The organism is Lujinxingia vulgaris, from assembly GCF_007997005.1.
Lineage (GTDB): Bacteria > Myxococcota_A > Bradymonadia > Bradymonadales > Bradymonadaceae > Lujinxingia.
The window spans coordinates 1-41562 of the sequence record NZ_VOSL01000056.1; the positions used below are offsets into that span (position 1 = coordinate 1).

The 41562-nt window shown below is 66.5% G+C and carries 28 protein-coding genes; 10 read left to right on the forward strand and 18 right to left on the reverse strand.

Translation table 11 applies throughout. The annotated features are described in order from the left end of the window. The 3 genes from FRC96_RS22210 to dnaB all read left to right on the forward strand — a co-directional run. Positions 1–713 (forward strand): hypothetical protein (locus FRC96_RS22210; protein WP_230470275.1); only part of this gene is annotated, 713 nt, incomplete at its 5' end. A gap of 411 nt (positions 714–1124) precedes the next feature. Beyond that, positions 1125–2120, forward strand: a complete 996-nt coding sequence (locus tag FRC96_RS14315; RefSeq protein ID WP_146975346.1) for a DUF4388 domain-containing protein — start codon at positions 1125–1127, stop codon at positions 2118–2120. After that, on the forward strand, positions 2117–3487 hold the full coding sequence (dnaB, locus tag FRC96_RS14320; RefSeq protein ID WP_146975348.1) for a replicative DNA helicase: 1371 nt from the start codon (positions 2117–2119) through the stop codon (positions 3485–3487). Before FRC96_RS14315 ends, dnaB begins: the two co-directional genes overlap by 4 nt. A gap of 173 nt (positions 3488–3660) precedes the next feature. Here the strand turns inward: dnaB and FRC96_RS14325 are convergent, their stop codons facing one another. Next, a complete protein-coding gene (locus FRC96_RS14325; RefSeq protein ID WP_230470276.1) occupies positions 3661–6066 on the reverse strand; it encodes an N-acetylmuramoyl-L-alanine amidase in 2406 nt (801 codons plus the stop codon). Between the two features lie 434 nt (positions 6067–6500). On the opposite strand from FRC96_RS14325, the gene FRC96_RS14330 reads away from it, so the two are divergent. Further along, complete coding sequence (locus FRC96_RS14330; protein WP_146975349.1) at positions 6501–8504, forward strand: hypothetical protein; 2004 nt, start codon at positions 6501–6503, stop codon at positions 8502–8504. 22 nt (positions 8505–8526) lie between these two features. Here the strand turns inward: FRC96_RS14330 and metH are convergent, their stop codons facing one another. Both metH and FRC96_RS14340 read right to left on the reverse strand, forming a co-directional pair. Further along, positions 8527–12198 carry a methionine synthase gene (metH, locus tag FRC96_RS14335; protein WP_146975351.1) on the reverse strand — a complete coding sequence of 1224 codons (3672 nt, stop codon included), beginning with the start codon at positions 12196–12198 and terminating at the stop codon, positions 8527–8529. 251 nt (positions 12199–12449) lie between these two features. Next, complete coding sequence (locus FRC96_RS14340) at positions 12450–12722, reverse strand: NifU family protein (RefSeq protein WP_146975353.1); 273 nt, start codon at positions 12720–12722, stop codon at positions 12450–12452. Positions 12723–12962: 240 nt separating this feature from the next. Here FRC96_RS14340 and FRC96_RS14345 point away from each other — a divergent pair, with 240 nt between their 5' ends. From FRC96_RS14345 to FRC96_RS14370, 6 genes are all read left to right on the forward strand, one after another. After that, positions 12963–14771 carry a NupC/NupG family nucleoside CNT transporter gene (locus tag FRC96_RS14345; protein WP_230470277.1) on the forward strand — a complete coding sequence of 603 codons (1809 nt, stop codon included), beginning with the start codon at positions 12963–12965 and terminating at the stop codon, positions 14769–14771. Positions 14772–14913: 142 nt separating this feature from the next. After that, complete coding sequence (locus FRC96_RS14350) at positions 14914–15759, forward strand: purine-nucleoside phosphorylase (RefSeq protein WP_146975355.1); 846 nt, start codon at positions 14914–14916, stop codon at positions 15757–15759. A 36-nt stretch (positions 15760–15795) separates the two neighbouring features. Further along, positions 15796–16236, forward strand: coding sequence for a cytidine deaminase (gene cdd, locus FRC96_RS14355; protein ID WP_146975357.1), 441 nt, complete (start codon positions 15796–15798; stop codon positions 16234–16236). A 765-nt stretch (positions 16237–17001) separates the two neighbouring features. Further along, on the forward strand, positions 17002–20589 hold the full coding sequence (locus tag FRC96_RS14360) for a serine/threonine-protein kinase (RefSeq protein ID WP_146975358.1): 3588 nt from the start codon (positions 17002–17004) through the stop codon (positions 20587–20589). A 208-nt stretch (positions 20590–20797) separates the two neighbouring features. Next, a complete protein-coding gene (locus tag FRC96_RS14365; protein WP_146975360.1) occupies positions 20798–22219 on the forward strand; it encodes an FAD-dependent oxidoreductase in 1422 nt (473 codons plus the stop codon). A gap of 165 nt (positions 22220–22384) precedes the next feature. Continuing rightward, positions 22385–24187, forward strand: coding sequence for a hypothetical protein (locus FRC96_RS14370; RefSeq protein WP_146975362.1), 1803 nt, complete (start codon positions 22385–22387; stop codon positions 24185–24187). 98 nt (positions 24188–24285) lie between these two features. On the opposite strand, the gene FRC96_RS14375 is transcribed toward FRC96_RS14370, so the two are convergent. The 15 genes from FRC96_RS14375 to FRC96_RS14445 all read right to left on the reverse strand — a co-directional run bounded on the left by FRC96_RS14375 (position 24286) and on the right by FRC96_RS14445 (position 41467). Beyond that, the gene (locus FRC96_RS14375) at positions 24286–24933 is read right to left on the reverse strand and encodes a hypothetical protein (RefSeq protein ID WP_146975364.1); all 648 of its coding nucleotides are present in this window, start codon (positions 24931–24933) and stop codon (positions 24286–24288) included. Next, positions 24930–26159 carry a S41 family peptidase gene (locus tag FRC96_RS14380; protein ID WP_146975365.1) on the reverse strand — a complete coding sequence of 410 codons (1230 nt, stop codon included), beginning with the start codon at positions 26157–26159 and terminating at the stop codon, positions 24930–24932. The genes FRC96_RS14375 and FRC96_RS14380 overlap by 4 nt, the downstream gene beginning before the upstream one ends. A gap of 78 nt (positions 26160–26237) precedes the next feature. Continuing rightward, on the reverse strand, positions 26238–27170 hold the full coding sequence (locus FRC96_RS14385; protein ID WP_146975367.1) for a DnaJ C-terminal domain-containing protein: 933 nt from the start codon (positions 27168–27170) through the stop codon (positions 26238–26240). 68 nt (positions 27171–27238) lie between these two features. Next, positions 27239–28060: a hypothetical protein gene (locus FRC96_RS14390; protein ID WP_146975369.1), complete on the reverse strand. Its 822-nt coding sequence runs from the start codon at positions 28058–28060 to the stop codon at positions 27239–27241. A gap of 142 nt (positions 28061–28202) precedes the next feature. Further along, positions 28203–29750: a biotin--[acetyl-CoA-carboxylase] ligase gene (locus FRC96_RS14395; RefSeq protein ID WP_146975370.1), complete on the reverse strand. Its 1548-nt coding sequence runs from the start codon at positions 29748–29750 to the stop codon at positions 28203–28205. Beyond that, positions 29747–30619, reverse strand: a complete 873-nt coding sequence (gene nadC / locus FRC96_RS14400) for a carboxylating nicotinate-nucleotide diphosphorylase (protein WP_146975372.1) — start codon at positions 30617–30619, stop codon at positions 29747–29749. The genes FRC96_RS14395 and nadC overlap by 4 nt, the downstream gene beginning before the upstream one ends. A gap of 174 nt (positions 30620–30793) precedes the next feature. Further along, the gene (locus FRC96_RS14405) at positions 30794–31138 is read right to left on the reverse strand and encodes a hypothetical protein (protein WP_146975374.1); all 345 of its coding nucleotides are present in this window, start codon (positions 31136–31138) and stop codon (positions 30794–30796) included. Continuing rightward, the gene (locus tag FRC96_RS14410) at positions 31135–31833 is read right to left on the reverse strand and encodes a hypothetical protein (RefSeq protein WP_146975376.1); all 699 of its coding nucleotides are present in this window, start codon (positions 31831–31833) and stop codon (positions 31135–31137) included. The genes FRC96_RS14405 and FRC96_RS14410 overlap by 4 nt, the downstream gene beginning before the upstream one ends. Before the next feature lie 150 nt (positions 31834–31983). Next, positions 31984–32547 (reverse strand): hypothetical protein, encoded by a 564-nt coding sequence (locus tag FRC96_RS14415; RefSeq protein WP_146975378.1) that lies wholly within the window; start codon positions 32545–32547, stop codon positions 31984–31986. 271 nt (positions 32548–32818) lie between these two features. After that, entirely contained in the window at positions 32819–34240 is a 1422-nt protein-coding gene (locus FRC96_RS14420) for a KamA family radical SAM protein (protein WP_146975380.1), read from the reverse strand. Between the two features lie 192 nt (positions 34241–34432). After that, the gene (locus FRC96_RS14425) at positions 34433–35179 is read right to left on the reverse strand and encodes a hypothetical protein (RefSeq protein WP_146975381.1); all 747 of its coding nucleotides are present in this window, start codon (positions 35177–35179) and stop codon (positions 34433–34435) included. Positions 35180–35214: 35 nt separating this feature from the next. Next, positions 35215–36816 (reverse strand): hypothetical protein, encoded by a 1602-nt coding sequence (locus FRC96_RS14430; protein WP_146975383.1) that lies wholly within the window; start codon positions 36814–36816, stop codon positions 35215–35217. Positions 36817–36872: 56 nt separating this feature from the next. Continuing rightward, complete coding sequence (locus FRC96_RS14435) at positions 36873–38570, reverse strand: YncE family protein (protein ID WP_146975385.1); 1698 nt, start codon at positions 38568–38570, stop codon at positions 36873–36875. Next, positions 38570–40288: a hypothetical protein gene (locus FRC96_RS14440; protein ID WP_146975387.1), complete on the reverse strand. Its 1719-nt coding sequence runs from the start codon at positions 40286–40288 to the stop codon at positions 38570–38572. The genes FRC96_RS14435 and FRC96_RS14440 overlap by 1 nt, the downstream gene beginning before the upstream one ends. A 282-nt stretch (positions 40289–40570) precedes the next feature. Beyond that, positions 40571–41467, reverse strand: coding sequence for a hypothetical protein (locus FRC96_RS14445; protein WP_146975389.1), 897 nt, complete (start codon positions 41465–41467; stop codon positions 40571–40573). Positions 41468–41562: the final 95 nt, after the last annotated feature.

Below are 41562 nucleotides of genomic sequence, written 5' to 3' on the forward strand. Positions count from 1 at the left end.
GCACCACCCGCCCTCGACCCTCGGCCGCACGTCCGGGCGCGCGGCCGGTCGGCCAGCCCCGTGTGGTCACGCGCCCCGGCACCTCGCGCACCACACGGACCCACGTGCGCACCCGTCACAACACGCGCCGCACCACCTCGGTGCGCTCCACCACCCACATCCACCACACCTCCACCAGCGACACGCGCGAACATTACAATGCGCCCGCTTCCCCGCGCTCCCCGTCGACCTCGCCGCTCGATGGCTACCTGACCCTGGGGCTGGGCATGGGCGGCTTCGACGCCAATCAGATCTCCGACAGTGCGCTTCCCGGCAACGAGTTCAACATCGGCCTGGGCGTGCGCGGCGAGCTGCTGGGCTTTGAGCTGGGCTTCCATGCAGGTGGGTACACCTTTGATCCCAACGTCTCCGGCACCGACATCGCCGTGATGGGACTCAGCGGCGATCTCAAGCTGCAGCCCTCGCTGGGCATCTTTGAGCCCTTTGTGATGGCCGGCCTGGGCGGCTACCACTTCCAGGACGCCTTCCTTCAGGAGACGGCTGTGGGCGGCGCGGTGCGCCTGGGCGGCGGCCTCGATCTTCGCTTCAACAGCTTTGGCGTCGGGCTGCGCTACCTCTACAACGTCTACGGGTTTGGCAACGATCTCTCCTTCTCCGAGGGGTTGAGCGCGCGCTCGGAGTCGCTGGGCCTCAACGCCTCCTTCTACTTTTAAGCGACGCGAGGTCTGGACTCGCCAGGCCCTGGCCATCGCCCCCTCGTACATCGATCACCCCGCCCGGGCCGCAGGCCCCGGGCGGGGTGAATCTTTTTTCTCCTATCCCCCTGAAATTATTTGCTACCGCCGCCCGCTGGCTTACCATCGCCCCTGTTCAAGGTCGGTGTGCCTGACGCCTCCCTCAACCGGGGTCGCTGAGGTCGATTCACCCCACCTTGGGCGTTGCGCCCTGAAACAACCCTCTGATAGAACAGGGGCGCGGCTTCGCACCGTGGCGTGCGGACCCGCGGTTGACGGTCGCTTATTACGTCTCGTAACGTAGGCGCACTCGTCGACCAAATCTCAGCCTGGTCCCCTATTTCACGCACTTCCCGCGCCTCGATTGCTGGTGATTGAGGAGAGGTCATCTTGAATCGTTCCCAAACAGGCGGCTACGTCCTGAAGTTCATCTCTGGCAAGTACCAGGGCGGTGAATTTCCGCTCGAGCTGGACTCCGAGATCGAGATCGGCCGTGGCAGTGAGCTCGACATGGTCCTGGTCGAGGATATGGTCTCGCGTCGTCATGCCCGCATCACCAGCTATGGTGGCGAGCTGATGATCGAGGACTTCGGAAGCACCAACGGCACCTTCGTCAACGGTGAGAAGATCTCGAAGTCGCGCATCAAAGAGGGCGACCGCATCCTCATCGGCACCAACATCATCAAGCTGGTCCACCGCGACAGCGGCGCCGACGACACCGGCCCCGAGATCGGTACCCCGATGGCCGGCGACGATCATCACTCCCCGACCGCCCCGCCGACCCAGCCCAACCGCACCATGGCCTCCCCGGCGGTCAACCGCACGATGGGCGGCACGCTGACCGGCTCGATCTCCGGGCTCATCGAAGAAGTGCCCCTCCCCGATCTTCTCCAGCTCTTCAGCACCAGCCGCAAATCCGGCGTGCTGGTGATCATGGGCGACGACATCGGCAAGATCTACCTGCGTCAGGGCCGCGTCTACTTTGCGACCATCAACGACGACCACGAGCTCGATCCCTACAAAGCCTTCTACCGGCTGATCGCCTGGCGCGAGGGCACCTTCTCGCTGGAGCAGCCCACGGACGAGAGCTTTGATAACGAGATCGACGAGTCCATCGAGTCGTTGATGATGGAGGGGATGCGCATCCTCGACGAGATCCAGAACCTGGGTCCGGATGTCCCCCAGATTCACGCGCGCTTGAGCATCCCCACCCCGCTGATCGCGCCCTTAAGCCAGCTCAGCCCCGAGCAGCTCGACACCTTCCAGCTGGTGCTCAATAACGGCTCGGTCTCCATGGTGCTCAACAAGAGCAGCCACGGCGATCTCGAGACGATGCAGGGGCTTCTGCACCTGATCCGCAACGACTACGTGAGCACTGAAGGATGAGCCAGGCGCCCTTAAGGGTGCCTCCCCATAACGAGGACGCCGAGCGCAGCGTGCTCGGTGCGATTCTTCTCGACAATCGCGTCCTCGACGAGCTCTCCGGCACCCTCAAGCCGGAGGACTTCTACCGGGAGGCCCACCGACACATCTTCCGAGCGATGAGCGCGCTGCACGGCCGCTCCGAGCCGGTCGACGTGCTCACCCTGGCTGACTTCTTAAGCGCCGAAGACAACCTGGAAGCCGCCGGCGGTGCCACCTACCTGACGCGCCTCTCCGGCGAGGTCCCCTCGGCGGCGAATGTCGGGCAGTATTCGGCGATCGTGCGGCGTAAGTCCGCGTTGCGCCAGTTCATCGCCACCGCCGATGAGCTCGTCGGGGAGTGTTATAACGACGTCAACGACGTCGAGACCTTCATGGATGAGGCCGAACAGCGCCTCTTCTCCATCACCCAGAGCGGGCAGAAACGCGGCTACACCTCAATGCGCGAGGTCGTCAAAAGCGCGTTTGACCAGATCGAGAAGCTCTACCAGAAGAGCGAGACGATCACCGGCGTGCCCAGCGGCTTTATCGATCTCGATGAGATCACCGCCGGCTGGCAGCCCTCCGACCTCATCATCGTCGCCGCACGCCCCGCCATGGGTAAGACGAGCTTTACGCTGAACATGACCGCGCATGCCGCGATCATGCGCAAGGTCCCCGCGGTCTTCTTCAGCCTGGAGATGAGCAACGAGCAGCTCGCCATCCGTATGCTCTGCAGCGAGGCGCGCATCAACCAGTCCAACCTGCGCCGCGGCTCGATGACCGAGCAGGAGTGGGCGCGGCTTATCAAGGCCGCCGGCACCCTCTCGGAGTCCAAGATCTTTCTCGATGACACCCCGGGCCTCTCCATTATGGAGTTCCGCTCGAAGTGCCGCCGGCTCAAAGCCGAGCACGACATCGGCATGATCTTTGTCGACTACCTCCAGCTGATGACGGGCTCGCAGCGCAGCAAGTCGGCCTCCCGCGAGCAGGAGATCAGTGAGATCTCCCGCGGCCTCAAAGGCGTGGCCAAGGAGCTCAACGTCCCCATCATCGCGCTCGCCCAGCTCAACCGCGGCGTCGAGCAGCGCGCCGACAAACGCCCCATGATGAGCGACCTTCGTGAATCCGGGGCCATCGAGCAGGACGCCGACCTCATCGGGTTTATCTACCGCGATGAGGTCTACCACCCGGAGAGCGAAGCCAAAGGGCTGGCGGAGTTCATCATCGGCAAGCACCGTAACGGCTCGATCGGCACGGTGCATATGCGCTTCTTCGGGCCCTACACCCGCTTTGAGAACCTGGCGCCGGAAGACGCCGCGCGGGTGGCCTCGATGGCAGTCGCCGAGTAACTCCGCAGACCCGCCGCGCCCGGCCGGCGCCGTGCGTTGAACCGAGCAACACAAACCCGCCCCCTCGCTTTGCGAGGGGGCGGGTTTTATTTCCGCAACGTTTTCAGGGGCTTAGCACACCCAAAACGGGCAGGATGGCGGGGAGGTCGCCTCACTCCCCACTCCGATAGACCTTAAGCCTCAGCGCGACGCCGGGAGGCAAGCATCCACCCCAGCAGCAGCAGGAGCGCCGCCGCCGGCGCTCCACCGCCCTGCTGCCCGGTGGTCGCGCAACCCGAGGCGGTGCGCACGCCGGGCTGCTCCCCATCGTTGGCGCCGAGCCCCGGGGTGCGGCCCCCCTGATCGCTGTCGCGATCGGGGCCGCCCACGCCGGGCTGCGCATCGTCGTCGGCCAGCAACGCCACCGCCGCCTGATCGATCACCGGACCAAACTCGGTGGTCGTCGTGCCCGCCGCGCGGTTTTGCAGGTAGATGTGGTCCATATCATACCAGCCGCTCTCATCTTCGGTCGGCGCGCCCTCGGCCAGCGGCGCGATGCGCAGCGCGTTGATCTGCCCCGACCACTGAGGGTGCTCGCTTAGATTCACGATCAGATCGTGGTACTCGCCATCACCCGGCGCCTCAAAGCGCACGCTTCGCTCCTCGGAAAACGCCTCACCATCGCGTGCCCAGTACACGGCTTTGATGTGATCGCCATCATGCGAGCGCGCCCGCAGCACCAGCTCCGGGAAGGCATCGGCGTCGATCGCTGTCCATGCCGGTGAGCTCACCGTGGCGCCCTCGCCGACCAGATGAAGCGCGAGCAGACCGTGGGAGGTGTTCAGGCGGAAATCATCAAAAGCGTCGGTGCCCTGGGCCGTCCAGCCCTCCACATCGGGCCCTTCGGGCCCTTCAAAGAACCAGGCGTCGGTGGCGAAGATATCCAGCCCGGCGTGTGCGCGCAGCGTGGTGCCGGTGCGGTTCACAGAAGGCGTAGAACCAAAGGCGCTCTGCGCGTACACGTCGTCAATATGCGTCACGAAGGCGCGCACGCCCCCAAAAGGCGCCATCGCAAAGCTGTACGCATCGGCCCGAAGCGTCACCACCACCCGCTTCGACTCCCCGGCCGAGAACGCGTTCATCACAAGCTCACCCGAGCTCCCCATCTGCGCAGGATCCGGGTTGCTCTCAACCTCCATCGCGTCGTTGGTGCTCCAGCTGCTCTGGTCGAGCGCGGGGTGGTCCGACTCAATCGTGTAGCTCAACGGCGTCAGGCCCAGCTCATCAAAGGCGTAGCCCAGACGCACCCCGCGGATCACCGACGAGGAGGCGTTCTTCAGCATGATCTCCGCGGTAAGCTCAGCTCCGGGCAGCACATCGGCCACCCCCTCGCTGGAGCCCTGGTCGACCATCGCGTCGCCGCCTTTGAGCGTCACGTCCAGCGCCACCTCATAGGTCTGCGGCGCGGGCGGGTCGATCAGATCGCGGGTCTTTTGCAAGAGCGTATTCAGGCTGCTGATCATGTTGCCACCCGGGCAGCTCGTGCTCTGCCCCGGCCACTCACGGTGGCCTTTGACGGCGGTGCGCGTCATCGGCACCCCGTGGGTCTCATGCACCCACTGGAGCATGCGCGCGCCGGCGTTGAGCTGGGTCTGGCTGGGGGTCTGCGTGGTGAAGTCGGCGATAAAGCTGATGCCCACATTGCCGGAGTTCTGGTTGCCCACGTGCGCGCCGGGGCGATCCGAGCGCGAGCGCCCCTGGTAGATGTTGCCGGCCTGGCTGACGATGAAGTGGTAACCGATGTCGCACCAGCCGCGGGTGTTGACGTGGTAGCTCTGCATCTGGCGCACCCGCGCGGCCGCGTCGGCGCCGTCATTGGATGGCGAGTAGGTGTGGTGGATGCTCGCGCGGTAGGGCGCGACCACGCTGCCGCAAATCTTGCCCGGGTTGATCGCGCCCCACTCCGAGCGGGGGATCACCAGGCTGCGCGGCGCCACCGAGGCCTGCCGACGCGTGCCGATGGGACCGCCATCACCCACCTCCGGCGGTAGCGGCCGCTCCCGGCGCTGAATCTGCTCGGGGGCGACGACCTCTTCAAAAAACTCGATCTCGGCAAAGGTGATGCCCTCAAAGCCGCGCAGCTCCATCACATGCGTCGGCGCACTGAGGCGCACCCGGGCGTTAAACATGCGCCCTTCGTTCCAGTAGACCTCCACCGGCTCCCACTTCGAGAAGCTGCCGTCGGCGCGGGCCACGCGATACTCCATGCCCGCCAGGCTGTCGGCGTCCATCATCCAGCCGACCTGCTGAAACGCGTCGGGGTACTCCAGGCGCGCCAGGTTAGCGTCTTCGTCAAAGAGCTCGGCAACAGCCTCTGGCGAGGCCAGCACCACCGAGGCATGGTGGCGGTGGTCGGCGTGGTCGCCGTCGAGCAGCTCGCGCCCGTCGGCGGGCAGGCTCGCGCGCTCATCGAGCGCGCCCTCTCCCAGAGCCCCACGCTCGCTGGACACCTCCGGCTCTCCCTCACCGGCGCAGGCGCCCGCACCCAGCATCATCGCACACGCCCACATCACCCAGTTCATTCTGGCCCGATTCAACATGCAGTGCCTCATCGCATAAAAACTATCGCAGGATTGCCGCGCCCGAAGTATGGCCTCAGAGAGCCCGTGTGGCCAGCAATACTCGCCAATGGACGGAGAAACGCGCTTCATGTGCCGCCCTCGCACTACAAGTTTCGGGCCACCCTGGCCGGCGACTCCGCTTGAGTTCGACGATCCTCAGTGAGCGTGCGCTTATTTCACCCGATCCTCTCGTTGGCTCGGCCCCCTTAACGCCAGATCCTCGCACGCTGATGTAGGACAATGTAGGAACATGAGGCACACAGACCCACCCTGTGCGACATTATGGCACAGCTAACGCGACGCCTGATCCCCTGCCCCGGTCATTGATTCGACCGCCCAAACTCGCTATCACCAACAGGTCTGACGGCCGCCTCTCGGCTTCCCCTCGAACCATCTCCTCTGGAGCACCACCGATGACTTTTTTTCAAGGCCGCGCCCTCGGGACTCTGGCGCTTGTCGGCGCCCTCTGCGCCTCTCCCCTGGCCTGCTCCGGCGACGATCAGCCCGCCGAGACCACCGAGCGCTCACTGAGCATCACCTCCCCCACCGAGGGTGAACTCGTCTCGACAAGTAACGTGCGCGTGCGCGGCACCGCCGAGAACATCGACCAGATTGACGTCAACGGGGAGCCCGTCGACGTCACCGGCGGCAGCTGGGAGGTGCTCCTGCCCTTCGCCGAAGGTGAGGCCAACGTGACGGTGCGCGGCGACGGTCGGGAGGATCAGGTCGATTTTGTCGTCGACTCCCTGGCCCCGCAGCTCACCTTAAGCAGCCCCCAGCGCGCCGCGGTGCTCGACGCCACTACCGCCACCTCGGTGACGGTCAGCGGCAACGTCGTGGAGGAAGGCACCGGGCTCTTCCTGGTCAAAGTTGGCGAGCAGATCATCGACGTCGATGAGGAGGGCGCCTTCAGCTACGAGCTGGCGCTCAACCCGGGTCTCAACGTGGTCACCGTGACCGCGATTGACCGCGCCGGCAACGAGAGCGCCACGCGCCGCGGCGTCAACTTCGGGCCCCTCGGCGAGCCCGACTCGCCGATCGAGGACGCCCTACGCGTGGAGGTCAGCCGCACCGGCTTTGAGCGCATCAGCGAGGTGGTTGAGGCCTTTGTGACCCCCGAGCGCATCATGGCCTTTGTGGCCGAGGCCGAGCTCCCCGAGAACTTTGAGATCACCGGCGTCGCCTTTGAGAACCTCGACCTGGCGATCACCCCCCAGGATGGCTACCTCGACATCGCCATGCAGGTCGACGCGCTGCGCCTCGACGGCATCTTCTCGATCAACGGCGACGAGCCCATCGAGGGCTACGTGGCGATCGCCACCGTCGGCGTCAACCTGCAAATCGAGCTCTCCCCGCGCGAAGACAACAGCCTGGAGCTGCGCATCCTCGACTCCGAGCTTGTGCTCGAGAACAGCGACATCACCAGCAACCTCATCGAAGACAACGACACCCTGCGCAACATCGTCGGAAACCTCCTCCAGGTGGCCTTTGCGGAGTTTGTGGGCAACCTCATCGTGGAGAGCCTCTACGACCCGGCGCTCCTCACCCAGAACTTTGAGTTTCTGGGGCGCAGCGTGGAGCTGACCCTGGGCTTTGAGGCGTTGCTCATCACGCCGCAGGGCATGCTGGTCGATGTCTCGATGGTCTTCCCCACCGAGGCCCACCCCGACGTGGAGGATGTGGCCGGGGTGCTGGTCCGCGAGCTCGGCCCGACGGGCGGCTCCAACCTGGCCAGCCCCCTGCGCATGCACACCAACAACACCGCCCTCGATCGCGCGCTGCACGGCGTCTGGCGCAGCGGCCTCTTCCACCAGGTGATCGGCGGCGACGACCTGGGCGCCGTCGCCCTGCCCTTCGATCTGACGGTCGACGGGCTGGCCGCGCTGCTCGCCGACCAGCGCATCCGCGATCTGGCCGCGCCGGGCACCCCGGTGGGGCTGGGCCTGCGCCCGCTGCTGCCCCCGGTGGCCGAGCTCGTCGACACCGACGAAGAAACCGGCGGCGCGATCGAAGTGGGCATGGGCGACTTCATCATCGACATCTTCTTGCTGCATGCCGACCAGCCCCGCGAGCTCGTGGTGAGCATCGCCCTCTTCATCAACCTCGACGTGGTGCCCACGGTCGAGGCCGACACGCTCAAGTTCGACCTGGATATTGAGGCCAAGGGTGACCTGGCCAACTCCCCCCTGCTCGATCTCGATGCGGCGCGTGTCACCGGGCTTGTCACCGAGCTCATTGAGCTCATCCCCTCTCTGGCCGCCTCCAACCTCAGCGTGCAGGGGGGCGCGGAGCTCGAATGGGCGCGCATCGGCGATCCCCAGATCGATGTGCACGGCCAGCAGGCCGACCGCCTGGCGGTCGGCCTCAACCTGGAAGCCGCCTCCGACCTCGACGAGCAGGTCGAGGCCGGCGAATAACCCGGCAGCTACCGGGTCGGCCTCAGTAGCCGAGGTTGGGCGCGAGCCAGCGCTCGACCTCGGCGACGCTCATCTGTTTGCGCCGCGCGTAGTCTTTGATCTGGTCCTCGCCCACGTCGCCCACGCGCAGATAACGCGCCTCGGGGTGGCCAAAGTACCAGCCGCTGACCGCGGCGGTGGGCCACATCGCAAAGCTCTCGGTGAGCTTGAGCCCCGCGCGCCTCTCCACGTCGAGCAGCTCCCAGAGTTTGGCCTTCTCGGTGTGGTCCGGGCAGGCCGGGTAGCCCGGCGCCGGGCGAATCCCCCGATACTTCTCGGCGATGAGCTCCTCATTGCTCAGCGACTCGCCGCGCCCGTAACCCCAGGCCTCCCTGGCCTGGCGATGCAGATACTCCGCGAAGGCTTCGGCCAGGCGATCTGCGAGCACCTTGACCATGATCGCGCGGTAGTCGTCGTGGTCGGCGTGGTAGCGCGCCACGAGCTCATCGACCCCGTGCCCGGCACAGACCGCAAACGCCCCGATGTAGTCGTCGAGCCCGCTCGCCACCGGCGCGACATAGTCGGCGAGGCAGCGGTTGGCCTGCTCCTCCCCGTGACGCTTACGCTGCTGACGCAGCATGCAGAGGCGCTCCTGCACCGTCTGACGCGTCTCATCTTCAAAGAGCAAAATATCGTCGCCCTCGGCGTTCGCCGGGAAGAACCCCCAGGCGGCGCTGGCGCGCAACGAGCGATCGGCCACGATCTGATCGAGCATCCGCCGGCCGTTATCGAAGGTCTCGCGCGCGATCTCGCGATAACGCTCGTCATCCAGCACCTGCGGGTAGGCCCCGCGGATCTCCCAGGCCACAAAGAAGGGCGTCCAGTCGATGTAGGGGATCAACGCCTCCAGCGAGAGGTCGTCGATCTGGCGCACGCCCAGAAAGCTCGGCGTGGCGATGTCTTCGGGCTTAAAGGCAATGGGCGTACGCCGGGCGCGCGCCTCCTCCAGGCTTAGGAGCGGGCGCTTGTTGCGCTGCTTGTAGATCTCGCGGTCGCGGGCCTGCTGCTCCCGGTTCTCCTCGATGTAGGCCTCCTTCTCATCGCCCAGAAGCCCGCCCACCGCCGCGCCCACCCGCGACGCGTCCACAACATGCACCACCGCCCCGCTGTAGTTGGGCGAGATCTTGATCGAGGTATGCCTGCGACTTGTGGTGGCGCCGCCAATCAAGAGCGGCACCTTCATGCCGCGCCTCTCCATCTCGCTGGCCACGTGCACCATCTCGTCGAGCGAGGGGGTGATCAGCCCGCTCAAGCCCAGAACGTCGGCGTGATGCTCCTCCACCGCGTCCAGGATCTGCTCGGCCGGCACCATCACGCCCAGGTCCACCACCTCGTAGTTGTTGCAGCCCAGCACCACCCCCACGATGTTTTTGCCGATGTCGTGCACATCGCCTTTGACCGTGGCCATCACAATGGTACCGCGCCCCTCGGCCTCGCCATCCTCTTTCTCGGCCTCCATCCGGGGCAACAAGATCGCCACAGCCTTCTTCATCGCCCGGGCGCTCTTGACCACCTGGGGCAAGAACATCTTGCCCTCACCAAAGAGATCGCCCACCACGCCCATCCCCGCCATCAGCGGACCTTCGATGATGTCGAGCGCCCGCGGATAGAGCTCCAGCGCCTCGTTCACATCGACGTCCACATAATCGACGATGCCCTTGACCAGCGCATGCTTGAGACGCTCCTCAACCGTGCCCTCGCGCCATTTGGCCTCACTGGCCTCCCGACGCGGATCGGCGCTGTAGCTGGTCGAAAAATCCACCAGGCGCTCGGTGGCATCCGGCCGACGGTTGAGCAGCATGTCTTCGACAAGCTCCAACAACTCCGGGTTGATCTCGTCGTACACCTCAATCTGCCCGGCGTTGACGATGCCCATATCCAGGCCGGCCTTGATCGCGTGGTACAAAAACGCCGCGTTGATCGCCTCGCGCACCGCATCCTGACCGCGGAACGAGAAGGAGACGTTGCTCACCCCGCCGACCGTCTTAACCCCCTCGATCTCGCTCTTGATGGCGCGCACGCCCTCGATAAAGCCCACCGCGTAGTCGTCGTGCTCGGCCATGCCGGTGCCCACGGTGAGGATGTTGGCGTCGAAGATGATGTCCTGCGCTCCGAAGCCCACGTCCTTCAAGATCGCCACGGCGCGGTGCGCGATGCGCCGGCGATGCTCAAGCGTGACCGCCTGCCCCTCTTCATCAAAGAGCATCACGACCACCGCCGCCCCGTAACGCCTTATCGTCTCGGCCTGGCGCCGGAACACCTCCTCGCCCTCCTTAAGGCTGATGGAGTTCACAATGGCCTTGCCCTGCACGCACTTGAGCCCGGCCTCGATCACCTCCCAACGCGACGAATCGATCATGATCGGCAGCTTGCTGATCTCCGGCTCAGTCGCGATCAGGTTCAAGAAATCCGTCATCACCTTTGCGGAGTCGAGCATCCCGTCGTCGACGTTGATGTCCAGGATGTTGGCGCCGCCCTCAACCTGATGGCGCGCCACCGAGAGCGCCTCTTCGTAATCTTCGGCGCGGATCAGCCGCGCAAACTTGCGCGAGCCGGTCACGTTGGTGCGCTCGCCAACCATCGTGAAGTTGGCGTCGGGGCGCAGCACACAGGGCTCCAGCCCCGAGAAACGCGTCAGGGTGTCGCCCGCCGGCGGCACGCGCGGGGCGTAGGTGCTCACGCGCTCAGCAATCGCACCGATATGCTCCGGGGTGGTGCCGCAGCAGCCTCCCACCACGTTGAGCCAGCCCTGCTGCGCAAACTCCTCGATGATCGTGGCCATCTGCGCGGCCGACTGCTCGTACTCCCCGAACTCGTTGGGCAGCCCGGCGTTGGGGTAGCAGCTCGTGTAGATCGGCGCGATACGCGCGAGCTCCCCCATAAAGGGGCGCATCTCTTCGGCGCCCAGCGCGCAGTTGATGCCCACGCTTAAGGGGCGAGCGTGGGCCACCGAGGTCCAGAAGGCCTCGATGGTCTGGCCGGAGAGGGTGCGCCCGCTGCGATCGGTGATCGTCACCGAGATCATCAGCGGCAGCCGCTCCCCGCGTCGCTCAAAGACCTCCTCCATCGCCACAATGAAGGCTTTGAGGTTGAGCGTATCAAAGACCGTCTCGGCCAGGAGCAGGTCGACACCCCCGTCCATCAACCCCTCGATCTGCTCGGCGTAGGCCTCACGGATTTCATCAAAGCTCACCGCGCGGTACATCGGGCGGTTCACATCCGGCGACATCGAGAGCGCGCGGTTGGTCGGGCCCACCGATCCGGCCACAAAACGCGGGCGCTCCCCCGGCCGCGCGCTCACCTCCCGGGCCACCTCCACCGCGAGCTTCGCGGCGGCCACGTTGAGCTCATAGACGATGTCTTCGAGGTCGTAGTCCGCCATCGAGATGCGCTGGGCGTTAAAGGTGTTCGTCTCGATGATGTCGGCGCCCGCCTCCAGATATTCGCGGTGAATCGCGCCGATCACATCCGGCCGCGTCATCGCCAGCAGGTCGTTGTTGCCCTGCAGGGGGCTGGGGTGGTCGGCAAAGCGCTCCCCCCGAAAGTCGGCCTCTTGCAGTTTATGGCGCTGGATCATCGTGCCCATCGCCCCGTCCAACACCAGGATGCGTTCGTTCAACGCCGCTTCGATTCCACTGACCTTCGACTCGTCCATCCGACCACTCCTTGCCGCCCTCTTCGAAAGGGCGGCGGCCTCGTACCGGGTCACCCGGAACGCAGGCACGGATCCGGCGACGCCACCGGGCGCCGCGCACCATCAGCAAAAGCGCCGGCCTTAAAGCGGCGCTCTCACCTTCTCAACCTTCCACAAACGTCCTGCCCAAAAAAAACAGGCGCGGACCGCTACCGGTCGCGCGCCTTCAACGTCCCGCTCGCCAGCTTAGCAGGCGCAGCGTGCTCCCTCACTCAAAAGGGGCTCTCGGTATAATAAGGGTTATCACCCGAGCCGTGGTCGGTCACGTCGATGATCTGGGCGATCTCGTCGTTGAACGCCTCGCGCAAGAGGCGCTCCACGCCCTGCTTGAGCGTGGCCGACGAGGCCGCGCACCCCTGACAGCCGCCCATCATCTGGATGTAGACGTTGCGATCGAGGTAATCCACAAGCTCGATGCGCCCGCCGTGCCCGGCGACAAAGGGGTTGATCTCATCGTCGATAAGTTTCTGAATCTGTCGTCGCATCGCCTTAACTCCGCGTTAAAAATATCGTCTGAGGCATCGCTGCCGGTCTCATTCTCCCCGACTTCAGCAGGGCACCACCTGTAGCTGAGCGCCCACTCACCCGGCAAAACTCACCGGCTTCGGTATAGCCAACGAGGGCACCTTTGCCAACATTCCTGCTCGCAGAGGCCGCCTTGTCACAGGGAAGACTTTGGGCATAGAGTGGCGCGTCTCTCGGCCCCTTTTCGTGGAGCAGCCCCTATGCATAGCCCCCGCCAGTTGGCTCAGCGTCGCATCCTCTACGCGATGGCGTGGTTCGTCTTTCTCTTCTGCTCATCGGTCATTGCCACCGGCATGGTCGTCGGGCGCACGTCCACCTCGGTCGCCCAGGAGATCGCGCAGCCGGACTCCGGCAGCGACGATACAGGTGAGCTGGCCGACGCTGGCGAGTCACCCGCGCTTCCCGACGAAGCCGCGGCCTCCCCGCCTCCGGCTGAAGCTGACCAGGTCGAGGAGGCTCTGGACGACGAGGCCACCGACACCGTCGCCGCCGCTGGCGAGTCGGCCAACGAGGAAGCCCCCGAGAACGCCGCCGCCGACGCCGTCGACGCACAGAGCGCCGAGCCCGAGACGATCGAGCTCAGCCGCATGAAGGGCGAGGAGTCGAGCTTCTTTGAGAAATTCATCAGCTTCTTTGGCATCTTCGCGCTTCTGGGCGTGGCCTGGCTGATGTCGACCAACCGCCGCAAAGTCGACTGGAAGCTCGTGGGCATCGGCACCGGCCTGCAGCTTCTCTTCGCTCTCTTTATCTTCTACGTGCCCGGCGGCCAGAAGGTCTTTGAGGTCGCCACCGTCGCCGTCAGCAAGCTCCTTGAGTTCACCAACACCGGCGCCGACTTCATCTTCTCAAGCTACGTGACGGGCTCGGTCGAGGGCGGGCTGATCAACTTCGCGTTTGCCGTGCTGCCCACCATCATCTTCTTCAGCGCCCTGATGACCGTGCTCTACCACCTGGGCATCATGCAGAAGCTCGTGCATATGTTCGCCTGGGTGATGCAGCGCACCATGGGCATCAGCGGCGCAGAAAGCATGTCGGCCGCCGCCAACATCTTCGTGGGCCAGACCGAGGCCCCGCTCGTCGTCAAACCCTTCGTCAAGAACATGACGATGTCGGAGCTGATGGTCGTGATGACCGGCGGTTTTGCCACGGTGGCCGGCGGGGTGCTGGCCATCTACGTGGGCATGATGGAGCCCTCCTTCCCCGATATCGCCGGCCACCTGCTGGCGGCGTCGGTGATGAGCGCGCCTGCGGCGCTGGTGATCGCCAAGATCATCTACCCGGAGACCGACCACCCCATGACCGCCGGCAAGCTCGAGATGGAAGACCTGCGCGAGGACGTCAACGTGCTCGACGCCGCCAGCCGCGGCGCCGCCGAGGGCATGAAACTCGCGCTCAACGTCGCCGCGATGCTTCTGGCCTTCATCGCGCTTATTGAGCTTGTGAACTACCTGATCACCTGGCCCAGCATGATGATCAACACATCCACCCTGGGCTCACTGGCCGAGGCTTTTGCCGCCGGTGGCATGGCGCTCCCCGAGGGCTGCGACCCGGCCACCGTGGCCGACGCCGCGGTGGTGGGCTGCATTGAGACGATGCAGGCCGCCCCGGGCATGACCGCCTCCTGGGTAGCCCCGGTGATCACCATGCAGGACATCTTCGGCTACATCTTCTGGCCCTTCGCCTGGGTGATGGGCGTGCCGGCCGAGGACTGCTACACGATTGCGCGTCTGCTCGGTGAGAAGATGGTCATCAACGAGCTCGTGGCCTACGGCAGCCTCCAGCAGCTTCTGCTCGACCCGAACGTCGTGCTCTCGGAGCGCTCCATCATCATCGCCACCTACGCGCTCTGCGGCTTTGCCAACTTCGGGTCCATCGGCATTCAGCTCGGTGGCATCGGCGGCATCGCCCCCGAGCGCAAGGGCGATCTTGCGCGCATCGCGCTGCGCGCGATGTTCGGCGGCACCCTGGCGGCGTTCATGACCGCCACCATCGCCGGCATTCTCATCTAATTTTTTCATTCATGACTGCGGCGCTCGCCAGACTTTTTCTATTTTTTGGGCCTGGCGAGCGCTTCCCCCGCTGAATGTGGCGAGCTCCTCGCGCTGAGCGCCTCGCCAGCCCCCCCTTACTTCGAACCATTGGAGATCGATTATGGCAAAGCACACCTCCGATCTGGCTGAGCGCGCGCAGGCCAGCGCTGATTTTCTCAAAACTCGCATCAGCGAGAGCCCCCGCATCGCCATGATCCTGGGGAGCGGCCTGGGCGCCATCGGCGACCAGCTCGATGACGCCGTCGCCATCGACTACAGCGAGATCCCCCACTTCCCCGTCTCGGGTGTGGAAGGTCACAAGGGCCGCCTGGTCTTCGGCAAGCTCGAAGGCGTGCCGGTGGTCGTGATGCAGGGCCGCTCGCACTTCTATGAGGGCTGGACGATGCAGGAGGTGACCTTCCCGGTGCGCGCCTTCCACCTGATGGGCATCGACCACCTGGTGGTCACCAACTCCGCCGGCGGCATCAACGCCGACTACGCCCCGGGCGACCTGATGATCATCTGCGATCAGGTCAACTTCACCGGCCAGAACCCCCTGCACGGCCCCAACGAAGACGCGTTTGGCCCGCGCTTCCCCGACATGAGCGATCCCTACGCAAAAGAGCTCCGCGAGCTCCTGCACGCCGTGGCCCGGGAGCGGGACATTGAGGTCAAAGAGGGCGTCTACGCCGGGGTCGCCGGCCCCAGCTACGAGACCCCGGCGGAGGTGCGCATGCTGCGCACGATGGGCGGTGACGCCGTGGGCATGTCGACGGTGCCCGAGGTCATCGTCGCCAACCACTGTGGCATGAAGGTCGCCGGCATCAGCTGCATCACCAACTTCGCCGCCGGCTTGAGCGACACAAAGCTCCACCACGACGAGGTCAAAGAGACCGCCGACCGCGTCCGCGAGACCTTCACCGGTCTTGTCCGTGGCCTGATCAAAGCCCTGGGCAAGACCCTCTGAGCCGGCGGCTCCACACCCACCTGACGGGAGGCACGCATGAGTGAGCAGGACGAGCCCTTTGGCGCCATCTCCGAGAAGGACTGGCAGCGACTGGAGAAGGCGGCCATCGCCGTGCGCGAGCGCGCCTACGTGCCCTACTCCCGCTTCCCGGTGGGCGCCGCCCTGCTCACCCCCGATGGCGACATCGTGGTGGGCTGCAACGTGGAGAACGCCACGATCGGCGCCACGGTCTGCGCCGAGCGCAACGCCATCGGCACCGCCGTCGCCTCCAACCAGCGCGAGTTCGTGGCCCTCTGCGTCGTCACCGACGTCGATGAGCCCTCGGCCCCCTGCGGCATCTGCCGCCAGGTGCTGGCCGAGTTCTGCGACGACCTGCCGATTTTGATGATCAACACCCGCGGCGATCGACGCTTCACCACCCTCGACCAGCTCTTGCCGATGCGTTTCTCCGGCCGCGATTTTCTGGAAAAGGGCTAAACCGCTTTTTTTTGCGTGGTGTTGAGCTGCATGCCCGGGCCTTCGGGGGCGTCGGGCGAGCCAGCGCTCCCGATGGTGTGTTCGAACACGCTTGCGACGCCTTATCGCCGTCCACGCACCCCTCAACAGGCTTTCGAGAGGTTTTTTCCGCATCAAACACGCCGGTCCTACCCTTCGCCTCGTCATCGGACGGCTGCCGAGCGGCCGCGAAGCGTTCGCGGCGCTTTTTTTGTCTCTAAAACCTTCCACAAAGCCTTTGTCGGCCGGATTTTAACGCGCGAGCACGCTGCGAGCCGCTTCGCTCGTCAGGTCAGGCGGGCGATCGCCACGATCAAGGCTTCGCAAACGCGTGCCTCGCCCCCCGAGACGCAGCGAAGCCTTCGCGACGCGCGCACGCCTCACCAGGCATGCGGCGAAGGCTTCGGAATCCAAATTTCAATTTGAAAGAAGGTCGCTTAAGCGCATCAACGCTGAGCGATCGCCCCTCGGCCCCTCCGGAACTCCCAGGGCGGGGACCCACAAGGGGTCCCCCTACGGTGGCGGGTGGTGGGGACCCACTTTGCGATTGCCCTGCGACGAGGGTGGGATCGGCTATCGGCCGCTGAGACGATCTGGCACATTTCTGGCAGGGGCGACGCCCGGTGTTCACACGCGCACCTTTTGCATGGTCGGGCTCCTTCCCTTTTCCCTTCGGCGCCGTCCTGGTCTACACTGCTGGCTCACCGACCTAAGTCGTCACGCATCAGCTCGCCGCGGACCCTCGCTTTGCCTTCTGCCGTAGATCCCACCCATGTAGGCCCCTTCCGCATCCTCGCCAGCGCCGGCAAGGGTGGCATGGGAGAGGTGTTTCGCGCGGTGCACCTGGACCGCGAGGTGGAGGTGGCCGTCAAGGTCATGTCCGCGCGTCGCGCGCGCGACCCGCATTTTAGCTCGGCGTTGCGGGCGGAGGTGCGCGCGGTGGCCCGGCTGCATCACCCGGGCATCATCATGGTCTTTGACTGCGGGGAGGTCAGCCCGCAGATCGAGGCGCAGACCGGCGGGCGTTTTGTGGCCGGGTCGTCCTGGCTGGCGATGGAGCTGGCCAGCTACAGCCTCCAGGATCTCGACCGCAGCACGCTGGACTGGTGGCATGTGCGCAACATCCTGGTGCGCATCCTCGACGCGCTGGCGCACAGCCACGCCCGCGGGGTGATCCACCGGGACTTAAAGCCGGCCAACGTGCTCTTTGTCGACGACGCCCAGGGCCGCCAGCTCAAGCTCTCGGACTTCGGCCTGGCCCACGCCCTCGATGATGAGCACGTGGAGCATGAGGAGACCCCGCGCACGATCTCGGGCACCCCGCGCTTTATGTCGCCGGAGCAGATCACCGGCCAATGGCGCGACCACGGCCCCTGGACCGACCTCTACGCGCTGGGGTGTCTGGCCTACTGGCTGGTCGACGGGGAGCCGCCTTTTCGCGACGGGGACACCGACGCGATTTTGCGCGGGCATCTCCAGGGGATGCTTCCGCCGCTGCGGGCGCCCTTTGCGGTGCCGCGGGAGTTCGGGGTGTGGCTGGGGCAGCTCCTGGCCAAAAACCCGATGGACCGTTTTCAGCGCGCCGCCGACGCCGCCCAGGCCCTCTTCGCGCTCGGGGAGCCCGAGGGTGAAGAGCGCCCCGGCCAGCCGAGCCCGCTGGGCTTTGTGGCGCCTTTGAACCCCTCGCTTGCGCCCTCGTCGAGCGTCGACGATCTGGGGATGACCGAGATCTTGAGCGACGTCATCAACTCCCCGCCCTCGGTGCCGGAGCTGCGCGCGCTGGAGCGCCCCCCCTCCTCGCCACGCCACCGGGCGGTGGGCGCGGCCTACAACGTACCGCGCACCTGGCACCGCAAGGAGGCCCCACCCCTCTCGCTGGAGATGGTGGGCGTGGGGCTGGGGCTCTTCGGGCTGCGGCAGGTGCCCCTGGTCAACCGCGACGCCGAGCGCGACGCCCTCTGGGAGTCTTTGCGCCAGGTCGCCCACCATAGCCGTCCCCGGGTGGCGCTCCTTCGCGGGGGCACCGGCACTGGCAAGAGCCGCCTGGCGAGCTGGATGGCTGAGCGCGCTCACGAGCTCGGCGCGGCCACCCCGCTCACCGCCACCCACAGCCCGCTGGAGGGCCCGGCCGACGGCCTGGGCGGGATGATGGCCAACCACCTGCGCTGCGTGGGCCTGCCCCGTGAGCGGGTGCTGGAGCGGGTGCGCCAGAGCGTCTCCGACACCTCGCTGGGGCCCGATGATCTGCACGACTGCCTGGCGCTCACCGAGATCATCTGCGCGGCCACCCTGCCGGATTACCGCGAGGAGGAGGCGCGCATTCGCTTTCGCACCCCGGCGGAGCGCTACGTGGTGATCGAGCGCTTTCTGCGCCGCTTTGCCCGCACGCGCCCCCTGCTCATCGTGCTCGACGACCTGCAATGGGGGAACGACGCGCTGGCCTGGCTGGAGCACCTTCTGCGCTCCCCGGAGGCCAAACGCCTGGCGCTGCTGGTGGTGGGCACGGTGCAGACCGACGCGCTTTTGGAGCGTCCGCTGGCCCGCCAGCGCCTGCGCGAGCTCTTTGGCCAGGAGCCCGTCTCCACCATCGATGTGGGTCCGCTGGCCGACGTTCATCAGCGCGATCTGGTCAGCCAGCTTCTGGGGCTGGACGCCGCGCTCATTGAGCAGGTCACCGTCCGCACCGGCGGAAACCCGCTCTACGCGGTGCAGCTCGTCGGCGACTGGGTAGAGCGAGGCGTGCTCAAGCACGGCCCAGGCGGCTTTCAGCTGGTGGAGGGGGAGTCGGGCGCGATGCCTACCGACCTGCATCAGGTCTTCCGGGAGCGTTTGCGGCAGATCGTGCGCCACGATCTTCGCGACGCGCCCTCCGACGCGCTGCTCGGCCTGGAGCTGGCCGCGGTGCTCGGTACCGAGGTGCACCGCCGGGAGTGGAAGGCAGTCTGCCGTAAGGAGGGGGTGCCCCTGCCGCTCTTAGCCGTCGATCAGATGGTCGCCACCGACCTGGCCACGCTGGCAGGCAAGGGCTGGAGCTTTACCCACGAGGCCCTGCGCGAGACGCTGGTGCGCCTGGCCGAAGAGCAGGGGCGCCTGAGCACCCACCACGCCCACTGCGCCCGGGCGCTCGAAGAGCTCTACCCGCCCTCGCAGCCCGGGCTGGCGCTGCGGCGGGCGCGCCACCTTATCGCCGCGGGGCTCCCCGAAGAGGCGCTCGGCCCGATGCTTCAGGCCGCCGGCCAGGCCCGGGTGCGCTGCGAGTTCGAGCTGGCCCACACGCACCTGCAGCGCCACCAGGCTCTGCTCGACGAGCTGCACGTGCCCCACGACGACGTGCGCCGCGCCGAGGGCTGGCTGGAGCGGGCCATGATCCTCATCCGCCAGGACGAACTCGCCGGCGCCGACGAGATCCTGGAGCGGGCCGTGGCCGTGGGGCGAGCCCGCGCCGACCAGCGCCTGGTGGGCTGGGCGATGCAGCTTCGCGCCGACGTCGCCAACCGCCGCGGCCAGATCCCCGAGGGGCTCACCTTCATCGAAGAGGCCCGCGCCATCTTTGAGGCCACTGGCGAGGTCATCGGAGAGGCGCGCACCTCCCAGACCCTGGCCGAGCTGCGCTACTGGGCCGGGGAGTACTACGAGGCCGAGCAGCACTACCGCCGCGCGCGTCAGGCCTTTCGTCAGGCTGGCGAAGATCTGGAGCTTGCGCGCGTGGAGATGGCCCTCGGCGCGCTCTACACCACGTTGGGCAACCCCCAGCGCGCCACGGCCATGCTCCTGCACGCCCGCGAGGTCTTTGAGCGCTACGGCGACGTCGGCGAGGTCGCCAGCGTGCTCAATAACCTCGGGGAGGTGCATCGGCAGGTGGGGAACCTGCATCAGGCCGAGCGGGCGTACCTCGAATCGCTGGCGATGCTCGAGCGCATCGGCATGGCCGACGACGTGGTGGTGCTGGTCAACTTAGGGATGGTGCGTCTGGTGCAGAACCACGTCGACGACGCCGCCCCGCTCTTTCGCAAAGTGCTCACGCTGGTGGAGGGCTCGCAGCGCGGGGGGTATCTTGCCTTTGCGCACCTGGCCAACCTTCCGGCGGCCGCCCACCACGGGCGCTGGGAGCAGTGGGATCATCACCTGGCCCAGGGCGAGCCGCTTTTGGAGAGCACGGGCTTTGTGGACGCCGATCTGGCGGTGATCACGCGCGACGCCGGCGAGCGCGCGCTGCGCGCTGGCGAGCACGCCCGGGCCCGGCGCGCGTTGCAGATCGCGCGCAGCCAGTGGCTGAGCATGGCCCGCCAGGATCAGGCCGCGGCCATCGATCGGATCTTGCTGCGAGTGCCTTGAAAACGAGGCGCGGGTGCGCTTGTTTTGGGGGCTTTTATGCCGTCCAGGGCTCGTCGGTGTCAGGGAGCCCGGGGCAGCGGCGCGGCGAGGTCGGGCCGACGCATACTCACAGACAACCATTCTCGAAGGGGGTGTTCATGCCGGGAGACGAGCGGTGTCTCGTGAGCTCGGCGTGGCGGGTTACCCCGGGGGTCGGGGGCCCCGAACCATGGCGACAGACGAGCACGAAGCACCTCTTCACCTGACGATCATCGGCGGGGGCTCGGCGGGCTGCGCCGCGGCGATGTGGGCGGCCGACCACGGCGCCCGCGTCACCCTGGTCAACGACGGGCTGCCCCTGGGGGGCAACGCGCTGCACGTGGGGGTGTTTCCGGCGCGCCTCTATATGCGCGCGGCCACGCTGCGCCACCGCGCCGCCAACCCCACGCTCCCGGGTCTGAGCAGCGCCACGCTCGACGTGGACTTAAAGGCGTTGAGCGCGCACGTCCACGACTGCATCGAGCGGGCGCACAAGAGCCTGGTCTCGGAACTTCGCCGGCGGCGCGGGCTGGAGCTCGTCGACGGGCGCGCAAGCCTCATCGCCAACACCGACGCCGAGCGCCGCGAGCCCCTGAGCGTGGTCGTCGGCAAGCGCAGCTGGTCCTCCGATCGGGTCCTGCTCACCTGCGGCGCCACCTCTCAGCCCCCCCGGGTCGAGGGCATCGAGGAGGCTGAGACCTGGAGCCTGCGCGATCTCATCACCGCCACCGAGCTCCCGGCGTCGTTGATCTTCTTTGGCATTCACGACATCGGACTGACCTACGCCCAGGCCTTCGCGCGCCTGGGCGCCGAGGTCACCATCCTCCACGAAGAAGACCGCCTCTTTGACGCCGACCACAGCCCGCTGCTCGAAGCTCGTCTGCTGGAGTCTCTGCGCGCTGAAGGCATCAAGGTCGTGCTCAACGCCACGGTCACCCACCTGGAGCGACGCAAGGGCCAGACCCGCGCGCTGGGCACCCACCAGGGCTCACCCACGCATTGGAGCGCGGCCCGGGTGGTGATCGTCGACAACCGCCGCCCCTCGACCGAGGGCCTGGGCCTGGAGGCGCTTGAGGTGGAGCGCGACGCGACCGGCTTTCTGCACGTCAACGAGTCCTTCCGCACCACCCATGAGGCCATCTTCGCCGCCGGCGATGTCATCGGCCGCGGCACCCGCACCCACGCCGCCACCCGCGACGCCATCCTCGCCGCCCAGAACGCGGTGATGCCCTCGCGCACCGCCGGCTACACCCCCACCGTCCCCTTTGTGATTCGCACCGATCCTCCCCTGGCCGCGGTGGGCTGGGACGAAGAGCAGGCGCGTCAGGCCGGCTTCGACGCGCGCTGCCTCACCCTGGACCTGCGCGAGCACCCGCAGGGCTCGTTTAGCGACGCTCCCGACGGCCTCATTCAGCTGGTGAGCGACGGCCGCTCCAACCAACTCCTGGGCGCGCGCCTGCTGGCCCCCGGGGCGGCCAACGCCATCATGGAGCTGGCCGTCGCCCTGCGCTCCGGGCTCACCCTGCCCGAGCTGGCCGCGCTGCTTCACCCCCCGGCCACCCTGGCTTCGGCCATCGCCGCCTGCGCGCGCAAACTCGATTCCGGCGCCTGAACGCCGCGCCAAGCGCTTTGTTTTTGCTTTGCACAAAAAGTGTTGATACATCCTCCCCATCGTTGAATATCGCGCTTGCGACCTCGTCTAAAGCGCACAACATCGCTGTTCCCCTTCACCCAGCCGGGTGACTTTTTCTCTACCTTGATGTTTTGGGAGGGTACGATGAACACCTTGATTACACGACTTGCCAACCTCACTCTTGTCGGCGGCCTCTGCCTGAGCGTTGGCGTGGGCTGCGTCACCGGCGACGACGATCCCGACCCGAATCCCCGCCCCGACAACCCCGACGTCTGCGAAGAGATCAACAGTGGTGACGTCAGCAGCGGCGCCACGCTCTCCAGCGATAGCTGTTACCAGATCAACAACCCGCTCAACGTCTCCTCGGGCACCCTGGTCATCGAGGCGGGCACCACCGTCTTTATGGGGGCCGGAAGCTCCATCACGCTCAGCGGCACCGGTACGATCGAGGCCGTGGGCGAGGAAGAGAACGAGATCCTCATCCAGGGCGTCGATGATGAGCGCGGCTACTGGGGCGGCATCTACATCAACGAGACGGGCACCTCCAACCACGTGCTCGAATACGTGACGATCCGCAACGCCGGTGGCGAGCGCTTCACCGGCAACAGCGAATCCAAAGGCGCGGTCTACGTGCGCGGCGAGTCGCGGTTGAGCGTGTCGAACTGCGCCTTTGAACAAAACGCCTTCGCCGGCATCCACGCCGACGGCGACGCGAGCACCCTCAGCGTCGAGACCACCTCGTTTACCGACAACGAGCTCCCGCTGCGCCTGCGTCCCAACCACTTCGCGGGTCTGGAAGGCGACCTGACGATCAGCGAGAACGACGCGGATCATATCTTGATGACGGGCTCCGCCTCGACGGTCTCCCTCTCGGGCACCTGGCCGGGCTACACCTACCGCATCACGCGCGACCTATCGGTGCAAGCCGACATCACCATCGCCGCCGGCGCCACGCTGGAGCTAGCTCAGGATGTGCGCGTCACCATCGCCGATGACACCGGCTCTCTGAATATCGCCGGCACCGAAAGCGCCCGCGTTACCCTTCAAGCCGTCAATGGGGAGCGTGGCGGCTGGGGTGGAATTCATTTCGAGAATGCGTCCTCAGCTAACAACCGGATCAACCATGCGCTCATCGCCCACGGTGGCGGCAAAGCCTACAGCGGCAACGGTGATGCTCGGGGCGCGGTCTTTATTGATGGTGACGCCTCGCGCCTGACCATCGAGAACACGACCTTCGACAACAACGACTACGCCGCGCTCCACGCGGCGACCCGCGAGGGAGAAGTCAACGTAAGCGGATCGACGTTTAGCAATAACGCCAATCCTCTGCTTACGCGCCCCAATCAGATCGGCGGCTTCAGCGCCGATCTGGCGTTTGTCGACAACGATCGCCAGGCTGTAACGGTGTTCTACAACAGCACCGGCGCGGTCACCAAGCTGACCCGCGACCAGACCTGGCCTGCCTTTGAGGTTCCTGTACGCCTGAGCGCCAACATCGTCGTCGAGGGCCACCTCACGCTGAGCCCGGGCTCAACGTTTGAAGCTGAGAGTGACATGGGCATCGACGTCAACGGTGGCCGGCTCACCGCAGACGCCACCGACGGCGACACGATTGTCTTCAAGGGCACCGAGGAGCTCTCCGGCTACTGGCAAGGCTTTCGCTTCGCGGCGAGCCGTTTCCCCGACAACAAACTCATCAACGTAGAGCTGAGCAATGCTGGCTCAAAACGCTGGACCGGTAACTCCGACACCCAATCTGCAATCCTGATCTACGACGACTCTCGTGTCACGGTCAGCGACTTGACCATCACCGGCAGCGGCCTGCACGGCATCCACGTCGGCACGGGCGGCGAGCTTGTGGGCTGCACCGGCCTGAGCATCAGCGGCAGCGCCGGCGATGACTTCTTCGGCGCGGTGGCCGACGCCACGGCGTGTCTGCCCCTCTAAGAGCTGGCCCCGGCGCGCGTGGAAACGCGGTACGATGACGCGCGCGTCGATGTTGAAAAAGCCGCCCGGCGACGGGCGGCTTTTTTGCGTCTGCGCGCCTAGAAGCGCGTCGCGATCCCCAGCTGGCCACCGAGCTGCCAGTGGGCCATCGATCCGAAGTGGCGCTGCGCCCCGGCTTCCACTTCCAGGGAGAGCATGGGCACGAGCTCCAGCGACCAACCCAATGCTGCGCTCACGCCGGGCGCGCCGGCCGATCGCATGCCCATGACCTGCATTGAGGCATAACCCAGGCGCGTATAGAGCCCGGCCACAGCGCGAGCGCCGGCGTGGGGAGCCGGCTGCCAGCGTGCAGCCACCTCCCAGCCATTGAGCGGGAAGTTTCCGCCGAGCATCATCATGCCAAAATTCGCGCCGAACTCAGCCGCAAGATAAGACCCCACATGCAGCCTGGCCCCCAGCCCGGCTCGCCAGGTCTTTCGGTCGACGCACCCGCACCCCGCTGCGCGGTAGGCGGCCATCCCGCCCCGCGTGAACACGCCGAGTCCGAAGAGGCGAGGGCGCTCTTCTTCAGGCCTGGCGCCGTCTTCTGGCGCTTGTGCGTCAACGCGCGGCGCAGGTTGGGTGCCCTGGTGTGAGGCTTGAATGATATCGGGTGCCGGGCGCGCGTCGTCTTCGGCAAAGGCCTGGCCGGCAGCCAGGCAAAGCCCCAGCATCACGCTCAGGGCCGCGGTGTATCGCAGGCTCATTGCACCCCCTCCAGGTAGCGGCGCGCGCGGCGCAGCATCACGTCCTGCTCTTCGCTCAGAGCCCCCTGCTCGGGTGGCACCTCGTACCAGGCGTCGGCGTCGTCGAGAGGGATGGTGGGTGCCATGCCGTCCTCGGTGTTCAACCCGCTTAAGGTCTCCACGACATAGGTCGAGACCTGAAACCACAGCCCGTCCACCAGCATCAGCCCGCGGTCTGGCGAGGCCGCGCCTCCCCCGGTGCGCCCGCCAAGGAGCACGCCGCGATGCTCTTCGCGCATGCGATGCGCAAAGTAGTTCGCGGCCGAAAACGTACCCTCATTCACCAGCACGACCACCTCGCCGGGGTAGGTCTCCCCGCGGGAGCGCGCCTGCATATGCCGATGCACGCGCCCCTGGCGGTCAACGAGCGCAAAAGGCGCGCCGTCCTCGGCCACCAGACGCCCGAAGAGCCCGTCACTCACCGAGGGGTAGCCGCCGCCGTTGTCGCGCAGGTCGATGATCAAACCGCGGGTGTCCATCAGCTCGTTGATGAGGCGATCGAGGCGGTCGAGATCATCGATAAAGCCGAAGGTCTTGATGCGCAGGTAGCCGACATCGCCAAAGCGGCGGATGAAAGGCTCGTGCAGCACCGCCTGGCGAGTGAGCTGCACCACCCGGCCCGACGCCGTCTGCAGCCGCACATCCGTGCCCACCTCGCCGGCGAGCGCGGCGTCAGCGCCGAGGAGCAAGACCTCGCCAGAGGCGCCGCGTTCGGCCGAAGCGAAGGCGCTGCGAAGCACCGGGGGGGCGGGCCGGCCATCGATCGCCGCGATGACCTCGCCGGGCTTAAGCCCCACCCCCGGCGCGGCACGGCGCACCACCACCTGCCCCGCCCTCAACGCCAGCTTCACCGGCGGCGCTCCGACCTCCTCCAGGCGGTAACGCTCCAGGCGAGTATGACCGTCTTCGAGCATCGCCAGCGACTGCGCCAGAGAGAGCACGAAAGACTCATCGTCGAGCTCCGCATCGTCGAGCGATGCCCATAAGCCCTTGAAAAATAATGACATATCGACCCCCTTCTGCTCGGCAAAGGGGTAATGGTCGCGCACCATCGCGTCGATCGTCGAGACCATGCAGCGCCGGGTCTCGGCGTCGAGCGGAAAACTCCCGCAGGCCGGCCCCGTCTGACAGCCGCTCTGCGCCAACACACACGCCCACAAGGCGCACGCTACCAGCCAGCGTCTCATCGCTCCCCCCCGGGTTGTCGATTTGCGTACGACGCATCAGCGGCGTCACGTCTTAAAGCTAAGCGCCGCCACCCACCTTTACAGCTTCAGCCCGGCGCGCACGTCCTGGCTGTAGCCGCCGGCCAGCTGCGTGGCCGCCTTGCGCGTCGCATCGTCAATGCGATCGGGCGTGTGCACCTGCAAGACCACATAGAAGTTGCCCTGGTTGGAGCCGCGCTTGACCCCCTGGCCCTTCAGCCGCAGCTTCGCCCCGGAGTTCACCCCCTCGGGCACCTTTACGGTGTAGTCCCCCCAGGGGGTCGGCACCGAGATCGACGCCCCGCATACCGCCTCGGGAACCGTGATGGGCACATCCAGATAAAGATCGAGCCCCTCACGCCGCAGCTTCGGGTGTGGCTTCACCTTAAACTCCAGGAGGAGGTCCCCGCGCTCCCCTTTGCCCTGACGGGTGCGCGGCGCGGCGCCCCCTTTGCCCCGGACGCGCAGGCGATCGCCGGTGTCGGTGCCCTCCGGCACGCGCACGGTGAAGGTCTTGGTCTCCCCCTCCGAGAAGGTCAACTCGGTGCCCTTGAGCGCCCGCATAAAGTCGAGATCGATCGGCATGACGTTATCGCGCCCCTTGAGCGGGTTGACCGCCCCGCCCCCGAAGCCGGCTCCGGCAAAACCGGGCCCCGCCCCGCCGCCAAACATCGAGCCAAAAATATCCTCAAAGCTCGCGCCCCCCTCAAACCCCGTCGCCCCGGCGCCTCGTCGACGTCCCGCCCGGGCCCGCTTTGCGTCAAAGCCCTCACGCAGCCCGTCAAAGCCGAACTCGTCATAGAGTTTGCGCTTCTTCGGGTCGCTGAGCACGTCAAACGCCGCCGAGATGCGCTTAAAACGCTCCTCGGCGGCGGCGTCCCCCGGGTTGACGTCCGGGTGGTTCTCCCGCGCCAGCTTTCGATACGCCTTTTTGATCGTGGCCGCGTCCGCTTTCTTGGAGACGCCCAGGATGCCGTAAAGATCGTCTTTCATAGCCACCACAGGTTCAGGTTCACAGGTCAGCTCGTCTTAACAGCACGCTCCCCCCGGCTCTCTTCGATTTATTCGAAGGAGGGCTCGATAAAGCCCGGCCCCAGGTTCTCACGGTTGCGCCCCTGGCGCCCGATCGACCACCCGGCGCAATCGGCGCTGGCCGAGTTCAAATCCGGCGGGCTCTGCTGCGCGCGCTGGTGCAACGTCACCGCAAAGGAAGCGCCGCCCAGGGGCAGCCCCACACCGGGAGGCACATACCCGATCAGCCCCACCACGTCGGGTCGGTCGCCGACGTTGCTCACCGCCCGATCCAACTCCACGAGCCAGCCGATCAGCTTACCGCGATGCGCCTCAAGCGCATCGTAGGCCGGCGCCACCGTGGTGCCCAGCCCCGGCTCCAGGCGCTGGCGCGTCAGCGTAAAGACCTTGGTCAGCAGCGTCTGACCGTGAATCAATAGATCGTGCAACGCCCGCCTGGAGCCAAAGCCCTCGACCACGCGCGGGTCGGTCCGCAGCACGGCCAGCGTACGCAGCGCCCCGGCCACCGCGCTCAACGTGTGCTCGCTGGCGTGCAGGTGATGATCGAGCGCGCGCTTGATCACCTCCTCAACCTTAACCTTATGGCGCAACGAGGCGCGCACCGTCTGCAACCACATCTCCAGCTCGGCCACGGCCATATGAATGGCGTGCTCGCCAATGCGATCTTCGGCGGCCTCTTCTTTTCGCGCGGCGACCAGCGCCTCCGCCTCGGCCAGCAGCGCCTTGCCGCGCTCTACCCCGTCTTTGTTCAGACCCGCTTTGCTCATCGCCTCGCGCACATCCGGGTACGCCTCCCAGGTATGCGTCGCCACAAAGGCGTGCGCCATCAAACGGTATACGGGCGTCGACATGACATCTCCTCACTCAAGCAGGTGTGCGACAGGCGCACGAATCTTCAAGAACCTTGCCCCGAACGGGCGCGCCAGCATAGCCCAGCCCCCCCCACCTCCACAAGATAGGGCGGCGAGCACGGCGCGCCACCGGCGCGGGCGCTCAGATGTTGATATGAATGCGGCTGGCGTCGACGCCGGCGGCCATCATCCGCTCGGTCACCGCCTTGGTCATCACCGCCGCGCCGCTCACGTACACCACCGCGTCGCTCACAGGCAACCCGGCAGCCTCAAAGGCGTCCTGAACGTAGCGATACGCCCCGCCCTCTTCGGCAGCGAAGAAGACCTCCACGCCCGCCTCCTCAAGCTGCTTCAATCGCTCGGCGTACGCCCGGTCTTCCTCATGGCGCTCCCCGTAGAAGAGCGCGATCCGCTCCGGCCGCCCCTGCTCCGAGAGCCACCGATCCACAAGGGGCAGCACCGCGGCCACCCCGCTGCCGCTCGCAAAGAGCAGCGCGGTCTTCCCACGCCCGCTCGCTGGCTCAAAGCCTCCGCCTTCCACCAGACTGACCTCCACCTCGGCCCCCACCTCCAGCTCCGAGAGCGCGCTCCCCAGGTCGCCCTCCACCTCGATCAGAAACTCCCAGACCCGCCCCCGCACCCCGGCGATCACATAGAAGTTGGGAGGATGCCCCTCAAGCCCCAGCGTGATGTACTGGCCCGGGCGCAGGTAACTGTCAGCAAACGCCGCGTCGACCTCCACCTCCAGCCGGCAGTAGCGCGCCCCCACGCGCTCACTGGCCCGCAGCGCAAAGCGCCGCCGCACCCGGCGCGCCTGCGGCGGTGACCCGGGCTGGGCGGTCAGAAGCCGCTCCACGTGCGCCTCCACCTCGGCGGTGGGGCGCGCCGGCAACACGTCGGCTGCCGCGTCTTTGCCTCGACCAAGCCCGCAGATCACCACCTCCCCGGCCATCACCTCCACCCGCTCGCCAGCATCGCGCTTGACCCAGAGGCCGCCCTGGGCCGAGAGCCCATCGGCGATGCCGCGCATCGCCACGCCCTCCTGCTCAAAGCGCACCTCGCGGCCCAGGGTCACATCGAGCGCCCTGAAGTCCTCGGCGAAGTCCGGCAACCCGCCGGCTTCCAGACGCGCGCAGGCCTCCAGGATTGCCGCCCGAACCTCTTGAACGATCCTGAGACGATCAAAAATGCGGCCATTCTCCCTCAAAAGGCTCGTCGCCCGATCGCGCAGCTCCCCGGGAAACTCGCCAGCGGGCACGTTGATGTTGATGCCCACACCCACCACCACGCCTTCGAGCCCGCCCACACCGGTGGCCGCCTCGCTCAAGATTCCCCCCACCTTACGCTCGCCAATATAGAGATCGTTGGGCCACTTCAGCCTCACGTCGCCCGCGCCCAACGCACGCAACGCGTGGGCGATCGTCACACCGCAGGCCAGCGTGATGCCCGAGACCCGCGACGGATCGAGCTTCGGACGCAACACCACCGAGAGGTACACGTTGGCGTTGGCCGGCGAATACCACGCCCGGCGCTCGCCACGATCTTCTCGCCGACCACGCCCGGCCAGCTGCTGCTCGGCGACCACCGCGCTGCCGTGAGGCGCCCCCTGACGCAGCGCCTCCAGCGCCTCATCGTTGGTCGACCCCACCTCGGCGTGAACCACAATCGGAGGGTTTTGCTGGCCGCTCATCCCTTGCTCCCGCTGCTCTCACGCAGCTTCATCGAGACATCCACCGCGCTGGCCGAATGCGTCAGCGCGCCCACCGAGATGATATCCAGCCCGACATCACCCAGGTCGTTGAGGCGCTCGCGGGTCATGTTCCCGCTGCCTTCGATCACAACGTGCGCGCCGCGGGGATGGCGACGAATGATCGCCACGGCCTCGACCATCTGCTCGCGGCTCATGTTGTCGAGCATGATGATCTCGGCGCCGGCCTCCAGCGCCTCACTCACGCGCTCGACCTCGTCGATCTCGACCTCCACGCGCACCGAATGCGGCGCCTGCAGACGCACCCGCTTGACCGCCTCGGCCACCGAACCGGCCGCGGCGATGTGGTTGTCTTTGATCATCACCCCGCTGGCCAGATTGTAGCGGTGGTTGGCCCCGCCACCGCAGAGCACCGAATATTTATCGAGCGCGCGCCAGCCCGGGAGCGTCTTGCGCGTGTCCACCACCCGGGTCGCCGAGTCGCCCAGCGCCGCCACAAAGGACGCGGTGAGCGTGGCCACGCCGCTCATGCGCTGCATGAAGTTCAGCGCGATGCGCTCCCCCCGCAAGAGCGAGACCGTCGGGCCCTGCAACGTCGCGACCACCTCTCCCTTTTGAAACGCCGCGGCATCGTCCCGCGCAAACGCAACCTCAATGGCTGCGTCCACCCGCGCAAAGACCGCGCGAACCACCGGCGCGCCGGCCAGCACAAAGTCCTGCTTGGCCACAAGCTCCGCCTTACCCCACTCCCCGGCAAAAAAGGCCTGGGAGGTCACATCAAAGCCGATCTCATCCTCATCGATCGCCAGATCGATGAGCTGCTCAATCCGAGGGCTGATATAAAGGTGCATCGCGTTTGCTCACAGCATAAGGGGGTCGGGAAGGTTCGGGGGGCACGCGGCAGGAGCTGCGCGTGGATGGTCGACACCTTACTCTCAGATCCTTGCCCGGCAAGGGCGCACCCCACAAAAAAGCCGGCCCCCGTGTGGGAGGCCGGCGTTCAACCTTCACATAGCTCGGTGCGCTCAGTCGCCCACGCACACATCGCTGCGGCCCCCGCCGCGCTCGTCCCGCACGTCGTCGCAGCGGTAGTCTTCGCGACAATCCAGAGAACGCTCACACATCGGCAGGCATATCCCGCCGCTGCGATCCACACAGGCCGTATTCACCGGGCAGTCCTCATGGCGATCGCACGAGAGCGTGCACATCCCAAAAGGATAGTTGTCGCCACGCTGGCAACGGCTCTCCGGCGCGCAGTCGCGGTCGTCGCGACACTCTGCACCCGCCACGGCGCCACCGAAGTTCCCGCAGCCCGAGAGCATCATCACGCTCACCATCAGGGCCGACACACTTAACAGACGCTTGATCATGCGCTCTCCTCGTCGCTCTCTCGAATCTGCATCGCCGCCACAATGGGCAGGGCTTCAAGCTCCGGGCGCAGCTCTTCGATGCCCAGCGCCCGAAGGTTCGCCCACACAAAGTGGTAACGATCCAGCAGGGGGCTTGTCGGCGGAAGCTCCAACTCGCGCAGCGCGAACTGACGCGGATCTTCGTTGGTGCACCGACCGTCGGACTCGAAGACCATCGCATAACTGGGCCCCGGCAACAACGAGTCGCACCAGGCAAAGCGGGGGTGCCCCTCCTCGTACATCGTCAGGTGCAGGCTGCCCAGGTGAGGCTCATAGCCAAAGAACGCGCCGCTGCAACGCAGCTCGCTGAAGAGCTCTTCGGCCCACTCCGCCCCTAAAAATCGCTCGTCGAGATCGACGCCTGGCTCCGCCACCAGGGTCAGCGGACCATCGGTGGCCACCATCACGCCGCCTTCCCAGCGCTCCGGGTGGGCGGTGACCTCCTTCAGCCCGATCTCCATCATCGGCGCGGTGCGCTTAAGCGCCTCGACCACCCGTGATGGCGAGGCATCGATGACCACCTGCGAGAACCCCGGCCACTGGCCGGTCTCCTCATCCGGGCTGCCCTCTCCGTCCCAGAACTCCACTGAGCTCTGCTCGCCTAAATCCAGACGATGAATCCCCTCATCGTCGATCAAATACCACTCTCGCTGCATGCAAGGCGTCCGTGTCTGATGCTGCGGTCACGGAGACATCATGTCTCCCGGCTCTGGACGCACGAGCCTTGATCGCAGCGGGGACACCCGCAAGAAATTAGCCGAAAAGGGGCCCCGTCAGCCCCTTTTCAACCCGGCGCTCCGGACGCCTCAAATCGAAAAATCGAAGCCCACGTAGACGATAGCCCTCAACCCCTCGTTGATCCGCTCCTCCCCCGGACCGGCGTTGACCGGCACCCGAGCGTACTGAGCCCCGATCCCTAAGTTGAGGTCGAGCACCGGCCAGCCCAGCACGTCGACCTCCGCGCCGATACCGGCGTTATATCCCGTGCTCGCCAGGTCCAGCGCGATCGAGGGCCCGGCCTCCGCATAGATGGCCAGGCGAGTCGACGGGATCATGAAGCGCGCGTGCAGATTGGCGTCGACCTGGGTGTAGCTCAGCTCCGGGTCCGCAAAGGTATGGCGCGCGAAGTTGACCTTCGCGCCGATCGCGAACACATCAAAGCCCAACATCAGCCTGGCTCCGGCCCCCAGGCTCTCCAGCTGGCGTTGGCTTCCGCCGAGCTCCACCTCTTCAAGTTTGGTATCTTCGATGGCCACCGGCAGCCAGCGCACGTCCACGCCTGCGCGCACCACCGCCTGCGCATCACCTGCCGATCCCACCAACACCGCCGCGGTGACCATCGCCGCCAACCACACCTGAATCCAACGCATATCGACCTCTCACTCACCAGGACTCTTAGAAGGCTTCACGCCAGCGGCTCGACATGTCGACCGCTCACGCTGCTTGGACGCATCGGGTGCGCGATTTAATCAATGAATCCAACATAGGAAACGCGCGCACACGAAACGCCCCCCAACGTGATACCGCCGGGGCCGCGCCGCCACAAAAAAAGACGGCGCGGGGAGGCTCCCCGCGCCGTCTCATCAAACCTTATCGCCCTCCTCGCCAGTTCAACCCCTGGCGAAGTGCTCGCGTCGGTCTTTAGCGCTGACCCTGGTGGTTGCGCGCCGCTGAGAGCGCGTCCTGCACCATCTGCTCACGCTTGCCGGCGTCCTTCCAGTCGCTTCGCGCCGACTCACTCAGGCTGTGAAGCGGGTCAAAGTAGGTGAAGAGCTGCCCGGGCTTGACCGAGGGCGCGCTGTACACGCTCACGCCCGTCTCCCGGTCGTAATGCTCATAGGAGTGCGCCTCGCGCTTGCCGCCGCCACCGGGCGCGTCCACCACAAAGGTCGGGGTGTTAAAGCCAGCCGTCGCGCCGCGCACGAACTTCTCAATATCGAGGTTGGTCTGCAGCGAGGTGCGCAGATCTTCGACCCCCTGCACCATATCGTGCTGGTAGACGTAATAGGCCTCGACGTTGACCTCACCCAGACGCTTGACCAGAAGACGCATCGTCTCCGGATCGTCGTTGACCCCGCGCTGGAGCACCGACTGGTTGCGCACCGTGATGCCCCGCTCAAAGAGCGTGTTGGTGGCCCGGCGGCTGATCTCGGTGATCTCGTTGGGGTTGTTAAAGTGGGTGTGAATGGCGACCTGCTTGTGCACCTTGCGGCCGTGGTCGGCCACCCGGGTCACCGCGTCGAGCCAGCGCTCATCGCTCAAGATCTTCATCGGCATCACCGCCAGCCCCTTGGTCGCAAAACGAATGCGACGGATGTTGGGGATCTCCAGCAGGCGCATGCCGATGGCTTCGATATGCTTAAACGCCAGGTTGTAGGCGTCGCCACCGCTGATGACGATGTCCTCAAGCTCCGGGCGGCTCTCAATGTAGGCAAAGGCCTCTTCCCAGCGCTTCGGGCTGACCTTCAGGCTGACCTTCTCGACCACGTCGGTGTCCACGCCGATGGCGTAGCTGCGCGTGCAGAAGCGGCAGTACACCGGGCAGGTGTCCAGGGGCAAAAAGAGCGCCTTATCGTGGTAGCGGTGGGTCAACCCCTCGACCGGGGCGTCGGCCTGCTCATGCAGCGAGTCCAGCGTGAGCATCGGGTGATCCACCGTCAGCCGCGAGGCCACCGGAATGAACTGCGTGCGGATCGGGTCGTGCAGCGGGTCGTTCCAGTCGATCAGGCTGAAGAGGTAAGGCGTCACGCGCACCGCCATCGGCGCCAGGTGAAAGCCGCGCAGCACGTCGTCGACGAACGCTTTGGGGGCCAGCCCCTCCATCAGCTCAATGAGCTTATCCTCGCCATAGAGCGAGTTCTTCATCTGCCATTTGTAGTCGAGGAACTCCTCCTCGCTCACGTTGGCAAAGGCCGGGATCTCCCGCCAGAACTCGCCACCTTTCAGCTCACGGTGACGGAGCACCGAGGGATCGACCGGCGGGCGAGCCTTACGCTCGGCGGGCGGTGCGGCGTGGGATTTCGGGGCTTTCTCGGGGGTGGGGACGTTCTCTGCGCTCGCCATGGGGTGTGGACTCCTCAAAAAGTTCCAGATTGAAAAAAATGGCGCGGCGGGCCGTAACCGCGCTCCGAGTCCACACTCGCCACGGGATTTCGTGGCGGCGAGTCCGGCTCGCACAATCTGGAAACTTCGGGGCAAAGTGTCAAGTGTGCAGGTCGTCGCCACCCGCATCACGAGCCGCAAAGCCGGGCGTCATCAGGGCCGCCAGACCAGCGAAAACCCGATCTCTCCGCCCAGGCGAAGCGCCCCGGCCGAGCCAGCGTCGATCGGCGCGCGCTCCACCCGATCGCCCTCCTCGTAGACGGGCTCCATCGCGTCGAAGTTCGCGCTGGTGTGGCCCGCAAGCCCCCAGGCCCCGTACAGCCCGAAAGCCCACGCCCGGGTGGAGCTTCGCAGAAGCGTCAGATCCACGACCGCCTGCGCCGTAAACGCCAGCGATCCCGCGCTGCCCTCAAAGTGGTTGTCCCAGTCGTTGGAGGTGCCCCCGTCGGCATAGAGGTCAAGCTCGTGGTGCATATAGCCAAGCCCCAGGCGCACGGCCGGACGCACGCGCTCGTCGAAGAAGCGCATCCCGTAGTCGAGCTCCGCCATCACGCCGGTGCGCTCCCAGTCCAACATCATGGAGTTGCCAAAGGGCGTCGCGCTTCGCGTATCGCCGTGCACGACGAGCCCCAGTCCCAGCTCCTCCATAAAGAGGCCCTCCATGCCCAGGCGCAGCGACGGCCCGGCCCCCAGGCCCATCGCCACCGCATCGTGGGTCGCAGGCACAAAACGTCCCGCGTAGCTCAGGCTGTAGCGCGGTCCGTCGGCCGTCGCCGGTGCAGCTTGCCCCGGCGCTGCTTGCGCCTGCACCTCCTGCGCTTCGGCCGTCGGCGCGCCAGTGACCAGCGCCGTCGCCACCAGCATTCCCAGCACCATCGTGCGCTTCGTCGTCTCTCTCATCATCAACCTCATCTCAACATCGTGGGGAGCCAGGCTCATCGGCTGAGCACGCGCTGGCGCGTCACTTCAAAGAAGGAGCGCGCGCGTGCCGTCTGCAGATCGTTGGTGGGAATCACCGTCAGCGTGCCGCCGGCGCCGCCGTGGTCGACCACCAGAAGATCCTGCGAGGGGATCAGCGCCACCGAGCGCGCCCTAAGATCGAGGCGCGCGCTGCTGGTGCGTCCGCTCTCGATCTCCAGCTGCACCACCCCGGCGGAGTCCTCATACACCCCGAACACCTCGCCCTCATGCAGCACCACACCGCTGAGCACGCCGGCGCCGTCAATAAAACTCGCCCGACTCGTGACGAGATTGATCAACGAAAACCCGGCGTGATGCGCCACCACCACCCGCTGCAGGCGCTCGGCCTCATCGACCCACACCTGCCGCGGCGCCGACTGCAACCGGATCGCCTCCACGCTGCGCCCCACCGTCGGCGTCTCGCTGCTGAGCGTGATGAGCTCGGGGCGAATCATCGCCACCAGCGTGTCGTTCGTGCTGTAGGCCATCAAGCGCGCCTCGCTGCCCGCACCGCTCTCGGCCGGCGCCTCAAAGCGCATAAGTTGGCCGGCCGCGCGGCCCAGCGGGAGCGCGTAGCTGTCCGACTCCCCGCTGAGCACATCGACCATCGTGAAGCGGGGCTGCCCTCCGTCGATCGCGAAGATTCTGCGCCCCACACCCTCCAGATCCATCACCTCAAAACGCACCGGCCGCGCGCCGGCGTAGAGCTGGTTGATGGCGATATCCAGCCGGCGGTTGCTCTCAGCGCGCGCGGCCGGCTGCAACACGATCTGGGTGATGTCGCTGCCCACATCGGTGAGCACAAAGATGCTCACCGTGCCCGGCATCTGCGGATCCTCTTCGACCACCACCTCCACCTGCACCGGTGTGCGCGGGGTGTCGGCCTGGCTGACCGTGAGCGGGATCGCCCGCAGCCGGTCGGCGGGCTGCTCGGCGTCCAGATCCATCAACGTGATCTCACTGGTCGAGAGCCCCAGCGCGATGCGGTACGCCTGACCGTCGAGCTCAAAAGGCGGCGCAAAGACCACGTCCCGCGCCCGGTTAAAGAGCGTGAGCACGTCGGCCGAATCCTCAGCGCCTTCCCGAAGATCGACGACCGCGACCTCATTGAGGTTGCGCGCCTCATCGATGTTCTGGCTGCCGGAGTGACGCAGCACCATAAACTCCCCGTGAGGATCGATGTCGGTGCGGTCGTAAGGGCTGTTGAGCGCGATCGTACGCGTGCCCCCCTCGACGATGTTATGCAGGCGAAGCTCCGGGGTGGCGCCGCCGCCCAGCACATAGATGCTCTGGCCATCGCCCAGCGCCTCCACCAGGCTGACCTGCCCCATCGTCGCCATCCGCTCGGTCTTCAGCTCGCCAGAGAGCGCGCTGCGGGTGGGCTCTACCATCACCAGCTCATCGCGGGCCTGATCGAGATAGACCAGCTCCTCCCCGGCCTGGATCGGGCCAAAGGTGCTCTGCATCTCCGTCCAGGGCGCGGGCTCGATCGGGCCACACCCCGCGGCCATCATCGCCAGCCCCAGCGCCATCATCGCCGGGCGATGGGGTCGAATCAGAGGTCGAATCCACTGCATCACTGCCTCGATTGCCGCATCAGGCGGCGTCTTCGTGAACATCTTGAACATCACCATCAAAAGATCCCCGAGTTGAGCTGGTAGCCCGTCACCGTCTGACGCTCCCCGGTGGCGGCCTCCACAAAGGTGATTCGCCCCTGGGGGTGCACCTGGTTGACGTAGACACGCCCCGTCCCCGGGATGAGCCCCATCGCGTCGGGCAGCGCCGAGAGGCGCAGCACCTCACTGCGGAAGCTCCCCAGGTTCACGCGCACGATCTCGCGATGCGCCACAAGCTCGGCCTGGCCCGTCTCGGGGTTCTCGTAGCTCAGGTACACAAAGGCGTCGCCCGCCTCCGGGGCAAAGAGCACCGCGCGCGCGATGGCCAGCTCGGTGAGCACCAGCCGGGTCTGGGTGCTGTCGATATCGAGCACCGAGAAGGCGTGGCTGCGCTCCACAAACTCCGGGTCGGCCGGCGTCAGCCCCTGGCGCGAGCCGGGCCGGCGCGGGTGAATCACCAGAAAGGTCTGGCCAGTCTCATCGGCCAGCACTCCGCGCACCTCTTTCTCAAAGCGCACCGGGCTGAGCTCCTGGCTGGCCATATCCACCAGCACCCCGCGCTGCTCCTGCGGGTTGGTGGTAAAGGCCATCGCCACCGACGCGTCGTCGCTCAAGACCACCGAGCCAAGCCCGGGCACCTCAAGGCTCAGGTAGACAAAGCCCTCCGAGTCCACGAAGGCTTCTTCGGCCAGGGGCGGCACAAAGGCACCGTCGACCCACAGGCCGCGAGCTTCCTGATCGGCGCGGGCGGCCTCCAGCCCCTCGGGGAGCGTGATGGCGAGCAGGCGGTTTGCCTCACGGAGCGCCAGCACGAGGGTCGCATCGCTAAGCGCCGCGCCGGTGGGAGGGGCGCCCAGCGCGATCGCAACGCGGGCGTCCTCGCTCAGATCACTCACAAAAAGGAAGGGCTCAGACGGCGTCCAGGCCACCAGCGTGTCGCCCCGGGGGCCGAGCAGCAGCCGGAGCTCGTTCGGGTCAACTGCCTCAAAGCCCGGCGGCGTCAGCGGGCGCGGAGCAACAAAACGATCGCTCTCAATCGCCGCCAGATCCAGCACGCTCACCCCGTCGTCGCTCACGACCAGAGCCCGTTCACCAACCTCATCAAAGAGCACCTGGCGCACCAGAAAGCCCACCGCCACATCGAAGCTGCCGGCGCTGCTGACCACCGTGATGGCCGAGAGGTCGCCGGCCGGCCCCGCCTCGGAGCTGTCATACCAGGCCACCCCGAAACGCCCCGACGCGGTGGCCTGAAGGCGATTGGCATGGCGAAGCACCGGCACATGCAGGCTCTCCCCGCCATCCGGGTCGATCAACGAGACGGTATGATCCCCCTCATTGAGCACCATCACCCGGGCCTCATCACCGGCGCCATCCACCGGGGCTACCACCTGCGTGGGCGCCCGCCCCACCGGGGCCGCCTGAATCTCCAGGCTGCGGCTGTCGATGATCGCCACCGCATCGAGCGTCTCATTGGCGACGTAGACCTTGTCGCCCACAATCGCCGGCTGCGAATACCTGTACGTCTCGGGCACCTCCGGCTGCGGGGGCTGCGGCTCACCCTGGTCCCCATCATCGGTCGGAGGTTGATAGTCGCCTCCAGCGTCGGCGTCGTTGATGCCGCCGGGTGGGCCGGCGGACTCGCCACCGCAGGCCGCCGTGGCAACCACCGCAAGCGCTGCGATCAGCAGGTAGATTGCGAACTTCTGACCTCGCATCACTGCACCTCCGCGTTAAGCTCAAACCCGCTGATCGTCCGCTGGGTGCCCGTCTCAATATCAAAGAAGGTCACGCGCCCCTGGCCGTCCTCCTGGGTCACAAAGATCTGGTCGGCGACCACCCCGATCTGCGCCGGACGCCGGGGGATCGGAAGGACCTCCACCCCGAAGGTCTCCATCGAGATACGCACCACCCCAAAGCCCGTGCCGACCTCATCGGCCAGCATCCCGTAGAGCCAGGTCGGGCCGGTCTGCGACTCGACCATCAACACCGACTGCGGCTCCGCCTCCAGCACCACCGGACGCACATAGCCCGAGGCCAGATCCCACAGGCTCAGCCCGTGGGCGTAACGAAAACGCTCCTCCCAGCTCGCACCGCCCGGCGCACTTCCGGGCTGCGCGCGATGCACCACCACGGCGATCGCGCTGTCGGGCGAGAGCGCCAGCGTGCGGATCTGATTTCGCAGCGCGACCGTCTGCACCTCGCCAGTGCCCACATCGAGAAGCCCCACGCTCGGAGACGTCGGCAGGGTCGAGAAGATCATCAAGGACTGCTCATCCGGCGTCAGCCGCGCGATGCCCGCCTCCACGCCCTCCACATCAATGAGCTCGACGAGCGCCGCAGCCGCCTCATCGCTCTCTGCGGCCAGCACCTGGTCGAGATCGAAACGTCCCACCTGCCCCTGCTCACGCATCGCAAAGAGCACCTCGCGGCGAAGCGTTCCCTCGACCTCCCGCTCCCGAAGTTCCACGTCGGTGGGCACGCCGGGGAGCGGCAGCAAGCGCTGCGCGGCCACCGCCTGCTCCTCGACCGCCAGCTCGAAGAGCCCCAGCCCCGAGAGCTGCGAGCTGCGCAGGATCATGCGCGAGGCGTCGGCAGTAAACGCGGCCTCCTGGTCGCGAGGCGGGAAGTCCTGCGTGGCCGCGCCGAGATCGAGCGTGGGCACAAAAGCGTCGGCCTTCACATCGTCAAACTCAATGCGGCTGACGCCCTCCTCCCCCACCACAAACCCAAACGCACCATCCTCGCTAAACGAGATCGACTCGATGCGACGCGTCACCGAGAGCTGGTAGGCCTCATCCTCGCCAGGGGCGTCGCCCAGGGCGATGAGCGCCATCGTCTGCAACGAGACGGCGCTCCCCTGGGTGGGCAGCGGCAGCTCCGGGTCGATATACGCCAGCGCATAGCGCCCTCCCGGGGCCACCGCCAGCTGATTGACCTCCCGGGGCACCCGCACCACACGCACGTCCGGGCGGTCGCGCGCGTCACGCACGTCGGCGCGCACGACCGCTACGGTCGACGTGCCCTCGCTCCAGACATAGGCCACCGCCCCCACCCCCTCGACCTCGGCGGCGACCACCGCCTGGGGGTTGAGCCCCACACGAATCGGTTCTACCTGGAAGGTCTCCCCATCGATCAGCGCGACCTGGTCGCCCCCTTCGCGCCCGGTGGGCACAAAGATGTAGCGATCGGTGGCGGCCACGCGCTCCACGATCTGCTCCTCGATCTCGGGGGGCGGCTCGGCCGGGTCGCCATCTTCATCGGGGGCACCCATACCCGCGTCGGCATCCGCGCCAAAATCAGGCTCCCGATCGGAGCCGTCGGGGGCCGCCTCATCGTAATTTCCCGACTCGCCACAGGCCACCGCAGCACAGAGCACCAAAACGCTCAGAAGTCGCAGCGCCACCGGGGCTTCGCGTCTTTTAGGATCCTTCATCGTCGCCTCACTCTCACCGCACATCTCACCCTGAACCCACACAGAGCACGGGTCTCGACGCGCATTCGCACGCCACTCTCAAGAGTCCGAAACATATCTTTGCAAAGCACAGGCCACAGCCGCGTCACGAGGCATCCTCGCGCGCATCCGCCCGTCGCAACGTCTGCGCAGGGGCAGCGCCGCACCACAGGTGGATGAAGCGCACTCCTCCCCCCTCGCGATGTCGTCCTGCGGAGACGGCGCGAGCGCATCAACTCGCCCGCGCGCGGCGCCCGAGCCCGCTCAGAAACGCAGCCGCAGTCGAGCACCGGCGCTCCCGGCACCCACCTCCGGCGTCACGGTGAGCGCCGGCGCTTCGTCCGAGCTCTGCATCACCACCCAGAGGATGCCGCCGACGGTGGCCAGGCCGCTCACCGCATAGAGCGTCGGCACACCCCAGCGCGCCGTCGACACGCTCGATGAGAGCTCATCGTAGCGCGCCCTGTCGGTGCCCTCGGCGGCAACCTGCTCAAGCTCCTCAAAATCACTTCGGCTGCTCAGGTACCAGGCGCTTGCGCCCACAAGCCCCACCACCCCGCCGGCGGTCAGGGCCCAGCCCCCCACCGGCGGCCCATCGACCCGGGGCGGCGCCTCAATCGCCGCACTCGCGGCCGCACTCTGCGCCTCGGCTTCAGCCTCGCGCTCGGCCTGCGCCTTGCCCAGACGCTCCCAGAGCGCCTCCCCTTCCACCGCCAGCGACGCGTCCCAATGGGCCTCCCCCATCTTGAGCTGCTCGCGCGCCGCCTCCAACTCCCCGGCCTCCAGCGAGGCCTCGGCCAGCACCAGCGAGCAGTCCGCGTAGACCGCCGCGATGTCGAGCTCATCTTCGGCCGTCGCTTCCCCGCTGGCCTCAAAGCCCTGCGCAAGCTCCACCGAGCGCTCGCAATCTTCGAGCAGGTAGCGCGCGATCATCTCGTTCTTGAGCAGGATCGGCTGCGGGTAGGCCGCGTACGCTTCCCGGTAGGTGTCGGCGGCCTCTTTGAGCTGCCCGGCGTCATACTGCTCCTGGGCCTGGGCGCTCAGGCGCAACATCTGCTGATAGGCGTCGCCCTCCTGGGCCCAGGCCGACGTCGAAGACGCCATCACCAGGACCCACCCCAGCGCCAGCGCGGCGATACGCAACTTCGTTTGCCTCGGCATACCCATGCTCCCTCTTTTTGCTCAGCGCCGCGGCAGACTCAACCGGGCGGGCTCTTCGGTGGATTCGCTCTCTTCGTCGTCGACCGTCTTGATAC

Bases quoted from the DNA above. Each gene is read 5' to 3' on its own strand.
- dnaB (WP_146975348.1), top strand. From the start codon at position 2,117: ATGAGCCAGGCGCCCTTAAGGGTGCCTCCCCATAACGAGGACGCCGAG.
- FRC96_RS14325 (WP_230470276.1), bottom strand. From the start codon at position 6,066: ATGTTGAATCGGGCCAGAATGAACTGGGTGATGTGGGCGTGTGCGATG.
- FRC96_RS14330 (WP_146975349.1), top strand. From the start codon at position 6,501: ATGACTTTTTTTCAAGGCCGCGCCCTCGGGACTCTGGCGCTTGTCGGC.
- metH (WP_146975351.1), bottom strand. From the start codon at position 12,198: ATGGACGAGTCGAAGGTCAGTGGAATCGAAGCGGCGTTGAACGAACGC.
- FRC96_RS14340 (WP_146975353.1), bottom strand. From the start codon at position 12,722: ATGCGACGACAGATTCAGAAACTTATCGACGATGAGATCAACCCCTTT.
- FRC96_RS14345 (WP_230470277.1), top strand. From the start codon at position 12,963: ATGCATAGCCCCCGCCAGTTGGCTCAGCGTCGCATCCTCTACGCGATG.
- FRC96_RS14350 (WP_146975355.1), top strand. From the start codon at position 14,914: ATGGCAAAGCACACCTCCGATCTGGCTGAGCGCGCGCAGGCCAGCGCT.
- cdd (WP_146975357.1), top strand. From the start codon at position 15,796: ATGAGTGAGCAGGACGAGCCCTTTGGCGCCATCTCCGAGAAGGACTGG.
- FRC96_RS14365 (WP_146975360.1), top strand. From the start codon at position 20,798: ATGGCGACAGACGAGCACGAAGCACCTCTTCACCTGACGATCATCGGC.
- FRC96_RS14370 (WP_146975362.1), top strand. From the start codon at position 22,385: ATGAACACCTTGATTACACGACTTGCCAACCTCACTCTTGTCGGCGGC.
- FRC96_RS14375 (WP_146975364.1), bottom strand. From the start codon at position 24,933: ATGAGCCTGCGATACACCGCGGCCCTGAGCGTGATGCTGGGGCTTTGC.
- FRC96_RS14380 (WP_146975365.1), bottom strand. From the start codon at position 26,159: ATGAGACGCTGGCTGGTAGCGTGCGCCTTGTGGGCGTGTGTGTTGGCG.
- FRC96_RS14385 (WP_146975367.1), bottom strand. From the start codon at position 27,170: ATGAAAGACGATCTTTACGGCATCCTGGGCGTCTCCAAGAAAGCGGAC.
- FRC96_RS14390 (WP_146975369.1), bottom strand. From the start codon at position 28,060: ATGTCGACGCCCGTATACCGTTTGATGGCGCACGCCTTTGTGGCGACG.
- FRC96_RS14395 (WP_146975370.1), bottom strand. From the start codon at position 29,750: ATGAGCGGCCAGCAAAACCCTCCGATTGTGGTTCACGCCGAGGTGGGG.
- nadC (WP_146975372.1), bottom strand. From the start codon at position 30,619: ATGCACCTTTATATCAGCCCTCGGATTGAGCAGCTCATCGATCTGGCG.
- FRC96_RS14405 (WP_146975374.1), bottom strand. From the start codon at position 31,138: ATGATCAAGCGTCTGTTAAGTGTGTCGGCCCTGATGGTGAGCGTGATG.
- FRC96_RS14410 (WP_146975376.1), bottom strand. From the start codon at position 31,833: ATGCAGCGAGAGTGGTATTTGATCGACGATGAGGGGATTCATCGTCTG.
- FRC96_RS14415 (WP_146975378.1), bottom strand. From the start codon at position 32,547: ATGCGTTGGATTCAGGTGTGGTTGGCGGCGATGGTCACCGCGGCGGTG.
- FRC96_RS14420 (WP_146975380.1), bottom strand. From the start codon at position 34,240: ATGGCGAGCGCAGAGAACGTCCCCACCCCCGAGAAAGCCCCGAAATCC.
- FRC96_RS14425 (WP_146975381.1), bottom strand. From the start codon at position 35,179: ATGAGAGAGACGACGAAGCGCACGATGGTGCTGGGAATGCTGGTGGCG.
- FRC96_RS14430 (WP_146975383.1), bottom strand. From the start codon at position 36,816: ATGCAGTGGATTCGACCTCTGATTCGACCCCATCGCCCGGCGATGATG.
- FRC96_RS14435 (WP_146975385.1), bottom strand. From the start codon at position 38,570: ATGCGAGGTCAGAAGTTCGCAATCTACCTGCTGATCGCAGCGCTTGCG.
- FRC96_RS14440 (WP_146975387.1), bottom strand. From the start codon at position 40,288: ATGAAGGATCCTAAAAGACGCGAAGCCCCGGTGGCGCTGCGACTTCTG.
- FRC96_RS14445 (WP_146975389.1), bottom strand. From the start codon at position 41,467: ATGCCGAGGCAAACGAAGTTGCGTATCGCCGCGCTGGCGCTGGGGTGG.